This is a genomic window from Burkholderia sp. Bp9143, from assembly GCF_003853645.1.
Classification (GTDB): Bacteria; Pseudomonadota; Gammaproteobacteria; order Burkholderiales; family Burkholderiaceae; genus Burkholderia.
The window spans coordinates 1-57,671 of the sequence record NZ_QTPO01000039.1 but is presented as its reverse complement, the minus strand read 5'-3'; the positions used below and the strand labels follow the sequence as shown (position 1 = coordinate 57,671).

The 57,671-nt window shown below is 65.9% G+C and carries 47 protein-coding genes and 5 pseudogenes (1 of these 52 running past the window's edge); 33 read left to right on the top strand and 19 right to left on the bottom strand.

Annotation, left to right across the window (positions count from 1 at the left end; translation table 11 throughout):
* Positions 1-42 (bottom strand): annotated as a pseudogene (locus tag DIE23_RS40375) (LLM class flavin-dependent oxidoreductase) (its annotated part extends 480 nt beyond the left edge of the window); the annotation flags it as partial.
* On the opposite strand from DIE23_RS40375, the pseudogene DIE23_RS40755 reads away from it, so the two are divergent.
* A pseudogene (locus tag DIE23_RS40755) lies at positions 26-415 on the top strand (helix-turn-helix domain-containing protein); the annotation flags it as partial. The pseudogenes DIE23_RS40375 and DIE23_RS40755 overlap by 17 nt on opposite strands.
* Positions 416-594: 179 nt before the next feature.
* On the opposite strand, the gene DIE23_RS26590 reads toward DIE23_RS40755, so the two are convergent.
* On the bottom strand, positions 595-1,824 hold the full coding sequence (locus DIE23_RS26590) for a collagen-like triple helix repeat-containing protein (protein ID WP_124614843.1): 1,230 nt from the start codon (positions 1,822-1,824) through the stop codon (positions 595-597).
* A gap of 339 nt (positions 1,825-2,163) precedes the next feature.
* On the opposite strand from DIE23_RS26590, the gene DIE23_RS26585 reads away from it, so the two are divergent.
* Positions 2,164-3,864 (top strand): dihydroxyacetone kinase family protein, encoded by a 1,701-nt coding sequence (locus DIE23_RS26585; protein ID WP_124614842.1) that lies wholly within the window; start codon positions 2,164-2,166, stop codon positions 3,862-3,864.
* 19 nt (positions 3,865-3,883) lie between these two features.
* On the opposite strand, the gene DIE23_RS26580 is transcribed toward DIE23_RS26585, so the two are convergent.
* A complete protein-coding gene (locus tag DIE23_RS26580; RefSeq protein WP_124614841.1) occupies positions 3,884-4,171 on the bottom strand; it encodes a DUF1330 domain-containing protein in 288 nt (95 codons plus the stop codon).
* 155 nt (positions 4,172-4,326) lie between these two features.
* Here DIE23_RS26580 and DIE23_RS40365 point away from each other — a divergent pair.
* The 10 genes and pseudogenes from DIE23_RS40365 to DIE23_RS26530 all read left to right on the top strand — a co-directional run.
* Positions 4,327-4,524, top strand: a pseudogene (locus tag DIE23_RS40365) (LysR substrate-binding domain-containing protein); the annotation flags it as partial.
* Positions 4,525-4,854: 330 nt separating this feature from the next.
* The gene (locus tag DIE23_RS26570) at positions 4,855-5,367 is read left to right on the top strand and encodes a lipocalin-like domain-containing protein (RefSeq protein WP_124614840.1); all 513 of its coding nucleotides are present in this window, start codon (positions 4,855-4,857) and stop codon (positions 5,365-5,367) included.
* A 295-nt stretch (positions 5,368-5,662) separates the two neighbouring features.
* A complete protein-coding gene (locus DIE23_RS26565; protein ID WP_124614839.1) occupies positions 5,663-6,142 on the top strand; it encodes a MarR family winged helix-turn-helix transcriptional regulator in 480 nt (159 codons plus the stop codon).
* Positions 6,139-8,289: an FUSC family protein gene (locus tag DIE23_RS26560; RefSeq protein WP_124614838.1), complete on the top strand. Its 2,151-nt coding sequence runs from the start codon at positions 6,139-6,141 to the stop codon at positions 8,287-8,289. The genes DIE23_RS26565 and DIE23_RS26560 overlap by 4 nt, the downstream gene beginning before the upstream one ends.
* 34 nt (positions 8,290-8,323) lie before the next feature.
* Positions 8,324-8,536 carry a DUF1656 domain-containing protein gene (locus DIE23_RS26555; protein ID WP_044849171.1) on the top strand — a complete coding sequence of 71 codons (213 nt, stop codon included), beginning with the start codon at positions 8,324-8,326 and terminating at the stop codon, positions 8,534-8,536.
* A gap of 2 nt (positions 8,537-8,538) precedes the next feature.
* A complete protein-coding gene (locus DIE23_RS26550; RefSeq protein WP_124614837.1) occupies positions 8,539-9,507 on the top strand; it encodes an HlyD family secretion protein in 969 nt (322 codons plus the stop codon).
* The gene (locus DIE23_RS26545; RefSeq protein ID WP_124614836.1) at positions 9,504-11,003 is read left to right on the top strand and encodes an efflux transporter outer membrane subunit; all 1,500 of its coding nucleotides are present in this window, start codon (positions 9,504-9,506) and stop codon (positions 11,001-11,003) included. Before DIE23_RS26550 ends, DIE23_RS26545 begins: the two co-directional genes overlap by 4 nt.
* A 187-nt stretch (positions 11,004-11,190) precedes the next feature.
* Positions 11,191-11,616: a molybdopterin-binding protein gene (locus DIE23_RS26540; protein WP_124614835.1), complete on the top strand. Its 426-nt coding sequence runs from the start codon at positions 11,191-11,193 to the stop codon at positions 11,614-11,616.
* A gap of 93 nt (positions 11,617-11,709) precedes the next feature.
* Positions 11,710-12,300 (top strand): nitrogen fixation protein NifQ, encoded by a 591-nt coding sequence (locus DIE23_RS26535; protein ID WP_124614834.1) that lies wholly within the window; start codon positions 11,710-11,712, stop codon positions 12,298-12,300.
* A 118-nt stretch (positions 12,301-12,418) separates the two neighbouring features.
* Positions 12,419-12,784 (top strand): bleomycin resistance protein, encoded by a 366-nt coding sequence (locus DIE23_RS26530; protein WP_124614833.1) that lies wholly within the window; start codon positions 12,419-12,421, stop codon positions 12,782-12,784.
* A gap of 137 nt (positions 12,785-12,921) precedes the next feature.
* Here DIE23_RS26530 and DIE23_RS26525 read toward each other — a convergent pair whose 3' ends face one another.
* Both DIE23_RS26525 and DIE23_RS26520 read right to left on the bottom strand, forming a co-directional pair.
* Complete coding sequence (locus DIE23_RS26525) at positions 12,922-13,980, bottom strand: DMT family transporter (RefSeq protein ID WP_124614832.1); 1,059 nt, start codon at positions 13,978-13,980, stop codon at positions 12,922-12,924.
* 780 nt (positions 13,981-14,760) lie between these two features.
* Positions 14,761-15,423: a ProQ/FinO family protein gene (locus tag DIE23_RS26520; protein WP_124614866.1), complete on the bottom strand. Its 663-nt coding sequence runs from the start codon at positions 15,421-15,423 to the stop codon at positions 14,761-14,763.
* A 745-nt stretch (positions 15,424-16,168) separates the two neighbouring features.
* Between DIE23_RS26520 and DIE23_RS26515 the strand changes: the two are divergent.
* A pseudogene (locus DIE23_RS26515) lies at positions 16,169-16,677 on the top strand (DUF2889 domain-containing protein).
* 185 nt (positions 16,678-16,862) lie between these two features.
* Here the strand turns inward: DIE23_RS26515 and DIE23_RS26510 are convergent.
* The 3 genes from DIE23_RS26510 to DIE23_RS26505 are packed head-to-tail and all read right to left on the bottom strand — an operon-like array spanning position 16,863 to position 18,194.
* Positions 16,863-17,354 carry a flavodoxin family protein gene (locus tag DIE23_RS26510; RefSeq protein WP_124614831.1) on the bottom strand — a complete coding sequence of 164 codons (492 nt, stop codon included), beginning with the start codon at positions 17,352-17,354 and terminating at the stop codon, positions 16,863-16,865.
* A 22-nt stretch (positions 17,355-17,376) separates the two neighbouring features.
* Positions 17,377-17,529, bottom strand: a complete 153-nt coding sequence (locus tag DIE23_RS39685) for a hypothetical protein (RefSeq protein ID WP_185646538.1) — start codon at positions 17,527-17,529, stop codon at positions 17,377-17,379.
* A gap of 11 nt (positions 17,530-17,540) precedes the next feature.
* Positions 17,541-18,194, bottom strand: a complete 654-nt coding sequence (locus DIE23_RS26505) for a TetR/AcrR family transcriptional regulator (protein WP_124614830.1) — start codon at positions 18,192-18,194, stop codon at positions 17,541-17,543.
* An 83-nt stretch (positions 18,195-18,277) separates the two neighbouring features.
* Between DIE23_RS26505 and DIE23_RS26500 the strand changes: the two genes are divergently transcribed.
* The 3 genes from DIE23_RS26500 (at position 18,278) to DIE23_RS26490 (ending at position 22,975) form a co-directional block, all read left to right on the top strand.
* On the top strand, positions 18,278-19,402 hold the full coding sequence (locus DIE23_RS26500; RefSeq protein ID WP_124614829.1) for an MBL fold metallo-hydrolase: 1,125 nt from the start codon (positions 18,278-18,280) through the stop codon (positions 19,400-19,402).
* 1,853 nt (positions 19,403-21,255) lie between these two features.
* Positions 21,256-21,951, top strand: coding sequence for a ParA family protein (locus tag DIE23_RS26495; protein ID WP_124614828.1), 696 nt, complete (start codon positions 21,256-21,258; stop codon positions 21,949-21,951).
* Complete coding sequence (locus tag DIE23_RS26490) at positions 21,944-22,975, top strand: ParB/RepB/Spo0J family partition protein (protein ID WP_124614827.1); 1,032 nt, start codon at positions 21,944-21,946, stop codon at positions 22,973-22,975. The genes DIE23_RS26495 and DIE23_RS26490 overlap by 8 nt, the downstream gene beginning before the upstream one ends.
* 89 nt (positions 22,976-23,064) lie before the next feature.
* On the opposite strand, the gene DIE23_RS26485 is transcribed toward DIE23_RS26490, so the two are convergent.
* Positions 23,065-24,381: a replication initiation protein gene (locus DIE23_RS26485; protein ID WP_124614826.1), complete on the bottom strand. Its 1,317-nt coding sequence runs from the start codon at positions 24,379-24,381 to the stop codon at positions 23,065-23,067.
* 2,554 nt (positions 24,382-26,935) lie between these two features.
* Between DIE23_RS26485 and DIE23_RS26480 the strand changes: the two genes are divergently transcribed.
* Positions 26,936-27,253, top strand: a complete 318-nt coding sequence (locus DIE23_RS26480; protein ID WP_124614825.1) for a DUF4148 domain-containing protein — start codon at positions 26,936-26,938, stop codon at positions 27,251-27,253.
* 333 nt (positions 27,254-27,586) lie between these two features.
* Here the strand turns inward: DIE23_RS26480 and gcvA are convergent, their stop codons facing one another.
* Positions 27,587-28,492 (bottom strand): transcriptional regulator GcvA, encoded by a 906-nt coding sequence (gcvA, locus tag DIE23_RS26475; RefSeq protein WP_124614824.1) that lies wholly within the window; start codon positions 28,490-28,492, stop codon positions 27,587-27,589.
* A 140-nt stretch (positions 28,493-28,632) separates the two neighbouring features.
* Here gcvA and DIE23_RS26470 point away from each other — a divergent pair, with 140 nt between their 5' ends.
* A complete protein-coding gene (locus tag DIE23_RS26470) occupies positions 28,633-29,922 on the top strand; it encodes an adenylosuccinate synthase (RefSeq protein WP_124614823.1) in 1,290 nt (429 codons plus the stop codon).
* A gap of 237 nt (positions 29,923-30,159) precedes the next feature.
* The gene (locus DIE23_RS26465) at positions 30,160-31,101 is read left to right on the top strand and encodes a LysR family transcriptional regulator (protein WP_124614822.1); all 942 of its coding nucleotides are present in this window, start codon (positions 30,160-30,162) and stop codon (positions 31,099-31,101) included.
* Positions 31,102-31,407: 306 nt separating this feature from the next.
* On the opposite strand, the gene DIE23_RS26460 is transcribed toward DIE23_RS26465, so the two are convergent.
* The 3 genes from DIE23_RS26460 to DIE23_RS26450 form a co-directional block, all read right to left on the bottom strand.
* Entirely contained in the window at positions 31,408-32,121 is a 714-nt protein-coding gene (locus DIE23_RS26460; protein ID WP_124614821.1) for a dienelactone hydrolase family protein, read from the bottom strand.
* A 313-nt stretch (positions 32,122-32,434) separates the two neighbouring features.
* Positions 32,435-32,746 carry a DUF4148 domain-containing protein gene (locus DIE23_RS26455; protein ID WP_124614820.1) on the bottom strand — a complete coding sequence of 104 codons (312 nt, stop codon included), beginning with the start codon at positions 32,744-32,746 and terminating at the stop codon, positions 32,435-32,437.
* A gap of 451 nt (positions 32,747-33,197) precedes the next feature.
* A complete protein-coding gene (locus DIE23_RS26450) occupies positions 33,198-34,163 on the bottom strand; it encodes a GlxA family transcriptional regulator (RefSeq protein WP_124614819.1) in 966 nt (321 codons plus the stop codon).
* 216 nt (positions 34,164-34,379) lie between these two features.
* Here DIE23_RS26450 and DIE23_RS26445 point away from each other — a divergent pair, with 216 nt between their 5' ends.
* The 3 genes from DIE23_RS26445 to DIE23_RS26435 all read left to right on the top strand — a co-directional run bounded on the left by DIE23_RS26445 (position 34,380) and on the right by DIE23_RS26435 (position 36,259).
* The gene (locus DIE23_RS26445) at positions 34,380-35,021 is read left to right on the top strand and encodes an HD domain-containing protein (RefSeq protein WP_124614818.1); all 642 of its coding nucleotides are present in this window, start codon (positions 34,380-34,382) and stop codon (positions 35,019-35,021) included.
* Between the two features lie 306 nt (positions 35,022-35,327).
* On the top strand, positions 35,328-35,783 hold the full coding sequence (locus tag DIE23_RS26440; RefSeq protein WP_006753033.1) for an antitoxin Xre/MbcA/ParS toxin-binding domain-containing protein: 456 nt from the start codon (positions 35,328-35,330) through the stop codon (positions 35,781-35,783).
* Positions 35,780-36,259 (top strand): RES family NAD+ phosphorylase, encoded by a 480-nt coding sequence (locus DIE23_RS26435; protein WP_124614817.1) that lies wholly within the window; start codon positions 35,780-35,782, stop codon positions 36,257-36,259. Before DIE23_RS26440 ends, DIE23_RS26435 begins: the two co-directional genes overlap by 4 nt.
* 27 nt (positions 36,260-36,286) lie before the next feature.
* Here the strand turns inward: DIE23_RS26435 and DIE23_RS40360 are convergent, their stop codons facing one another.
* Together DIE23_RS40360 and DIE23_RS40870 are read right to left on the bottom strand one after the other, a co-directional pair.
* Positions 36,287-36,430 carry a hypothetical protein gene (locus DIE23_RS40360; RefSeq protein ID WP_260436170.1) on the bottom strand — a complete coding sequence of 48 codons (144 nt, stop codon included), beginning with the start codon at positions 36,428-36,430 and terminating at the stop codon, positions 36,287-36,289.
* A pseudogene (locus DIE23_RS40870) lies at positions 36,412-36,841 on the bottom strand (site-specific integrase); the annotation flags it as partial. The gene DIE23_RS40360 and the pseudogene DIE23_RS40870, both read right to left, overlap by 19 nt.
* Positions 36,842-37,226: 385 nt before the next feature.
* Here DIE23_RS40870 and DIE23_RS26425 point away from each other — a divergent pair.
* Together DIE23_RS26425 and DIE23_RS26420 are read left to right on the top strand one after the other, a co-directional pair.
* A complete protein-coding gene (locus DIE23_RS26425) occupies positions 37,227-37,904 on the top strand; it encodes a heavy metal response regulator transcription factor (RefSeq protein ID WP_124614816.1) in 678 nt (225 codons plus the stop codon).
* The gene (locus DIE23_RS26420; RefSeq protein WP_409364256.1) at positions 37,904-39,382 is read left to right on the top strand and encodes a heavy metal sensor histidine kinase; all 1,479 of its coding nucleotides are present in this window, start codon (positions 37,904-37,906) and stop codon (positions 39,380-39,382) included. The genes DIE23_RS26425 and DIE23_RS26420 overlap by 1 nt, the downstream gene beginning before the upstream one ends.
* Here the strand turns inward: DIE23_RS26420 and DIE23_RS26415 are convergent.
* The 3 genes from DIE23_RS26415 to DIE23_RS26405 are packed head-to-tail and all read right to left on the bottom strand — an operon-like array spanning position 39,363 to position 45,535.
* Entirely contained in the window at positions 39,363-40,856 is a 1,494-nt protein-coding gene (locus tag DIE23_RS26415) for an efflux transporter outer membrane subunit (protein ID WP_124614814.1), read from the bottom strand. The genes DIE23_RS26420 and DIE23_RS26415 overlap by 20 nt on opposite strands.
* A gap of 31 nt (positions 40,857-40,887) precedes the next feature.
* Positions 40,888-42,255 (bottom strand): efflux RND transporter periplasmic adaptor subunit, encoded by a 1,368-nt coding sequence (locus DIE23_RS26410; RefSeq protein ID WP_124614813.1) that lies wholly within the window; start codon positions 42,253-42,255, stop codon positions 40,888-40,890.
* A gap of 49 nt (positions 42,256-42,304) precedes the next feature.
* On the bottom strand, positions 42,305-45,535 hold the full coding sequence (locus DIE23_RS26405) for an efflux RND transporter permease subunit (RefSeq protein ID WP_124614812.1): 3,231 nt from the start codon (positions 45,533-45,535) through the stop codon (positions 42,305-42,307).
* A 271-nt stretch (positions 45,536-45,806) separates the two neighbouring features.
* Here DIE23_RS26405 and DIE23_RS26400 point away from each other — a divergent pair, with 271 nt between their 5' ends.
* From DIE23_RS26400 to DIE23_RS26355, 9 genes are all read left to right on the top strand, one after another.
* The gene (locus DIE23_RS26400; RefSeq protein WP_124614811.1) at positions 45,807-46,088 is read left to right on the top strand and encodes a DUF4148 domain-containing protein; all 282 of its coding nucleotides are present in this window, start codon (positions 45,807-45,809) and stop codon (positions 46,086-46,088) included.
* Positions 46,089-46,691: 603 nt separating this feature from the next.
* The gene (locus tag DIE23_RS26390; protein ID WP_124614809.1) at positions 46,692-48,674 is read left to right on the top strand and encodes a gamma-glutamyltransferase family protein; all 1,983 of its coding nucleotides are present in this window, start codon (positions 46,692-46,694) and stop codon (positions 48,672-48,674) included.
* A 94-nt stretch (positions 48,675-48,768) separates the two neighbouring features.
* Positions 48,769-49,185: a hypothetical protein gene (locus tag DIE23_RS26385; protein ID WP_124614808.1), complete on the top strand. Its 417-nt coding sequence runs from the start codon at positions 48,769-48,771 to the stop codon at positions 49,183-49,185.
* 247 nt (positions 49,186-49,432) lie between these two features.
* Positions 49,433-49,972 (top strand): hypothetical protein, encoded by a 540-nt coding sequence (locus DIE23_RS26380; RefSeq protein ID WP_044848832.1) that lies wholly within the window; start codon positions 49,433-49,435, stop codon positions 49,970-49,972.
* 192 nt (positions 49,973-50,164) lie between these two features.
* The gene (locus tag DIE23_RS26375; protein ID WP_260436169.1) at positions 50,165-50,422 is read left to right on the top strand and encodes a hypothetical protein; all 258 of its coding nucleotides are present in this window, start codon (positions 50,165-50,167) and stop codon (positions 50,420-50,422) included.
* A gap of 193 nt (positions 50,423-50,615) precedes the next feature.
* Positions 50,616-51,866, top strand: a complete 1,251-nt coding sequence (locus DIE23_RS26370; protein ID WP_124614807.1) for a DNA repair exonuclease — start codon at positions 50,616-50,618, stop codon at positions 51,864-51,866.
* 3 nt (positions 51,867-51,869) lie between these two features.
* The gene (locus DIE23_RS26365) at positions 51,870-55,340 is read left to right on the top strand and encodes a YhaN family protein (protein ID WP_124614806.1); all 3,471 of its coding nucleotides are present in this window, start codon (positions 51,870-51,872) and stop codon (positions 55,338-55,340) included.
* A 121-nt stretch (positions 55,341-55,461) separates the two neighbouring features.
* Complete coding sequence (locus DIE23_RS26360) at positions 55,462-55,986, top strand: HD domain-containing protein (protein ID WP_124614805.1); 525 nt, start codon at positions 55,462-55,464, stop codon at positions 55,984-55,986.
* A gap of 9 nt (positions 55,987-55,995) precedes the next feature.
* The gene (locus DIE23_RS26355) at positions 55,996-56,679 is read left to right on the top strand and encodes a DUF429 domain-containing protein (protein ID WP_124614804.1); all 684 of its coding nucleotides are present in this window, start codon (positions 55,996-55,998) and stop codon (positions 56,677-56,679) included.
* Between the two features lie 179 nt (positions 56,680-56,858).
* Here the strand turns inward: DIE23_RS26355 and DIE23_RS26350 are convergent, their stop codons facing one another.
* Entirely contained in the window at positions 56,859-57,296 is a 438-nt protein-coding gene (locus DIE23_RS26350) for an ATPase (RefSeq protein ID WP_260436168.1), read from the bottom strand.
* Between the last annotated feature and the right edge of the window lie 375 nt (positions 57,297-57,671).

Sequence of the window (57,671 nt, the reverse complement as noted above, 5' to 3'; positions counted from 1 at the left end):
GTCGGACACGCTGGCCGCGTTGTCGCGCGCCGCGCGCCGGCTCGAAGCGCATTCGTGGCCCGGCAATATCCGCGAACTGGAGAACGTGATGCATCACGCGCTGCTGGTGAGCCACCACGATGCGCTGCACGACACCGCCCCGAACCTGTCTTCGTCATGCGTGCCGGTCATGGCCGCGGGTGCGCGGGATGCGGCGAGCTGTGCGCCCGGCCAGGAAGCGCTCGAACTGGCGCTGTGCGCGCTGTTCGACGAGGCGCACGAGAACCTGTTCGAGCATATCGAGGACACGGTGATGCGCGTCGCGTTCGATTGCAGCCACCGCAATCAGATCCAGGCCGCTCGACTGCTCGGCATCAGCCGCAATGTGCTGCGGGCGCGGCTGATTCGCGCGAAGGCGATCGCGGCGGTCAGATAGGAGGAAGCGCGCGGCGACACGCAGCGCCGCGCTTTCGCGACGCGGGTAGCGCTCGCGCCGGCCCGCCGCGGCCCGCTTGCGTCATCCGCCGACGCAACCGATGCGGAGCGCCGCGCCGCCACGGCGAGCAGCGGCCAACGGACAGCGAACCACCCCGCCGCTCACCGCTCGGTGCATCACTACTTCCCGACGCCGCCGAGCACGCCGCCAAGCAGCGACGTCACCGATGCCAGCGGATTCGCCGCGGAACCGGCGCTCGATCCAGTGCCGCCCGCCGCGCTGCCGAGCGTCCCGGTGACTGTCGAGACGAGACCCGTCACCGGTGCCAGCGGGCTTCCCGCGCCGGCACCGGTCGTGCCGCCGAGCGCGCCGGTCAGCGAACCGAGCGGTGTCGAGCCGAGTCCCGACAACAAGCCGCCGAGCGGACCCGCGCCGCCCGACCCGCTCGGCGCGCCATTTGTCGGCCCGCTCTGCACGGTCGTGACCGAAGCACCGGCGAGGCTCACGATGAGACCGGGAATCGGCGCGATGCCGTTCGGGCCGTTGTAGTTGACGAGTCCGCCCGCGTTCGTCACGGTGTTACCGACCGCACCGACGAGCCCGCCTGCCGCGCCGACGATCTCACTCGCCGGGCCGACGGCCGGCTGCGCCGGGATCCCCAGCAGCCAGCCCGCCGTCGACACCGCGCCGCCGACCTGCCCGAGCAGGCCCGCCACCGGTTGCCCGAGGCCCGTCGTCGCGCCGATCTGCTGTGTGGTCCGGCCGGCCGTGAGCACGAGCGGCGTGACGACCGAGCTGATCTGTTGCGTGACCTGCTGCACGGGGCCCGACGACAGCGTCGAGCCGACCGTGCTGCCCGCCGCCCCGAGACCGCCGGCCACCGTGTCGAGCACCGCGCCGATCGGTGTAGTGACCGGCGCGAGCGGTGCCAGCGGCCCCGCGCCGAGCGCGCGGACCGTCTGCGCGAGACCCGCGACCGGATTGCCCGTCGTGGCAACGACCTCGCCGAGCCCGGCGACCGTCGTGCCGACCGGGTCGGCCGTCGAGCCGATCCGCCCGAGACCGTCGCTCAACGCATTGCTCGCCGCGCGGGAGATCGTGCTGACGCTCGAAATCGTGTCGCCGGCGCTGCGCGTCACGTTGTTGCCGAGTCCCGGCAGCGACATGCCGTCCACGGTATTGCCGACGGCGATGGCGAGCTGGCCTGCCGTGCTGATCGCGCCGTTCGTGCCGGGCGCACCGCTGGTCCCCCAGCCGCCGTCGGTCACGTTACCGGGTCTGGTGACGGTCGCGCCGCTGGTACTGGCGGCCACGCTCGACGGCGCGGTGACGTCGTTGCCGCCACAGGCGGTCAGTGCGCCGGCGGCGGCCAGCACCGCGGCGGACGTGAACATGCGGGTTCGATACATGATGGTCTCCTCGCGGTCCGGGCGATGGAATGTTCGAATATGGACCGGGGAACAATCAGCATTTTCCATGCCATGGTGCGGGCGAACGGGCGTCGCGGCCGCCAGGCCGGCATCCGCACGGGGTACGCGCCGCCGGCCCGCGATCACGATCGATGCGCTTCGGGCCCATGAGCGGTGCTGTTATCGTTACATTCGTGCTACGAATGCTTCGACGTTACGTAACGCTGACCGTGCGGCGCGCCGTTTTCCGATCGCGCCGCCTACGATCCACAGTACGTCGCCCGGCCGGCACCGCATGCGTGTCGCCGGCCTCCGTCCCACCATCAGGAAACCGTCGCCATGAAAAAACTCGTGAACCGCCCGTCCGATGTCGTGCGCGAAATGCTCGAAGGCGTCGCACGGCAGTCGCCGCATCTCGCGATCCTCGGCGACGAGCACGTGCTCGTCCGCCAGCCGCTGCCCGAGCCGTCGCGGCGCCCCGTCGCGATCCTGTCCGGCGGCGGCAGCGGCCACGAGCCCGCGCACGGTGGCTATGTCGGCGAAGGGATGCTGAGCGCGGCCGTCTGCGGCGAAGTGTTCACGTCGCCGTCGACCGACGCCGTACTCGCCGCGATCCGCGCGAGCGCCGGCCCGAACGGCGCGCTGCTGGTCGTGAAGAACTACACCGGCGACCGCCTCAACTTCGGGCTGGCCGCCGAACTCGCGCGCGCCGAAGGCATACCGGTGGAGACGGTGATCGTCGCCGACGACGTATCGCTGCGCGGCCGCGTCGAGCGCGGGCAGCGGCGCGGCATCGCGGGCACCGTGCTGATCCACAAGCTGGCCGGCGCGGCCGCCGCGCGCGGGCTGCCGCTTGCCCGCGTCGCGGAAATCGCCCGCGATGCGGCGGCCGAACTCGGCACGATGGGCGTCGCGCTCGATGGCTGCACGATCCCCGGCGCCGACAAGTCGGGATTCAGCCTCGCCGACCACGAGATCGAACTGGGCCTCGGCATCCACGGCGAGAAAGGCGTCGAACGCACCGCGCCGATGCCGGCCGATGCGCTCGTCGAGACGCTGCTGGCGAGCATCGTCGCCGACCTCGTGCTCGATCGCGGCGAACGCGTCGCACTGTTCGTCAACGGTCTCGGCGCGACGCCGGACATGGAACTGGCGATCGTGCTGCGCGCCGCGTACGACAACCTGACCCGGCGCGGCATCACGGTCGCGCGCGCATGGGCCGGCACATTCCTGTCCGCGCTGAACATGCCCGGCTGCTCGATCTCGCTGCTGCGGCTGAACGACGAGCGCGCCGCGCTGCTCGACGCGCCGACGCAGGCGCGCGCATGGCCTGGCGGCGGTGCCGTCAACGCGCGGATTCGCGTGGCCGCGGCAGCCGCGCACGAGCAGCCGCTGCCGCCGCTCGATGCGGCCGGCCGCGCATGGGCCGCGCGGCTGCAGCCTGCGCTGCATGCGATCGCGCAAGCGTTGATCGACCACGAAGCGACCCTGACGGAACTCGACACGGCCGCCGGCGACGGCGATCTCGGCGCGAGCATGCGTCGCGCCGCGCAGGCGATCCTCGCGTTGCCGGAAGCCGCGTACGGCACGCCGGCCGGTACGCTCGCGGCGCTGGGTGCCGCTTTGCGCCGCGCGATCGCGGGCAGTTCGGGACCGTTTTATGCGACCGCGCTGCTGCGCGCATCACGGCGTCTCGGCGACGCTGCCGAACCGTCGGCGCGCGACTGGGCCGCGGCCTTCCGCAGCGCGGTGGATGCGATCGGCGAACTGGGCGGCGCACGGGCCGGCGACCGGACGATGCTCGACGCACTGGTGCCGGCTGCCGATGCGTTCGACCGCGCACTCGATCACGATCGCGCCCCCGCGAGCGCATGGGCGGCCGCCGTGGAAGCCGCGGAACACGGCGCGCAGCAAACGGCCGGCATGACGCCGCGCGCGGGACGCGCGAGCTATCTCGGCGAGCGCGCGATCGGCACGCCGGATGGCGGCGCGGTGGCGGTTGCGTACTGGCTGCGTGCGTTGCTGCCGCACATCGGCTGAAGGTCGCGCGCGACCGTGCTCAAAGACCTTCGACCAGCACCGCGCGATAGCGCGCGCCCTTGAACCGGTGCTGGACGACCGTCTGGTATTCGGGGCCGTGATACCACGCGTGCGCGGCCTCCTTCGACGGGAACTCGACGATCACGACGCCTTCCGGACCTTCGCCTTCCAGTATTTCCTGCTGACCGTATGCGGCAAGCACCTTCACCGGATGGCCGGCGAGCGTGGCGCCGACCTTGCTCGCATAGATGTCCAGTTCGCGCTGATCCTGCGTGCTTTCCCGTGTGAAGACAATGTAGGTAGCCAAGATGGGTACTCCCGATGCGATGCGTGAAAGGGATGACCGCGCGCCGCACTGCACGGCGAACATCGCGCGGCTGCACGCAGCTTACAGATGTTCCGCGAATTCGGCCACGAGCCCAAACCGAAGCCCGAACCGGGAAACGAATGCCACGGAGCGGCAGGACCGCCAATACGATTATGGGCATCATCCTGATGCCGGAGGAAATCGTCTCCGATGAACTCGCCAGCGGGAAGCTGCGGCGCATCATGCCGGCATGGCGTGGCACGCCGATGCCTGTCTATGCCATCACCGAAACCCGGTTGCTGCCGGCGAAAACGCAGCGCTTCATCGAGTTCCTGCGGGCGCGGTTCGGGCGGCAGTTCACCCGGCTGGCACGTTATTTTCTCCATGCGATCGCGAGCGTGCCTTGCCTGGTGCCATCACGGCCGGTCAATCGGCCCGGCCCCGCCCAACGGCCGTGAAGGGTGGACTATGGCCGACCGCATCTGGCGGCAACGGGCCAACCGCGGTCGTAGCCAATTGCGCCCGATACCGACCGTTGACCGGTACTTGTCGAGTGGCCCCGGCCTCACGCGAACACGCTTGCTCGCGCGCCAGGTATTCGGGCCGGCGACGATTGCCCCTGTGTTCCCTTGCTTGCATCCTATATTTGTCGTTATGGGTTGCTTTGCGACAGGAGAAGGGCCGTGAACCACATCCACATCGTCCCCACCGTTTCGCGCCTGGTGCTTCTGGGACTCGCGCTTCGATCGGGCGTCGCGTTGAGCCAACAGTCACTGGACCAGCAACTGGCCGGCGCATGGACGTATGTCTCGGTCGATACGGTCCGCCCGGATGGCAGCCGTACCCCGATGTACGGGCCCAATCCCCACGGCCTGGTGATCTTCGACGGCCATGGTCATTACGCGCTGGTGAATTCGCGCGGCGACTTGCCCAAGTACGTATCCAACGATCGAATGAAGGGCAGTGCGGAGGAATATCGCGCCGTGGTGCAAGGTTCGATCGCCCACTTTGGTACGTACGTCGTCAACGAAGCAGACAAGACCATCACCTTTCGCATCGATACGAGCACGTTCCCGAACTGGAATGGTGTCGAGCAGCGCAGGCCGTTTGTCCTCTCGGGAGATGAGCTCAGGTGGACGACGCCTGCCGCCTCCGGAGGCGGCTCGGGAGAGGTCGTGCTAAAGCGGGCCAAATGACTTCGAGCGCACCGCGGCACGCACCAAAACCGCATCCCGCTCACGCCACGGTCGAAACATTCCGCTCCGCGACCTCGTCCACCGCCGCCTTCACGATACCGACGATCTCGTCCGACAGCAGCGGCGCAGACACGCTCGCCAGCCCGCCGCACGGTCACAACCTTACAGCTTGACCCGGCCCGGGCCTGCCGCCTAAATTGCTCGTTGCAGGTCGGCGCCCCGGCATGCGGCATGACACCCCGGTGACAAAAACGATAGTTTGCTATCGAATGTTTTTGCCCCTATCATCTCGCCCATGACCAATCTGCACGACCTTCGCCTCGCCGTCAGCAGCCTGCTGGTGCTCACCGCGCGCAAGTGGCGCCGCACGAGCGACGCCGTGCTGACCGCGTACAACGTGTCCGAAGCCTGCGCGACACCGCTGCTGATCGCCGGCCGCCTCGGCGAAGGCGTGCGCCAGGGCACGCTCGCCGAATACGTCGGCATCGAGGGGCCGTCGCTCGTGCGCCTGCTCGACCAGCTGTGCGCGGCCGGCCTCGCACGCCGCGACGAGGATCCGCACGACCGCCGCGCGAAAACCATCTCGCTGACCGCCGCCGGCCGCGCGGTCACCGCGAAGATGGAAGAAGACCTGCGGATGCTGCGCGCCCAGGTGCTCAAGGGTGTCACGCGCGCCGATCTCGAAGCGACGCTGCGCGTCCTGAACGCGTTCAACGCGGCCGATGCGCAGCATCCGGCGTCGCGTCCGTCCCACCCCGCCGATTCCGCGTCATGACCTATCCGAGCCTTCGCGACTGGCTGTTCTCGGGCAAGACATTCGCCGCGTCGATGCTGGCGCTGTACCTCGGCCTGTATTTCCAGCTGCCGCGCCCTTACTGGGCGATGGCGAGCGTCTACATCGTGTCGAACCCGTTCGTCGGCGCGACGCGCTCGAAGGCGCTGTACCGCGCGCTCGGCACCGCGCTCGGCGCGGCCGCCGCGATCCTGTTCGTGCCGCCATTCGTCGAGACGCCGTTCCTGTTCAGCATCATCGTCGCGACGTGGTGCGGCACGCTGCTCTACCTCGCGATCTCCGACCGCACCGCGCGCAGCTACGTGTTCATGCTCGCCGGCTACACGATGCCGCTGGTCGCGCTGCCGACGGTGACCGATCCGTCGACGATCTTCGACGTCGCGATCGCACGAACCGAGGAAATCGTGCTCGGCATCGTGTGCGCGAGCGTGGTCGGCGGCGCCGTGTTCCCGAACCGGCTCGCGCCGACGCTGATCGAGCGCACCGACGCATGGTTCAAGGACGCCGCGTTCTACGGCCGCGAGACCCTGTCCGGGCACCTCGCGGGCAAGGCGCTGTCCGCGTGCCGGCAACGCCTCGCCGCGACCATCACCGGCCTCGAATTCCTGCTGAGCCAGCTGAGCTACGACCACGCGCATCCGCGCGTGCTCGCGCGCGCACAGGCGCTCGCGGGCCGGATGCAGCTGTTCCTGCCGCTGATGTCGTCGCTCGCCGATCCGCTGATCGCGCTGATGCGCGACCTGCACGTGCGCCCGCCGGCGCTCGACGCGCTGCTCGCCGACGCCGCCAAGTGGTTCGACGCGCCACTGCCGGCCGTGAAGGCCGTCACCGACGGCGAGATGGCCGACGACCCGGTCGCGGACAACCTGCGCGCGCGCATCGCGTCGCTGCAACCGCCCGACAGCGCGCTGACGAGCTGGGACAGCGCGCTGCTGTCGAACGCGCTCTGGCGGCTGCACCAGGTCATCGATATCTGGCAGGACTGCCGCTCGCTGCGCGCGCTGATCGCGAACGAGTCGGGCGTCTGGCAGCCGCATTACCGGCACTGGCGGCTCGGCGGCACCGAACGCTTCTTCGATCGCGGGATGATGCTGTTCTCGACGCTGACCGTGGTCGGCGCGATCGTGCTCGCGTGCTGGCTGTGGATCCAGTCCGGCTGGCACGACGGCGCCGGCGCCGTCACGCTCGTCGCGGTCGCGTGCAGCTTCTTCGCGGCGCTCGACGAGCCCGCGCCGCTGGTGTTCAAGTTCTTCCTGGCCACCACCGCGAGCGTCGTGTTCGCGGGCCTGTACCTGTTCGTCGTGCTGCCGCACGTGCACGACTTCGCGATGCTCGTGCTGATGTTCGCGGGGCCGTTCATCCTGATCGGCACGCTGCTGCCGCGCCCGCAGTTCAACATGGTGACGATGCTCGTCGCGGTGAACACCGCCACCTTCATCAGCATCCAGAGCGCATACGAGGCCGATTTCTTCGTGTTCCTGAACAGCAACCTCGCGGGCGTCGCCGGGCTGCTGTTCGCATACGTGTGGACGCGCGCGACGCGTCCGTTCGGCGCGGAACTCGCGGTGCGGCGCCTGCTGCGCTCGGGCTGGGAGGACGTCGCGCGCTCCGCGTCGACGCAGCCGCTCGACGACCAGCGCAACCATGCATCGCGCATGCTCGATCGCGTCACGCAGCTGCTGCCGCGCCTCGGCGCGTCGGACGACCACCGCCATCCGTCGATCGAGAGCTTCCGCGACCTGCGCATCGCGCTGAACGCGCTCGACCTGCGTCGCTCGCGCCGCAAGCTGACGGGCGACGTGCCCGACGCGATCGACCGCGTGCTGGCCGGCGTCACCGATCACTACACGCGCTGCGCGGCCGCGAACGCGCGCCAGCCCGCGCCGCCGGCGCTGCTCGCGTCGATCGACGACGCGCTGCAGCGCGTGGCCGGCCGCAACCTGCCGGGCGCCTCCGCCGCGCCAGCGGACGACGGCACGACGCCCGCCGCCCCCGCGACACCGACCACGCCCGCGACGCACCGCCGGCTGCGCGATACGCTGCACGCGCTCGTCGGCCTGCGCCTGTCGCTGTACCCGGCCGCGTCCGCGCAGCCGCCGCAAGCCGCACCGGACGGAGCACGCGCATGATCCCGCTTTCCAACCCGTCTTTCCGACCGCGACCATGATCGGCGAAATCGACATCTTCGGCGTATTCGTGCCGGCTCCGCTCGTGCTGATGCTGATCGCCTATCTGATCAACATCGTCGTGCGCGCGCTGCTCGAACGCGTCGGCTTTTACCGCCTCGTCTGGCACCGTTCGATCTTCGACCTCGGCATCTACGTGTTCGTGCTTGCCGCAGTCGTCATCGTGTCTCACCATCTCGTGGCTAGCTAACCGTGAAAAAAACCTGGCTCTCGGCAGGGCAGATCCTGCTCACCCTGATCGTCGTCGTCGTGGCCGCCCTCGTGCTGTGGCGGATCATCAACTACTACATGTTCTCGCCGTGGACCCGCGACGGGCACGTGCGCGCCGACGTGATCCAGGTCGCGCCCGACGTGTCGGGGCTCATCACCGCGGTTGAGGTCGCCGACAACCAGGAGGTGAAGCGCGGCCAGGTGCTGTTCGTGATCGACCAGGCCCGCTACGCGCTCGCGGAACGGCTCGCCGAAGCGACGCTCGCGCAGCGCCGCGCGACGCTCGCTCAGGCGAAGCGCGAATATGCGCGCAACCTGCAGCTCGGCAACCTGGTCGCCAGCGAACAGGTCGAGGAAAGCCGCACGCGCGTCGAGCAGGGCGAAGCCGCCGTCGCCGATGCGCAGGTGTCGCTCGATACCGCGAAGCTGAACCTGCAACGCACGACGATCGTGAGCCCCGTCGACGGCTACCTGAACGACCGCGCGCCGCGCGTCGGCGAATACGTGCCGGCGGGCCGCGCGGTGCTGTCGGTCGTCGACCGCAATTCGTTCCGCGTCGACGGCTACTTCGAGGAAACCAAGCTGCGCGGCATCCATATCGGCCAGCCGGTCGACATTGTCGTGATGGGCGAGCCGCATCCGCTGCGCGGCCACGTGCAGAGCATCGTCGCCGCGATCGAGGATCGCGACCGCACGCAGGGCGCGAACCTGCTGCCGAACGTGAACCCCGCATTCAGCTGGGTGCGGCTCGCGCAACGCGTGCCGGTGCGCGTGGTGCTGGACGAGGTGCCCGACGACTTCCGGATGATCGCCGGCCGCACCGCGACCGTTGCGGTGCGCACCGACACGCGCCGCGACGACAAGGCGACGCCGTCTGCCGGCACTTCCGCGTCGGCGTCGGCGTCGGCGTCGGCGCCCGCGGCTGCCGGCGCGACGGGAGCCTCGCAATGAAGCGGCACGGCCTGCGCCTCGCCGCGGCGCTCGCGCCGCTCGCGCTCGCACTTGGCGCGTGCAAGTCCGTCGGCCCCGACTACACGCTGCCGCAGCAGGCGTACGTGAATGCGCCGCTCGCGAACCATGCGCTCGACGACGCGAACGGCACGCTCGTGTCGCGCGACGCGGTGCCCGGCAACTGGTGGCAGCTGTACGACGATCCCGTGCTCGACGCGCTCGTGCGCGGCGCGCTGAAATCGAACACCGACCTGCGTGTCGCCGCGGCCAACCTCGCGCGTTCGCGCGCGGCGCTGGAGGTCGCGAACGAACAGGGCGGCTTCTCCGGCAGCGCGGAAGCGGCCGTGCAGCGCGCGCAGGAATCGGCCGAGCAGTTTCTGCTCGAAAACAAGCTGCCGGTCGTAAACGAAGGCGCGGTCGGCATCAGCGTGTCGTACGAACTCGATCTGTTCGGCAAGCTGCGGCGCGGTGTCGAGGCCGCGCGCGCGGACAGCGAAGCCGTGCAGGCGGCCGCCGACCTGGCGCGCATCACCGTCGTCGCGGACGTCGTGCGCGCGTACGTCGAATCGTGCTCCGCCGGCGACGAACTCGCGATCGCGAAGCAGTCGCTCGCGCTGCAGCAGCAGCGCGTGAAGCTGTCGCAACGGCTGCGCGATGCAGGGCGCGGCAACCAGACCGACGTGACGCGCGGCGTCACGCAGGTGCGCACGCTCGCCGCCGACATCCCGCGGTTCGAAGGCCGCCGCAAGATCGCGCAATACCAGCTCGCCGCGCTGCTCGCGCGCTCGCCGGCCGACCTGCCGAAGGCGGTCGCCGAATGCGAGCGGCTGCCGAAACTGCGCCAGCCGATTCCGATCAGCGACGGCGCCGCGCTGCTGCGCCGCCGTCCCGACGTTCGCGAAGCCGAGCGTCAGCTCGCCGCCGCGACCGCGCGGATCGGTGTCGCGACCGCCGCACTGTATCCGTCGGTCAGCATCGGCGCGTCGGCCGGCTCCGTCGGCCTCGCCGCCGACCTGTTCTCGTCCACCACGAATCGCTGGTCGTTCGGACCGCTGATCAGCTGGTCATTCCCGGTCAACGGCCAGCGCGCGCGCGTGCGCGAAGCCGAAGCCGCGACCGGCGGCGCGCTCGCGCATTTCGACGGTGTCGTCCTGAATGCGCTGCGCGAAACGCAGTCGAGCCTCGCGACCTATGCGGCCGACGTGCAGCGCACCGATGCGCTGCGCACGGCCTACGAATCGGCACGCAGTTCCGCTGACGAAACGCACCGGCTCTATACGGCCGGCCGCGAGTCGTTCATCTCGGATCTCGATGCGACGCGCACGCTGACGAGCGTGCGCGCACAGGTCGCCGCGGCCGAAGGACAGGTCGCCGCCGACCAGGTGAAGCTGTTCCTCGCGCTCGGCGGCGGTTGGGAAGGCGATGCGGCGCCCGCTGCGGCGCGGCAGACGTCGGCGGCTGACGCACCGGCCGCTGTGTCAGCCACTGTGAAGTAAGAAGCAAGCGCGCGCGACGGCACGGCGGGCACGACACGCCTGCTGTCCCGCACCATCGGGCGCGGTTTCGCATGTCCGGTATGCCGATGCCGACGTCGCGCTTCACCTGCATTGCCGGTAAACTCGTCCGCAGCTTCCGTCCTTCGCTCACCACCCGACGGGCGGCTCATTTCCCCGGAGAGTCATCATGCGAACCAGCGCCCGTAATCAATTCGCCGGCCAGATCGGCGCCGTCAAGCCCGGTGCCGTCAACGACGAAGTCACGCTGCGTACCCTGGACGGCCTCGACATCGTCGCCGTGATCACACATGGCAGCGTCGCGTCGCTGGGCCTCGCGGCCGGCACGAAGGCGTTCGCGCTCGTCAAGGCATCGTCGGTGATCGTGATGGTCGACGTCGACAGCAGCAAGGTGTCGGCCCGCAACTGCGTCGCGGGCACCGTGTCGTCGATCGCGAAGGGCGCGGTCAATTCGGAAGTCGTGATCGAGGCCGCGGGCGGCACGGAAATCGTCGCGATCGTCACCAACGACAGCGTCGATCGTCTCGGCCTCGCGAGCGGCAAGGCCGCGTCCGCGATCTTCAAGGCGTCGAGCGTGATCGTCGGGGTCGAGTGATCGCCTGATCGTCTGATCGATTGCAATGACGACCCGTCGTTCGGCGCACCCGCAAGCGGTGCGCAATGCCCGGCCTGCGTGCAGGCGCACACGATGACGTCCGCGCTCGGGCACACGCATCAACGCATATTGCAATCGCTGCTGTCCGGGGCGGCCGACGCCGATTCTCCGGATGCGCATCTGTTCGGCGCCCTCGTTGCGGCACGTGCATGCCGCAACGAGCTCGCGCTGCTCGGCCTGTCTCCCGCCCGGTTGAGCGGCATGCTTGCCCGCCAGTTTCCACACCTGAGTTGCACCGATGCCGCCGCGCTCGTGGCGGCGGTCGCCATCGCGCCGCTGCCGGCCGCGTACGCGCGGTTCGTCGCGACGCTGCACGCGCTCCTGATGCTGGATGCGCATCCCGCCGTCGCACGCGACGATGCCGACTGCGTCGCGGCCATCATCGCGCATGCGTGCCTGCGCCCCGATCACTTGTGGCGCGATCTCGGCCTCGACGGACGCGACGCGGTATCCGCGATGCTCGACCGCTATTTCCCCGCGCTCGCCGCACGCAATGTCACGCAGCTGCGCTGGAAGAAATTCCTCGCGCAGGAAGTGGCCGCATCGCTCGGCCTGCAATCCGGACCTGCCCCCGGATGCCCGGGCTGCGAGGATTTCGGATTCTGCTTTCCCCCGGGACGATAGTCGCGGCGGCGGCCTGTGCGGCTTGTCGGTGCGCATCGTTTGACCGATCATGCGCGACATCCACCCGCGCGTGTTCCCGCGCCTTCGTTCGATCGCAACCCCCACCGGAGGAACAGCCTTGACCGACTATGCGAGTCCCAATCTGCCGTCGCGCGAATTCGACACCACGTCGCTTTTCTACGCGAAGCTCGGGTTCGTCGAGACCTGGCGCGACGACGGCTGGATGATCCTGAGACGCGGCGACCTGCTGCTGGAATTCTTTCCGCATCCCGGTCTCGATCCGGCCACGAGTTGGTTCAGCTGCTGTTTCCGGCTCGCCGACGTCGGCACGTTTTTCGACGAGGTGCTCGCCGCCGGCATTCCCGAGCAAGCGACCGGCTGGCCGCGTGCGCATCGGCCGAAACGCGAGGCATGGGGCGGCACCGTCGGCGCGCTGATCGACCCGGACGGGTCGTTGATCCGGTTGATTCAGACGGAAGGCTGAGTCGCCGCTGGTCGCCGCTGGTCGCCCGGATCGATCGACGCCGAAGCGGCGCCGCGGGCACGAAACGACTACCCCATAAACGGTTACCTTGCGATACGCATGGCACGCAACGCGCGTCGTTCTCCCGTGCCGCACGATCAGTGTCGATGGCGGTGGTGGATGTCCGGGAAATGCGCGTGACTGTGCGTGATCGGCAGATGCACGTGCGAATGCGTGTGCGGTTCATCGCCGTCGTACGGAAAGTCATGCGCGTGCTGATGATGTTCGTCGTGCCGATGCCGGTGCGTATGCTCGAGCCGCTCATGTGTGTGCTCGTGTTCGTGCCGTTCGCGCACGTGCAGCCAGATGCCGAGCGCCATCAGCGCGGCCGCGATCCAGAACGTGACGGACGGTAGCGCCGGCCAGATCAGCAACGACAGCACGACGCCGAACAGCGGCGCCACCGAAAAATACGCGCCCGTGCGTGCGCTGCCGAGATGGCGCAGCGCGACGACGAACAACACGAGACTGATCCCGTAGCCGCCGAGGCCGGTCAGCATCGCGGCGGCCGCGGCCGGAACGGCCGGCAGCGCCGCGCCGGTCGCAAGCGCGATGCCGATGTTCACGGGCCCGGCGACCAGGCCTTTCACGCACGCGATGACCATCGCATCGTTCGCGGCGACCTTGCGGGTCAGGTTGTTGTCGATCGCCCAGCACAGGCATGCGCCGGCAATCAGCAGCGCGCCGACCGGCACGCCCGCGCGCCCCGGCACCCACGACAGCAGCGTGCCGCCGGCGACGATCGCGACCATGCCGAGAAACACCTGGAGATCCACGTTCTCACGAAACACGACCCAGGCGATGACCGCCGTCAGCACGCCTTCGAGATTGAGCAGCAGCGCACTCGTCGCGGCCGGCGTGCTCGACAGCCCGAGCATCAGCAGCGCCGGACCCGCGACACCGCCGGCCGCGATCGCGCCGGCGAGCCACGGCAGGTCCGCGCGTTGCAGCGGCGCGGCGTCCTGGGCCGGCGCGCGGCGGCGCAGCCCGCGCAGCAGGATCCCGACGCCCAGGCCGATCCCGCTGCCGAGATAGAACAGGCCGGCGACCAGGAACGGCGACATCGCGCCGATCAGTGCCTTGGCGAGCGGCGTCGCGGCGCCGAACAACGCGGCGGCGGTGAGCGCGACGAGAATCGCGGAATGTCTCGGGTTCATGATGCGGTCTTTGCGTAGGGCGTCGGGCGTATGGAATCGGCAGGTTTCGTGTGATGCGGTGGCGCGTACGGCTTGCCGGTGCCTTTCAATTTCGGGGAATGTCGGACGAATTGCGCAGGCTTTCAGGTGCCTGTCGCGTCATGCGCTGTCGGCAATGCAGTCGGCCCGGCGATTCGTGCCGGGGAGATTATCGCGTTTGTGTGACGGGTCGCCAACCGACAAGCGGGCGGCTGCGGCGGCGCATCCGGACATCACACGTCGGTCCCTCGAGTACGGCCGCACTTCGCGCCTGACAACAACTCACGTGCGACAAATTCGCGTGGGTGGGAATCCGGGTTTTATCTACAATTCCATTACATTAGGAAAACGAATTATTATGATTGGGCGCAAGTGAATGTGCGTCGGCCACTCACTCGGTGGCGCACGCGTCGACCATCTGCCCGCAAACATGGGTGCGCAGTCGCGCGCGACGCTCGCCTGCACAGCGTTCTCCAGGTGGGACGGCACCGTGAATTCATGATGCACGCCGCCCCTCCTCGATACCCGGTCACCCTGCTCGCTTGACATGAGCGATACGTTACGCAAGCCGCGTCCGCCGACGCGCTTTCGTCGTCGGTTCGAGGCAGTTCGATGCTGATTGGGTGAGACTGACTGGCTGTGCCGCCAGCGGAGGCAGTCCCGACCTGCCCCGGGCGGGGACAGGTCGGTCTGTCGTGTATGCGCTGCCTGCGCGGTGCAGACAGGCCGTCACCGCGCGGTCGCGCGGCGACGCATCGCGTGTTACTCGCTCGCGGCCGTTTGCTGCTCGGCCTGCGGTGCTGCATCGGCCGATGCTTCCGCGGTCGCCGGCTGCGGCGCGGCGGCGTCGGCCTGCGCTTCCACCTTCGGCTGCGGGGCGCCCTTCGCTGCTTGCGCGCCGCCCTTGTTGCCCGGACGGCGCGACTTCAGCCGGCGCGCACGCGCCGCGTCGTCGTGCGTCACGCGCCCGGCTTCGTTACCTTGCAGATCGACCCGCACCGCGTCCTCGACGAGACACGACCAGTAACGATTGCCGCGGCACCACGTGGACATCGCCTCGCGCAGCTCGGCTTCGCTCAGGCCAACGGCTTGCGCCTCGCGGGCGAGGTCATCCCAGATACCGACCTTCAGCGGCACCTTCGGGGCCGGATTCTTCGGGAACGCGCGCGGGAACCGGCGCTGCAGTTTGCCGATTGCGACGATGACCGGATCGACCGGCGTCGACGGCTTCGCCGAAGCGGGCTTCGCGCCGGACGACGCTTTGGCCCCGGCACCCGATTTGGCCCCACGAGCGGGCCGGTCGCCGGACTTCGATTTCGGCTTCGCGCCTGCGTCCGGTTGCGTAGCCGGTCGCTTCGCGTTGCGCTCCTGCTTCGCCTTTGCTGCGAGCTGCGCCCGCAATTCGGCAAGTTGTTCAAAACCCATAAATTCAATCCACCAGGAATATAAGGTGTGGTTCGTGCAGCCATTCTGCACATCGGCGTTCGCCGCATCGCCTGCGGCTCGTCTGCCACCGATGCGGATCATTGCGGGGCCGCATCGCCACCACCACTGTTTCAGGCACCCGGCCACGATGCCGGACAAAGGCAGGAGTGGAAGTATACCGGTACGCGCGGCAGTCGGTTGACTCACCGGTTCGGATTTGACGGATCCGGGCGCAGGCAAGGCGTCCGCGCAGTCGTGTTGCGCATTATGGCGGCGTTTTCGACAGGTATCGACACACGCGTTACGTAGTGTCGTTTTCTGCACGCTCATACGTCAGTGCCCCGGTCACGCAACGCATCGGCTATTCCACAGTGCGAAATGGCGAGCGATGGTACGGACAGCAAAGACGTAGACGCCAGACGACTCACGCTGTCCGAGAGGCCGGGCTTGCGCATCCGATCCGCGCGACGTGGCGGAATGTGCATCGATCGCTACCGGCATTCTATTAGTTGCGTCCGCATCGATCGTCGATCGGACGGCGGCATCGAAAAATGCGTAGTATGGCCGGATCAACAGCGTCGGCAGCCTGCCGTGACCGGTTTCACTACGGCTGCTCAGCCGACGACATCGCTGTCGAATGCAAAGAGACCCCGGTTATACGACACGGAGCGGAAACTTGAATCCCCGACACGACCTCCCGCACGACGGCATTACGCGCGAAGAGATTCACCACCGGCAGATCGACATGCGCGGTTATCGGCGCAGCGACGGGCTGTTCGAAGTCACGGCCTGTCTCGCGGACCGCAAGACGAGCGATTTCACGCCACCTGGCGGCACGCGCACGGTCGCAGCGCTGCCCCGATTCACGACCTCGGCGTGACGCTGGTCTTCGACGCCGACATGATCGTGCGTGCGGTATCCACGTTCATCCGGTCGCATCCTTATGCGCAGTGTCCGGGCGGCGGCGACACGCTGCAAGCGCTCGTCGGGCTGCGCATCGGCGCTGGGTGGAACAGCGAGGTCCGCAAGCGCCTGCCGGCCTGCGACACGTGCACCCATCTGAAGGAAATGCTCGGTCCGGTCGCGACCGCGGCCTATCAGACGATGGTCGGCGTGCGCCCGCCGTCGCTGAATCAGCGAGACGGCGACGGAAAACCGCTCAAGATCGACAGTTGCCATGCGTATGGCGCTTCGCGCGATCTCGTGAAAAGCCTGTGGCCCGAATACCACCAGCCGCCAGCGCCGGAAGGCTGACCAGGGCTCGACATTCCATTCTATTGGTGCCGCTGCCGCGAACCACGATGCGGTTCGCAGGAGCGGAGTCCCTCGAATCGTGCGCACGCCAGAACGCGCGGCCAACGAACGCGGCACAGCAGGCGTCGCACTCCGGTCGTCGCGCGCGGCTGCGGCTCCGCGTCGGCCGGCTTCATCGCCGCTAATCAGAACACGCCGAGCGCTAGCCCCGCGGCGAGACCCGCGCCGATCTCCGCGCAGCGCGCGAGATCCTCGCTGTCGATCGTCTTCGGCGCGAGGATGCGCTCCGGTGTCTGCGCATGGGTGCAGACGATCAGGCCCGGCGCCACATTCTTGAGCCGCCATCCGGTCGCGATCCGGTCGATCTGGCGCAGCGCGTTCTGTCCGTCGCTGCCGGCGCAGATCATCGCCGCATACGGGCGGCCGTTCACGCGATCGAGCGCCGCGTAGTAGCAACGATCGAAGAAATCCTTCATCAGCCCGGACATCGCGGCGAGATTTTCCGGCGTCGCGAACAGGTAGGCGTCGGCGGCGAGCACATCGTCCGCGTTCGTCGCATCCGCACGCTGCAACCTGACGTCGACGCCGGGTTGCTCGCGTGCGGCACCCGCGGCCGCTTCGGCCATCTGCTGCGTGCCTCCGGTCATCGTGTGATAGACGATTAACAGCGTCTTCATCGGTGTTCGCTCGCGTTCGGTTTCAAATACGCCCGCCGCACGTGTCGGTGCGGCTCAAACGGGGCACGTCGACGCGTGCGCCCGGGCCTGCGTTCGCCAGTTGTCGAATGGCGCGGTCTTCGAGGTGGCGGATGAGGCTCACATTGAGCATATCGATGCGCATGGTCTGCTTCACGCGGCGCGCGGTCAGTCCCGTCCGGTACCTGACGCACCGGCGTGTTCCGCACACGCGTAGTACGCAAGAAACATGTCGGCAGCCGCTTCTGCGACCTTCTGCTGTTCCGGCACGCCGAGCGGCGGCTGGCCCATCGTCACCTGCGGCCAGAACGCGAACGCTTTCACGATCCCGTGCAGCTGATGCGCGGCGAATACGGGATCGGTCGCCGTCAGCCGGCCAGCCGCCGTGGCCGCGCGAATCCAGCCTGTTACGTCTTCTTCGCGCTCGCCCATGCGTTCGACCATGTCGCGCGCGCGTTCCGGCGAGTGGATGGCCGCACCGATCGCGACGCGTGCGAGTGCGAGAAACGCTTCGTCGTTCAGCAACCGCAATTTGCGGCCCAGCAGCGCGAGCAGTTGATCGCGTAGCGGCACGTCGGCGCAGTAGGCAGGCGCACCGGCGGTGAGCGTCGCGTCCCACAACTGATGCAGGATCGCCGCGAACAGTGCTTCCTTGCCCGGGAAGTGGTTATAGACGGTGCGCTTCGACACGTCCGCGCGCGCGGCGATGCGATCCATGCTGGTCGCGTCATAGCCGGCCGCGAGAAATTCCTCGATCGCCGCGGCGAGTATTGCCGCACGCTTTCGGTCGGTCAGGCGCTGAGGAGAAGTACTCGTATCCATAGAAAAATTTTACACCGCCGAGTTTACTTTTCCCAGGGATAAACTACACTGCCCGGTGTACTTTCATTTCCGGACGAATCGACATGGCTTCGCCTCTCGTTTTTCTTCATCGCGTACTGGGTTTCGCCGCCGCCAGACGTGGCCGCACGCTGTCCGGCGAGTCGCCGCAGCACAACGGCGAACGCTTCAGCAACGTCGCACCGCGGCCGGTCGAAGGTTTCGGCAAGATGCTCGGCATCGCATGGAACATGCTGGTCAACAAGCCGCGCAACACGGTCCCGACAGGCGCATTGCCCATCGATTCACTGCCCCGCGAACAACTCGACGCGGCTCCCGACCGCAGCCTGTATCGGCTAGGGCATTCGACGCTGCTGATGAAACTGCGCGGTGAGTTCTGGCTGACCGACCCCGTATTTGCCGAACGTGCATCGCCGTTCCGTCGCGTCGGCCCCAAGCGCTTCCATGCGCCGCCGATTGCGCTCGAGGACCTCCCGCCGTTGCGCGGCGTGATCCTGTCGCACGATCACTACGATCACCTCGATCGTGACACTGTGCTAGCGCTTGCGGCCACCACCAGCGTGTTCGTCACGACGTTGGGCGTCGGCGATCGCCTGATCGAGTGGGGTATCGACTCGCAGAAGGTACGCCAGCTCGACTGGTGGCAGAGCATCGACGTCGACGGCCTGACGCTCACCGCGACACCGGCGCAGCACTTCTCCGGCCGCAGCCTGTTTGACGGCAACAGCACGCTGTGGGCGTCGTGGGTCATCGTCGACGACGATCTGCGAGTATTTTTCAGCGGCGACACCGGCTACTTTGACGGTTTCCGGACAATCGGCGAACGTCTTGGACCGTTCGACGTAACGCTGATCGAGACCGGGGCATACGACCCGCAATGGCCGTACGTGCACATGCAGCCGGAAGAAACCGTGCAGGCGCACATCGACCTGCGCGGTCGCACGCTGATGCCGATTCACAATGGCACGTTCGATCTTGCGATGCACCGTTGGCAAGAACCGTTCGAGCGCGTCACCGCGCTGGCAATGGTGCGTGGCGTCGAGCTGTCAACGCCCAGGATGGGTGAGCGACTCGATCTGAATGAGCCGCATCGCGGCGACCGATGGTGGCGATCGGTCGATGAGCCGGCAAAGGCTCCCGCAATGAAAACGCGCCGGTGGCAGCCGTGCGCATCGCAGGCGACGAAGTAGGTTCGCTGGTCGCGGCGGTTTCTGGGCGGAAGCGTCGCGGCGGTGAATTTTCGTCGTGATCCGGGGCGTGGTAGAGAGTTCGTCGGTAGATGGTCGGCGACAACGATCGACCAGCCCCGCGAGCAGACCTCCGGCGTTGGCCCAGATATACGCGCCGGTCCAATGATGGCGATACGCTCACCTTCTTGATGCAAATTCCCGATTCATCCACGTAGCGATAGACACTGGCCGAGCCCATTGCAGACGGTCATTCGAGGCCGCCTCCGGAATCAGCTTTCGCTCAACGCCGCCTTGGGGCACCCGCGTAAATTCAGTATCGAGCAGGCGCCTGCCTCGACTTCTCCCGACACCTGCGGGTTCGCAATCCGGCACGGCCGGCGCAGCGCGTTGTCACGTGACAACTGGCGATGAAGAGGAAGCCACATCTATTGAATCCCGGTCGGTCTGTTCGGCGCGATGTCTCAGGTCGTCGGCTCGTCGATTGGAATGCACGTTCGCCCAGAATCAAATCGTATCAATAACTACATAACACGTTTTTATCGATACGATTTTGTATCAATCTCGGTTGCTCGGGCCTAATAGCGTATGCGAGATTCATGCGCCCCCATTTTGCCCGCCGATTGCACTCATTTTGCGTGAAACAACATGAAGAAAGCGGCACAACTCATTGCTAGACAAGGGTTTACGAAGACGCCCCTTTTTGGAGAAATGTTTCACGACCCTGCTGATTCAGGTCATCTCGCTTCGCCGACATGTATGAATTCGCCACCAAAAGCCATCGAGTAATAAGGATGCGTGACACGATGCCCCTTCCCGCCACCATCGAATCCCGCGTGGCACAACAAAGCTCCAACTATCTGTCCTCCTCTCCCCTGCCCCATCGTCGGTACAACGGTAGATGGGTGGATGCTGATCCGCTGGTTTATTGGGGACACATCATATTCACCAAGATACCTGAGCGGTATGCCCGCGAAGGTTGAGCACGTGCCTATCAGGAATGCTCAGAGAAAGCGCCGGCCGGGCCGGGCCCACTCGCACATCGACGCCCGCACAACGCGTCCTCTTGTGTCGCCAATGAAGACGCCGCATCGTATCAATCCGGTCACTCCGGCATGAAGCCTCAGCGGTTGTCACGTGACAACCGCGCAACCCAAATGGCTCCCCATCAGTGACCTGCCCCAACCGACCACGAATACTTCGTATATCGCACCGCTTTCTTCACGCTAGTGACTTCTATAGCAGCTGCGTTGAGGCAAGCGATATCCGTCCAAAATCGCCACTGAGGCGGGTTGTCACGTAACAACCCACATCCGTCGTCGCAGTCGCAGTCGCGCACCAGCACCAGCACCGGCACCGGCACCGGCACCGGCACCAGCTGTTATAGCTGAGCGCAAACTGCATTAAAAAGGAAAGAGGGAAAAATCCGCAGAATCACCACCGCACGTCGAATCCGCATACTCCCCATCCACGTGCATTTGCGGTCCCTTGTCAGCCGTATCGACTTGTCACGTGACAACTGCGGATTCCGATGCCGTTCCGGCTCGCAAGTCGATGGCAGAACTGCACCAGCGTTTCCAGAACAATAACGAAATCATCCGTGAATCCGCACTGTGATTTCTTGTTGCTTTCAGCGCTGAAGTCCTCAGCGCTCGATTAGCAAATTCCATTTCGTGTGAAACGTCATCAGTTTCTATTTTTAATTTGATTTCAAATCACGAATCATTTGCCAGCCATTTGGCCTGCTTGTCACGTGACAACTACATCAATCAGAGAATTTCTCTGCTCATCTAACACTTTTCTGGACTTTTCAACAACAACTGCATATATTACGCAAAACTCCTTGGAGGAATTTAATGGCTTTCAAGATCGCCGTCAGTAATCAAAAAGGTGGTACTGGAAAGACGACCATCTCCGTCAATATCGCGGCGGCCTTCGAGGCCGGCGGCAACAAGGTCGCCTTGATCGATGCTGACCCTCAAGGCACGTCGGTCAGATGGGTCACGAGCGGGGAAAATACGCTCCCGATGACCGTTCTATCATTGGCCCCCGCTGGTCGCGGTATCGGCGGCGAGATCAAGAAGCAGGACGCAAATTTCGATGTGATCGTCGTCGACTGCCCGGGTAACCTGGAAGACCCGCGCATCGCGTCCGTGCTCGAAGTCGCCGACTTCTGTCTCGTGCCGCTGTCCCCGTCGCCGGCCGACCTGTACAGCACCGTCGCGATGATTCGCATGATCGAGTCGATGCGTGCGGTTCGGAACCCGAATTTGTCTTCCGCGCTGATGCTGAATAGCGTCAATGGAAAAACTAAAATGCGTGAAGAAATTTTAAAAATTCTAAGGGCTGAAGAAATAGGGGAGCATCTGCTCGACAGCCAGATCGCGCAGCGCGAGGTCTATCGGCAGACGTTCGCCCTCGGCACCACGATCCATCATCACAATCGATACCTGAAGGGGCTGAAGGAAGCCCGCTCGGAAATCGAGAGGCTGGTCACCGAAATGGCCCAATACATCGCGTCGACGCGCGCTACTGGAGCCGCTCATGGCTAAGGACACATCGAAAGAGAAGAAGCCGACCGGCAACCTGCATCTCGCGGCCGGCCTGCTGCGCGGGCTCGCGCAGGAAAACGCGGCGCTGGAAACGCGCCTGCCCGAGCCGACGCCCGCGTCGAATCCCACCGTCGAAGCCGCCCCCTCCGTCGCCCCGACCTCGGCCACACCCGCCGACGCGATCGACCTCGGCGCGCCGCAGAAGGTCGCGGTCAAGGACTGCATCCCGAACCCGTTCAACCCGCGCGTGTTCTATTCGGAGTCGAGCCTGCACGAGCTCGCACTGACGCTGAAGCGGGAAGGGCAGATCGAGCCGATCAAGGTCACGCGTCTCCCGGACTTTCCCGGCAAGCTCGTCGTGATCGACGGGCAACGCCGCCTGCGCGCGACGAGCATCAACGGCGACGAAACGATCGACGCGACGTTCCGCACGGACCACACGCCCGAGCAGCTCTATACGATCGCGTATCGCGCCAACCACGATCACGAGCGCCAGACGATCTTCGACGATGCGGTCGCGTGGAAGCGCCTTCTCGATGAAAAGGTCTTCCCCGACCAGAACACGCTCGCGGAAAAGATCGGCAAGGACAAGGCGTCGATCAGCAAGACGCTGTCGCTGAACGCACTGCCCAATACACTGCTCGAACGGATGGCCAGCGCGAACGATGTGGTCGGCCTGCAGGCGGCGTACTTCCTGAAGCTGATTTTCGAACGCCTGGGCGAACCGGCTGCCGACCGTCTGCTCACGGCGGTGATCGACCGGAAGAAGTCGGTACGCGACCTCGAGAATTTCCTGCGCGCGCAGAGCGACGGCAACAAGAAGACGGGGCGCACGCGCTACAGCGCGCGTCACGATTTCGCGCTCGAATCACGCGCGATCGGTCAGCTGAAGACCTATCCGGACGGGCGTCTGGATCTGCAACTGAAGGGCGTCGATACGTCCCACCAGGAAGCACTCGCCGACCGGCTCAAGACCGTAATCGACGCATACGTCGCTGAACTGGCGGCAGCCGCGCAAAAGTAGGCGCGCAAGACAAAGGCCCCGCACCTGCATGGCACGGCGCAGCCGGATGAAATCCGGCGCACGGCGCATGCCAGGCTGCGAGGCCTTGATCAGTTGGTCGCGAGGCTGCTTTTCAGCAGGAATTCCAGCAAGTCGTCCGAGGTCGGTTCGCCCCAGGTATCGAGCGCCAGCCACCGGAAGAAACTGGTTTGCGCCAGCTTGCTCGCCTTCTTCTTCGGCGACAGCGTGAGATCCTTCGAACCGGCCACCGTCTCGTTGTAGCGCTCGATCAGCTTGGTCTGGTCGTCGATCTCGAGCTCACGGAAATACGCACCGGCTTCGTCGACCTTCGCAGCCAGGTATTTGTCGCGAATCTGTTCCTGCTTGCTCTGCGCGGATTCCTTTGCCGGCGCGGCCGTTTCGGTCCCCTGCCCGTCGGCAAGCGTATAGCCGTGCGTCAGCGCCTTGCGGAAATACGCGGCGACGTTGTCGACCGGCGCTGCGTTCTTCTTCGTAGTCCGATTGAGCGTATAGGCGATTGCCGCCTTGATGCGCTGCACGCCGTACTGCGTGATCAACCGGCGCGCTTCCGAACGCGGGATGCCGAACTTGGCGACCTCGTCGACGAGTGCTTCGTTCTTGACGTCGCCTTCCTCGACCATATCCGCGCTCTGCTTGCGCGTCACCTTGAACTGGACGGCCTCCACGCTGCGACCTGACTTGTGTTCGATCAGTTCGAGCATATGGTCGGAAACTTCGTTCACCTCCTGAATGCACGGCACCAGGACCTTGCTCTTGAAGAGCTTGTACTCCTTGTACGACTGCGATGCCTTGTCCTGACCGAGGATGAGATCACGGAATTTTGGCAGCGGAATCTTCGCCGTGATGCCGATCCCCTCGTAGCGCACCGTGTTTTCCCATAGGGCAAGCGAGTGCGAGCGCCGAAACTCGCGCGCGATCCGCATATCGATGAGCGCGTAGATCTCCGGATTGAGCAGCTCGCTGCGAATCTGATCGGAGAAACTGTACTTCAGCACCGATTGCTCGAGCTCGGCGCCGGCGAGCAGGCCCGACGCCTTCCACACCGTCGAGCGGTCCGCGGCCAGGTAGTCCCAGTTGACGACGGTACTGATCAGCGAGTTGACCGTGTCCTTCACGTACTTCGTGTTGTTGCTGTTCAACCCGCTTTCGTGCGAGAGCGCGGCGATCGAGATCGAGAAACTCGTCCGGCCGGGCTCGAACGCTTCCTGACGAAGGGCGTTCTTGATCAGCGAGCTGAACATCTTGCGCTGCTGCAGACCGATCTTTCCGGACTTCGGAGCGATATGGATTGCCTGGACCGCCTTGCGCAGAAGATCGGGAGGCTCGGGCGTCTGAAATAGCGAAACCTGCTTGTCGGAGCCTTTGATTGCGGGCTTGCGCGGCATCGTGATGTCCGGAGAAGGTGACCGTGTTGATGGCGGACTTTATACCTTTTCAAGCCGCCGAGCAACGTCTCTTTCTCCAGCATTACTTTCACTATCGCTGCTAACTCAGCGTCACAAAAGGAAAAATTCCAGTTTTTTGATTTGTGCGGGGCCCCATATCCATATACCTTTCGGCCAAAAACAGCTCCCAAAGGCTGCTACCTGTGCGGTCTGTCACCAGGATCCGGCACAGGACTTGCCCAACTGAAGGTACCCATTCATGGGAAACAATCGATCGGAACGGGATTTGCGAACCCGATTCGTGGTGCCGTGCAACACGATCGGCATCCTCCCATAACACACTACCTTTGATGCATCCCATGAACGGGTACCTGTCGAAATCCACCGGCCTGGCGTTTTGTCTTCATGCATGCTCGGCAGCCGAAAATGTTTCCCATGGATGACTACCTTCAAATTTCCCCACAGAAGGTAACCTTTCCGCCGGGCTTATCCTGTTTATGGGACCCTGCAACCGAAGGAGCGAGCAAAACGGGATCATGCGCTCAATGCAGGCCCCCATAAAGAACTACCTGAAATCCGCCCCATAACCGGCAACCCAACATAAAATGCTGTGCCCGGCACCGTTGGCAGATCCGCAAGAACGCACCATAAATGGCTACCAATGGATTCCCCCATAGAGGGCTACCTGAAGCGTTTTTGGGCCCAAATCCCATAACAGGCTACGCGTGCCCCATATCCACAACCCCTATTTCCCACAACTCGGTACCCGATTCCCCAAATCCACAGACCTGAAGCCCCATACTCTTCCGCCTGTGCCCCCATAAATGGGTACCGAACCCCTGTCAAACCCTTGTCAGGCAAGGCTGTGAGCCGTCTAAAAGTAGTTAAAGAAGTAAACGTTGTTTACCAAAGATGTAAACACACGTGTGCCTGTGCAGAAAAACAGCCCCCATAAATCGCTACCAAAGCGAACCAAGAAGGTCGACAAGCACAGCAATCTGGGCCTCCGGCCTGTGGAACCGCCCGATATTTGCCCTTATTCTGTAGGCCTTCCAGTCCTGACAAGGCTTCCCACGGAGGTAAGTACCCACTAACAAGTGCTCAAACGTAGAAACTTATGGGAAGGAATCGACGTTTTCAGGGCATAGGTTCCCATCTATGGGATCGGGAAACGCCCACAGCGGTATGTTTCCCATCAGGGATTACCCGCAGGCAACGGCCGTCGCCACCGACACGGGAATATCGCCGGCTTCCCTCACAGCAGTGAGAAATCGTCGGAATCCATCCGCAAGCAGTTTTTTTGGCGTCTGTGCCGGCGCTTGCGTGGATAAGTCTTCGGCTATCGCGCGCCGGCCTATCCGGCACTTTTCAGTCAGCGACCTGTGCTCGGACCCCATCCCCTGGCTCTTGCTTCGCTCATTCAGCCTCGCAGTTTTCTACCTTTGGGCGGTACCGGAATCGGTACTGTGTCGCGATCGGCTGGACAAGAATCGCATCCCTGTGCCGGCGAGACGGCGATCAAGGGTGGCTCGAGCACGGCGATTGCGGCATTGCCCCGAACGTGAGGCGAGCGCCGTCAACAAAGCTCACCCTCACCAGATCGGCATTCGAATCCCGAAAATTCTCACCGCCGGACGTCGGCGGGTCCTGTAAAAGCTCACCGACAAGGTGCTCTCGGATTGATAAACCGTTCGCGTGGCACGTCCACACAAGACCCGGGCACCCGATGGAAAAGCTGTGAGCCATGCACCCAGCGCCGGACGTGCGGGCGTCCTCGTCGCACAGGCTCAAGACTCTTCGTGACGTCGGCACGATGACGCGCGCCGCGCATTCGCACATGCGACCGTTCGCGTGATGCCCTTGCGCAATCGTGAACGAATGCCGATCGAAGCGTTCACCTTGTGCGGCAGATGTCGTCTTTGCCCGCAAACGTCATCTCCCACAAATGGAGACGTATCGTGCCGGACAGGTAACCATGCATGCGGCGATCGGTTACCCGATCGTTCGCACCGTATCGGGTCGACATGCAGCGGAACGGGGCGGACTCGGCACAGAATGAATCGTGGTTGTTTATGGGAGGAACTGTCGTTCGCGCGATAGCGAACGCAGCATGGGTCCTCGATTCCGGCGCATGTCCCGCTCATGAGGCGGCGATCGCGTTGTGCGAGCAGCAGATTCCACGGGTGAAACAGTTGGCCTCGTACGAGCGCGCGAAGCGCCGAAACGGATCTCATCTTCATCGGCAACCCGCATCGTATCGACGGAACAATTCGCTTCGTCACACGGTTGCCCCGGTCGTGCCCGTCGCGTGATTCCCGGGCGCGATGCATTGCCGTGGTCCCGGCGCAACGAGGATCGGACGGGCACGCGGGACACGTGACGATACGACGTATCCCATACGTGTATCCCGGGAATGTGCGCACGATGGCGCCACATTTTTTACAACGCGGTTATGATGCAAAAGCCCTGATCGCGACATGAAGACCGATCAGGGGCAGGGGCGGTATCTCGATGTGCTTTCAATCCTTGACTAATCAGAAAAGAGAGTTCAGCGATGCGAATCCAGATCAAAAAACTGACGCTGGCTGCTACGGCAGCAGCGTTCCTCTTCGGCTCGGCCGCTCCGGTGTTCGCGCAGACCGACGCCAGCGCACCGGCTGCACAGGATGCGAAGGCCGCGAAGGCTGAAGCACGCAAGGCAGCACGAGCAAAACGCAAAGCCGAACACAAGGCAGCGCGCGCGAAGAACAACGCGGAACTGAAGAAACTTGAAGATGCCGGCTACAAGCCGGCGGCCAACGATCCGAATTATCCGCAGAACCTGCAGAACGCCGAAAAGAAGGCGGCCGGCGCCGCTGGCGCAAGCCAATAAGCGTCCACCGCGCGACAAGCCCCGGCTCGAGCCGGGGCTTGTCGTTTCTGCTGCGGAAATGCGATGCGCGTCCGGGCGCACCATGCAGGCATCGCATCCGTATTAATTGATTCGATATCCTTTGTTTTTGGATGAGCAATTCGACATGCGTCGAACCTTCCTGCCCTCCATGAACGAGTCGGGAGTCCACCATATCCAATCTCAGAGGAATCCTACAGAATACGAAAATCGTCGCATGAATCGTGAGACGATAGACATTCATGCACAAGCAATTCGGGCCGGCGCAACGGCGCGCTCGAAACCGCACCAACTGACCGACCGCAGCCGACTCAGTCAGCGCCGCGCGTCCGCTGCCGCCGCGCTCCCCGTCGCTTTCAGCCAATCCTTGAATGCCCGCACGGCTTCGTCCTCCGCGCGAGCGGCCGCCACGTAAGTGAAGTAGCGCCACGGCGGCAGTGCCGGTTCGCTGAACGGCTGCACCAGCCGACCTTCGGCAATGTCGTCCGCGACGAGCGCGATCGGCCCCATCGCGACGCCGAGGCCGTCGAGCGCGCCTTGCAGTGTCAGATAGAAATGCTCGAGCGTGAGCGAATGCCGCGGCACCAGATTCGCGTGCCCGGCCGCCGCGAGCCACTCGGGCCACATGCGGGGATAAGTCGCCGCATGCAGCAGCGTGAAGCCGGCGAGATCGGCCGGCGTACGCAACGGCCTGCCCTCGAGCAGTTTCGGCGCGCATACGGGCAGCCGGACTTCGGACAGGAATTCCTCGGCGACATATCCGTCTATTGCCTGCGGACCGCCGCGGACGATCAGGTCGACCTTGTCGCGCAGCTTCTCGATCGGCTCGTTCGACGTCGACAGCCGTACCTCGATGGCCGGATGCGCAACCTGGAACGACGACAGCTTCGGCACGAGCCAGCGCAGCGAAAACGTCGCGGGCGCGCTGACGCGCAGCACGCGCTGCTGCCCCTGGCCGAAATGCTGCGCGGTGGCGACCGCGATCCGGTCGAACGATGCACCGACCTCGGCGAGGTACGCGCGACCGGCATCGGTCAGTTCGACCCGCCGGTTGTGCCGTTCGAACAGCGGCCGGCCGAGCCATGTCTCCAGTTGCTGGACATGCCGGCTGATCGCGCCATGCGTCACGCACAGCTCGTCGGCGGCGAGCGTGAAACTGCCGAGTCGGGCCGCGGCTTCGAACGCACGCAGCGAATTCAACGGAGGGAGTCGTCGGGCCATTCGTCGTGTCGCGTGAAATTTACTCACGCGAATGCTCAGGTTTAATCGTTTGATCGGGTCGTCCTGCTCCGCCAATATGGCACACAAGAGGCCGATACGGCCGAAATGTGTGTCTGGATTTTTCACATGGAGTATGGAGCATGCCGAACGTGGTGGTGGTGGGCGCCCAATGGGGTGACGAAGGCAAGGGGCGCGTCGTGGACTGGCTGGCGGCGCAGGCCGATCTCGTCGCCCGCTACAACGGCGGCCACAATGCGGGCCATACGCTGGTTGTCGGCGACAAGACGTACAAGCTCGCGCTGCTGCCGAGCGGCATCGTGCGCGGCAAGCGTGGCGTAATCGGCAACGGCGTGGCGCTCGATCCGGAAGCGCTGCTGGCCGAGATCGGGCGGATGGCCGCGCTCGGGCTGTCGGTGACGCCGGACAATCTGTCGATCGCGGAGAACGCCACGCTGGTCCTGCCGATTCACCGTGCGATCGACCAGGCGCAGGAGCGTCTGCGTCGCGAATCCATCGGCACCACGCTGCGCGGGATCGGGCCTGCCTACGAGGACAAGGTCGGGCGCCGCGGGCTGCGGATCGCCGATCTGGCGGAGCCGGGCCGTCTTGCCGACAAGCTCGACGTGCTGGTCGATCACCACAATGCATGGTTCCGCGGCCTGGGGCTCGAGCCGTGTTCGCGCGACGCGATGTTGGCAACGCTGGTCGACATCGCGCCCAAGATCCTGCCGTTCGTGCGTCCCGTGTGGGCCGACCTCAACGAGGCGAACGACCGCGGCGAACGCATCCTGTTCGAGGGCTCGCAGGCCGTGATGCTCGACATCGACTGGGGCACGTATCCGTTCGTGACGTCGTCGGGCACCGTCGCATCGGCCGCGGCGGCCGGCACGGGTCTCGGCGCATCGAAACTCGGCCATGTGCTGGGCGTGACCAAGGCGTACGCGACGCGCGTCGGTGGCGGCCCGTTCCTCACCGAACTGACCGACGCCACCGGCGAAACGCTGCGTGCACGCGGACAGGAATTCGGCGTCAACACGGGCCGGCCGCGCCGCTGCGGATGGCTCGATGCCGCGCAATTGCGGCAGGCCGTCCGGATCTCGGGCATCGACTCGCTCGCGCTCACCAAGCTCGACGTGCTCGATGGCTTCGCGTCGATCGAGCTGTGCGTCGGCTACGAACTCGACGGCGCACGCGTCGACCATCTGCCCGCAAGCCTCGATGCGCAGGCGCGCGCAACGCCCGTCTACGAAACGTTCGCCGGGTGGGACGGCACCGTGAAGGGCGTGCGCGAGCGCGCGGCGCTGCCGCGTGCCGCACAGGATTTCATCGCGCGCGTCGAGGCGGTCGCGGGCGTGCCCGTGTCGATGATCACGACCGGCGCCGAGCGCGAGGACACGATCGTGCTGAGCAACCCCTTCGACCGGGCCTGAGCGCGACGCGGCGCGTGCAATGCGCGCCCGGCAGGCCGCCGCCATGCGGCCTGCACCGATCCGGTGCCGGTCGTCCTTCTGCATGGGTTGCCGCGTAAATGATGGTGCGCCGTTGCGGCGCACGGCAAACTGGACACGCCTGCACCGCTGCGGTACTGTTCCGCACAATTCGCGCCAGACCGGATCGTGCCGGAGCAGGCGCCGCTGCAAGGCGATTTCAATCCCGGGGACATGTCGATGGACACGTTACAGATGATGCGCATTTTCGTCCGGGTGGCGGAGGAGGGCAGCTTCACGAGCGCGGCCCAGCGCCTGGACATCACCACCGCCTACGCATCGCGGTCGGTCGCGCAACTCGAAACGCACCTGCGCACGCGTCTGCTCAACCGGAGCACGCGCCGCATCGCATTGACCGATGCCGGGCAGCGCTATCTCGACCGGTGCCAGCGCATCCTCGGCTATATCGATGAAGCGGAAGCCGAGGCGGCGGACGCGCAGGCGAAGCCGTCGGGGAGGCTGCATGTCCATGCGACGACGAGTTTCGGCCAGGCCTACGTGGTTCCGGCAGTCATGCGTTATCGGCAGCGCTACCCGTCGGTGGCAGTCGAGCTCACGCTGTCGCAGCATGTGCCCGACATCATCGACGAAGGCTACGACGTGTCGCTGCAGCTGAGCGCGACGGAACTGCCCGATTCGGGGCTGGTGTCGCAGCGGCTCGGCGACGTACACAGCGTGCTGTGCGCGTCACCCGCCTATCTGAAGGAGCACGGCACGCCGCGCAACGTGCGCGATCTCGAAGCACATGCCTGCCTGCAGATCGTCACGCCGATCTTTCCGCGCGACCGCTGGCATCTCGACGGCCCCGACGGTCGCGAGACGTTCGAACTGCCGCTGCCGGATTTCCAGGTCAACATCGCCGACGCGCTCGGCGCTGCGTTGCGTGCCGGTCTTGGAATCGGCTCGTTGCCGATGTCGACCGCGGTGCCCGCACTGGCGAGCGGTGCGCTGGTTCGCGTGTTGCCCGAGTACCGGCTGCAGAAGCTGACGGTCTACACGCTGTACGCGTCGCGCCAGTATCTCGACGCGAAGATCCGTACATTCGTCGATTTCCTGCGCGAATGCGTGCCTGAAATGCTTTCCGCCGACGAGGCGGCGCTGCGCGGTTCCTGCGAGTCGTGAGCGAAGACGGACAATGTGTGCCGGGTCGGATGACACGGCGCACATTACGTAGTCCTTGAGTCGACGTTCGGTCGTGCCAGATGATTCGCATACCGAACTTGATGATGCGGGCGCTGCGGCACGACGTCGCCGACCGGTTGCATCGCTCGATGCACGCATTGATGAAAATGCGGTGTCGAACCCGTGACGCGCGAGACGCTCGCGTCACACATTCATCGCCGCAAATGACAACGCCACGGATGCAGATCCGTGGCGTTTCGCTTTACGTGCATCGCTGCACGGCGGCCGCGAGTGTCCGCTACGGTATTACTGCTGCTTGCCCCAGAGCGTGCGACCGAAGAACGTGAGCGTGCGATCCCACGCGATCTGCGACCATACCGGATCGAACTGCGTGCCGCCGATGCGGCCCGGGCCGATGGCCGTTTCGTTCGCGAACGCGTGATGCGCGAGATAGCGGTGGAATTCGACGTCGACCTTTGCGTCGGTCAGCTTCTTCTCCAGCGCATCGACCTGGTCGATCCCGAAGAACGCATCCTGCGTACCCCAGTGCCCCATCAGCGGCACCTTGATCTTCGACGGATCGAGGTAGTCGAGCGGCGGGAAGCCGTACCACGTGACGCCGGCGTCCGCATCGGCGAACTGCAGCGACAGCAGCGTGAGAGCGCCGCCCATGCAGTAGCCGGTGATCGCCACGCGCGACGCGCGCGTCTTCAGGTATTGCACCGCGCCGGGAATGTCCTGCGACGCGGCGTCGCCGAAATCGAGGCCCGTCATCAGGTGGTGCGCTTCTTCCTCCTCGACCGTCGACTTGCCGCGATACAGGTCGGGCACGAGCGCGAAGTAGCCGCAGCGCGCGAGGCGATCGGCGACGCCGCGGATCTGGTCATTCAGGCCCCACCACTCCTGGATGACGACGACCGCGGGCGCACCTTCGGTCTTTTCCGGCGTGGCGAGGTAGCCCTGCAGTTCCTGGCCGTCCGGGCGGCGAAACGTGATCATGGAACCGGATGTTTGAGACATGAAACCGCTCCTTTTCGAAAAATGCGATGAGTGCGGCATCGGGTCGGCCAGCGAGTACGGTATGCCCGGTGACTCGAGGTTTCGCTCGCGTTCGCTTCGGCCGGCGCCGACCACGCGGCCATTCTATGCGCAAACGCCGGTGGTCTGCGTGAACGGTGCCACGCGGCGGCCGATCCGCGCTCGCGCATCGGTCGGGCTTCAGGCAGCGCGTACGTCGCGTGCATCGAAAGCGAAACACCCCGCCCCGATGAACGGGAGCGGGGTGTTTCGTCGGCAGCGGGCGTATCGCGGTACGCGCCGCGTGCGGCGCGTCTTACTGACCGAAATAGACCGAGTCGTGAGCGTTCTGCTTGACCGCGATCGTGCGGCCGGCACGCACGCCGGCGGCGGCTTGTGCGCCGTAACCCGTTGCGTCGCTATTCGTCGCGCGTGCCTGCGCGGTCTGCAGTGCATTCGGGTAGTGGACGTCGGACACTTCCGGCTTGTACCCGGCATGTTCGAGCTGGACGAGTTCTGCGCGGACCTGGGCGCGCGTCAGTTGGTCCGACGGGTTCGACTGAGCGAATGCGCCAAACGATGCGGACAGGGCGGTGGCAGTGGCGACTGCGTAGATGAACGACTTCATGATGACCTCCGGTTTTCGTAGATTTCGCGCTTCGCTTGCTGCGTTGAGCGGTTGATTGCATCGTAGCGATCGCGATACCGGTCGGAAATAGGCGTTCCAGCGAATAATTATTGCAACTGGGTAAACGATTCGCGGAAAAATAGGAATTTTGTCTGATGATTGTCGGCATGCCTGATGGCGGTCATGGGTTGCGGTTGGCGCGTGATCGTCGCGGCAGCGGGTGATTCGAGCATGGCATGTCGACGCGGAAACGATGGGCTGGCACGCTCCAGGACAGCGGCGTATGGCGATCGCACGCCGACCTTGACCGGTAGACAGCTCAATTGAATCGGATAACGAAGTATTGGTGGTGGACACGGAAATACGCGCCCCCATCGCGTTGCAAGCGAAGCGGGCCTTTACCTTCACGCATCGACGGGAAGGTCCGTGCCGCCTCGTCGGGCGTATCGCATCACGCGTCGACGACCGCCTGGCGTTTCCGGTATTCGGCAGGCGTGATCCCGACATGCCTCGCGAACGACCGTCTGAGCGTATCGACATTCGCGAAGCCGCATTTCGCGGCGACCTGCTTCGGCGTGTCATGTCCGTTTTCGAGCAACTGGCGTGCCGCCGCGACGCGGGTCGCTTCGACCCACGCGGCCGGCGTCGTGCCGACCTCCGCGCGAAAGAGCCGCGCGAAGTGGCGCGGGCTCATGCCTGCGTGCTTCGCGAGTTCCATCACCGAGTGTTCGAGTTCCGGATGGCTGGCGATCCAGCGCTGGACTTCCTGCAGCACCGAACGCCCGGCCGGGCGTGCCTCGCCGCCGCGGCTGAACTGGAGCTGCCCGCCCGGGCGCTTGAAGAACATGACGAGTTGCGCCGCGACGCGCCGCGCGATTTCCCGGCCGAGATCTTCCTCGACCAGCGCGAGCGCGAGATCGAGTCCGGCCGTGACGCCGGCACCGGTGCGCAGCTTGCCGTCGCGTACGTACAGCGCGTCCGCTTCGACCGTGAGCGATGGATAGGCATCGGCGAGCGCATCGGCCGCGGCCCAGTGCGTCGTCAGGCGTCGTCCTTTCAGCAGGCCGGTTGCCGCGAGGATGAATGCGCCGGTGCAGATCGAGCCATACCGTTTGCTTTGCACGGCGGCCGACCGCAGCCATGCGAGAACGTCGGTGCGCAGCGCGATCCGGCCGGCACCCGGTGCACCGGCAACGAGCAGCGTGTCGATGCGATCGGGGATGTCCGGAGCAATCCAGTCGCCCAGCAATTTCGCGCCCGATGACGTGCGGATCGGGCCGGACTCGCTCGCGATGATCCGCAGCGTATAGAACGGCTTGCCGCATTCGGCGTTTGCCTGTGCGAATACGTCGAGCGGCGCGGAGACGTCGAGCAGTTGTACGCCCGGTACCGCGAAAATACCCACGACCTTCGGCATGTTCGGTTGCGTGTTGTGTCGAACGTGACGCGTAGCAGTATAGACGCGCCGTGCGATGCGACGGGCGGGGCGTCGGCGCATTTCGCGGGGGCGATTCGATGGCTCCGGCAGTGATGGCCGTCGATCGAGCAAAATGGCAGGATTTGGCGTAACACGCTGATTGATGCCAAACAGCGGTCTCCGGAGAATGAATGCTGTCTTCCATGGAGGTCGATCATGACTGTGAACGTCGCCGGCATCACCCTTCCCGATAGCCAACTCGCCCGCGAGATCACCGAACTCGTACGGGATACCGAGTCCGAACTGCTGTTTCATCACTCCAGCCGCGTGTACTACTTCGGTGCGCTCGCGGGCCAGCGCCGCGGGCTCGACTACGATCCCGAACTGCTCTATTGCGGCTGCATGTTCCATGACATGGGGCTCACGCATCGGCACAGCAGCGCGTGCGAGCGATTCGAAGTGGACGGCGCCAACGCCGCCCGCGATTTCCTGAAGAGCAAGGGCATTTCGCAGCAGGACATCGACGTCGTGTGGACTGCGATCGCGCTGCATACGACCCCCGGGATTCCGCAGCACATGCATCCGGTCGTCGCGCTCGTGACCGCGGGTGTCGAGATGGACGTGCTGGGCCTCACGTATCCGGAGTACAGCGACGTCGAGCGTGAAGCCGTCGTTCGCGCGCATCCGCGCACGCCGCATTTCAAGGAAGACATCATCCAGGCGTTCTGCGACGGCATCCGGCACAAGCCGGACACGACGTTCGGCAACGTGAAGGCCGATGTGCTGGCCGACAAGAATCCGCATTTCCATGCAGGCAATTTCTGCAGCGTGATCCGATCGTCGGCGTGGGCCGGCTGATTGGTGTCGGTGGCGGGCAGGGCGGAGGGAAGGCGCACCGTGCGTCGCCCGCCGCACTCGATGCCCGGACGGTGGCGGGCACCGATCTGCCGATGGTTATTCATTAGAAGAGTTGTTACGTGACAACGGCATGACGTCAGCGATCCACTTTCGCACCACCCGACAGACGCGTCACGGGGCGGGGTGGCGAGCGGAAAGCCGCTCCGCCGACACCCGCGACTGTGCTCCATCGAATGGCTGACAACCGAATTCGCCCATCTTCGGCAAAACGCCTATAATGGTTGGGCAAATTGCCGGAGAAGAGTCATGAGCACGATCGCGTTTCACCCTTCGGGCGTCGCGCACCCGCGCCAGGCCGAGTTCACGATCCTCGAGCAACTGCTCGCGATTCGCGTGCGCTCGGGCGCCGATCTCGCCGAGCTGGCGAGCGCGCGCGTCGACGTCGCGGTGATCGACCGGCTGTCGGAGCGCGGCCTGAAGTCGGACGAACTCGCCTTCATCATCCCGCGGCGCACGCTGAGCCATCGCCGCCAGGCGCACGAGCGCCTGTCGCCGGAGGAGTCCGACAAGGCGATCCGGCTGGCGCGCATCGTCGCGCAGGCGACGGCCACGTTCGGCGACCAGGACAAGGCGATGGCGTGGCTGCGCAACGGGCTCCAGCGCTTCGGCGGACGCACGTCGCTCGACATGTCGAGTACCGAGCATGGCGCGCGACTCGTCGAGGAAGCCCTCACGCAGATCGATGAGGGGTACTTCGCTTGACGACGCTGTGGCGGATCAGCAATTACGCGGACCTGAAAGGCATCGGCGGATTGCGGGCCGGCGGGCGCTGGCATTTTGCCGGGCAGCCCGTCGTCTACCTCGCCGAGCATCCGGCGCTCGCGTTGCTCGAGACGCTCGTTCACTTCGAAATCACCACCGTTGCGCAATTACCGAGCGGCTACCAGCTGCTTCGGGTCGAGGTGCCTGAATCGGTGGACGTTGCCGAGATCGCGGATGGCGATGCGCCGGCCGACTGGCGAGAGAACGTCGACTGGACCCGCAGCGCCGGTACCGAGTGGCTGCACACGCAGCCGAGCGCCTTGCTGCGCGTACCGAGCGTCGTCGTGCCGCACGCGCACAACTTCCTGTTGAACCCGTTGCACCCTGCCGCATCCGACATCCGCGTCGCGGAAGTCATGCAGTCGCCGTACGACAGCCGGATTCTGCGGCTGATCCGGTCGAACAAGAGCGAATAGGGCTGGTTGTGCTTCGTCGCGAGCCGATCAGTGCTCGCGCGCGGCGCGGTCCGCGGTCGCATCGGACGCCAGCGTCTGCCGGATCCGCGTGACCGTTCGCGAGTTGGCGAGGCCGAGTATCGCGCTGACATCGGCATGCGGCCGGCCGTCGAGATCGCGCGATTCCGGCACGCGGCCGGCGTATCGTCGGGGCGCGGCTGGACATGGCGCTGCAGTGCGGCGTCGGCGTCGGCCGACAGGCAGCACGGTTCGGGCTCGCCTTTCGACCATGCGAGGACGTGCGTCGTCCGGCCTGCGGGGTGGATCGTTCGCACGCCAGCCTCGACCAGATGCCTGCACAGCCGGTAGCCGGTCAATCAGCTTCGCGTAGCGCACGCGTGTCGACGTGACCGGCGCACAGCTGCGTTCGCGCTCAGTCAGGAACGCTGCGACGGGATCGGGGCCGAACGTCGCCAGTGATGCGCGACCAGGTGGAGCAGGAAGCGTTCGAACATCGCCACGTGCTGCGCAACCGGCCGCGGCCGTTTCCTGCCACGCGCGAAATGCGCCGACGGGGTCATGAATCCAGCGATTCGTGTCCACTGCTCACGGACAAGTTTGTCGGAATGAAATCCTCATGATGCATTGATCGATCAGAGACTTGTTGATCGTTCGAGTTGTCGGTTCTCTTCGTGCAGGTATGGGCAGCGAGTTATTGGAGGCAGTTCGATGACTCGCCACGCAAGTGGTCTTGCACGGTATCGGGGATGATTGCATAGGCGAAGGAAGTTTCCTGGCGATTCCTCGGGTGCTGAACGAATGGGATCGTCGGGTGGGCCCGCGTGCGGAATGCCGCGACAGTCAAGGCACTGACCTGTTGATTACATTTTCGTAATCAAGCGGTGCCGCTGGCTCGCGAGGCTTTTCGCCCGCCGGTTTACCGGTAACATCGCCGCATATATCCCAATCGAATGCGATGGAGCCGATCATGCGCATCCTGATAGTCGAAGACGAGCCGAAGACAGCCGCGTATCTAAAGAAAGGGCTCGAGGAATCCGGCTTCAGCGTCGATCTCGCGAAGGACGGCGCGGAAGGGCTGATGCTCGCGCAGGAAGAGACCTACGACGTGATCGTGCTCGACGTGATGCTGCCCGTGCTCGACGGTTGGGGCGTGCTCAAGCGCCTGCGCGATACACACACCACGCCCGTGCTTTTCCTGACCGCGCGCGACGACGTGCAGGACCGCGTGCACGGTCTCGAACTCGGCGCCGACGATTACCTCGTGAAGCCGTTCGCATTCGTCGAACTGCTCGCTCGCATCCGCACGCTTGCTCGCCGCGGGCCACCACGCGAGACAGAGCGCATCGTGGTCGGCGACCTGGAAATCGACGTCGTGCGCCGCCGCGTAAAGCGCGGTACGGTACGGATCGACCTGACGCCGCGCGAATTCTCGTTGCTGCAGTTGCTCGCGCGCCGGCAAGGCGAAGTGCTGAGCCGCACGCAGATCGCGTCGTATGTCTGGGACATGAACTTCGATAGCGACACCAACGTCGTCGAAGTCGCAATCCGGCGGCTGCGCGCGAAGATCGACGATGCGTTTCCGGTCAAGCTGATCCACACGGTGCGCGGTGTGGGTTACGTCCTCGAACCGAAGGATGGTGCGTGATGCTCGGTCGATCGCTTACCGCGACGCTCGCGCTCGCGTTCGGCGCGACCATGCTCGCCGTCTTCGCGCTCGTCGGCACCTACGTGTACACCGGCCTCGAGCGGCAGGTCAGCACGCAGGACGATCTGGACATCGTACTTTCCGCACGACATACGCGCCGGCTGGCGGGCGAACTCGATTCGCTCGACGCCGTGCGCACGCATGCGGACCGGCTGACGAGCCAGGTGCTCGGGAGCGCGGCACTTTCGATGGCCGTGATCGACGGACGCGGCAATGTGCTCGTGCGGCACAACGTCGGTCGAAACGAGCGCGACGATCTGCCGACGACCGCATCGGGCACAGCGTCGCCCGTGAAACCCATAGTGCCCGATGGCGAACTGTTTCCGCCTCGCGCGACGCCTGTGCCGGCGGCCGAACGAATTACAGTCGACCGGATTTCGACATGGAACGCCAATGGGGGCACGCCCGTACGCGGCGTCGTCACCGATGCCATGCTGCGCGATGGTACGCAAATCCGGATTGCAATCGCGCGCAATATGGCTGATCGCGCCGAACTGCTCGACGGCTATCGCGACAAGCTGAAGATTGCCGGCGGGCTCGGCGCGCTGGTTGCGATGCTGCTCAGCTACTGGCTGATCCGCACGGCGCTCGTGCCGTTGCGCGAGATCGTCTCGAACACTGGCCGGATTACCGTCGACAGGCTCGACGCGCGGCTCGACGCCGCGCGCGCGCCGCGCGAACTGCGCGCGCTCGTCGATGCACAGAACGCGATGCTCGGCCGCCTGCAGCAAGCGTTCGGACATCTGTCGCAATTCAGCGCCGATCTCGCGCACGACCTGCGCACGCCGCTGAATAACATGCGTGGCGCGACCGAGGTTGCGCTTGCGCGGCCGCGTACACCCGGCGAATACCAGGCGCTGCTCGAATCGAATCTCGAGGAGTACGACCGTCTCGCGCGGATGATCGAGAACGTGCTGTTTCTCGCGCGTGCCGAACACCCGACCTTCGTGACGCGGCAGCGCGCATTTGATGTACATGACGAGCTGACACGCATCGCCGAATACTTCGAAGGACTCGCCGATGAAGCGGGTTCGACGCTGCGCGTCGATGGGCACGGCCAGCTGACTGCCGATGTCGAACTGTTTCGCCGCGCGGTCGGCAACCTGCTCGCGAATGCGCTTCGCTATACGCGTGCAGGCGGTGTCATCGCGCTGCGCGTCGACGAAACGGCGGACGCGGTACACGTCGTCGTCGAGAACCCGGGCGAGCCGATCGATCCCGCGCTGCTGCCGCGCATTTTCGATCGATTCGTGCGCGGCGACTCCGCGCGCAGCGGAGGCGTGCCGGGCGGCACGGCCGGACTCGGGCTCGCGATCGTCCGCTCGGTAATGGAGCTGCACGGCGGCACCGCGCGCGTCGAAAGTGATACGGCGGGCACGCGGTTCATCCTCACGTTCGTCAGGAACCCTGCGCGTTGATCGCCGTGCCTGACACGGCGGCGGAGGCGGTGATATCCGCGCCCGCGTGCCAGCCGCCGCCCAGCGCCTTGAGCAATCCGACCGAAGCGGCCATCCGGCGCGCAGCGATCTGGTCGGCCTGGCGCTGATTCGTCAGCGCGATCGTCTGCGCGGTCACCACGTCCAGATAGCTGACGGCGCCGGCTTTGAAGCGATTCGTCGTCAGCCGCAGCGACAGGTCGGCCGCGTCGGTCGCGCGCTGCTGACTGGCGGCTTCGGACGCGAGCGCATCGAGCCCGGACAGTTGATCCTCGACCTGCTGGAATGCGACCAACACGGTTTGCCGATAGTCGGCGACCTCGCCGTCGTACTGCGCGTGCGCGCCGCGCAGCGTCGCGCCGCGCCGGCCACCGTCGAACAGCGTGCCGACGAGTTGCGGGCCGAGCGACCAGAACAGGCTTGGCGCGCTCAGCCACGGCGCGAAGAACCCGCTTTCGAGCCCCGCGCTAGCCGATAGCACGAGGTCGGGGAAGAATGCCGCGTGCGCTTCGCCGATCTCTGCATTCGCGGCCGCGACGCGACGCTCGGCAGCCGCGATGTCAGGCCGTCGTTCGAGCAGTTGCGACGGCACGCCGGTCGGAATGGCAGGCACGTCGAACGCTTGAACTCGCGGCGGCAACGCGAACGTCGACGCGCTTTCGCCGACGAGCACCGCGATCGCATGCTGGAGCTGAGCACGCGACGCGTCGATGTCGGTATCCAGCGTGCGAGTTGCTTCCAGCTGTGTCTCGGCTTGTGCGACCGCGGACGCATCGATCGCGCCAGCCGCGAGCTGCTGTTGCAGTAGTTTCAGCGCATCCGCATACGCGCGCACCGTGTCGTCGAGCAGCCGCTTTTGCGTATCGAACGAGCGCAGCGCGAAATAGTCGGTCGCCAGTTCGGCCGTGACCGACAGTTTTACGGCTTGCAGATCGGCCGCGCTCGCGTCTGCGTTCGCCTGCGCACTGGCCACTGCATCGTGCACGCGGCCGAACACGTCGGGTTCCCAGCTTGCCGCCACGCCGACTTGATAGTCGGGTGTCGTCTTGCCGGCGAGCGACGAACCAAGCTTGTTCTGCGATATGCGTGAACGGCTTTGCGCAACCCCCGCCGTGACTGTCGGCAGAAACCCCGCATGCTGGTAATCGACCATCGCGCGCGCTTGCTGGAGATCGGCAACGGCTTTCTTCACGGTCTGATTCGACACGTCGACGCGCGCTTCGAGCGCGTTCAGATCTGCGTCGTTGAAAACGGTCCACCACGCGCCGCGCGACGCGGTATCGGCCGGCACCGCGATATTCCAGCCCGGTTGCGCGGCTGGTGCGCCTGCATAGTGCGTGGGCACGGCCACAGCGGGCGGCGAATAGGGCGGCAGTGTCGAGCAAGCGGCCAATACGGCGGTAACGCCGAGCGCGACGACGCGGCAGGCGAATGGGAGCGGGTGAGGAAGACGCATGGCGGGAATCTCACGGGTGTGCATGGGTGGGTCAGGCGCGGGCGTTCGACGTATGCGCAACGGGCGCGGAGGCGGGCATGGACGCCGCCGCGCGTGGCGCTGACGGCACACCGCTTGCCGTGCCCGGTTGCGCTGTCGGCGAAGCGGCTGGCATCGCGCCGTGCTCGACCGACACGATCTTCACGGTATCGCCGCTTGCGATCGAATCGCCCGGGTTATCGATCACACGATCGGTCGAGCCGAGCCCCGTGACGATCTCGACATGTGTGCCGAAATCGCGCCCGATCTGGACGGTCTTCAGCTCCGCGCGTCCGTTCGCGCCAACCGTTGCAACCGTCACGCCGGCCGACCGGAACAGCAGCGCACTGACCGGTAGCTCGAACGCGGGGGCCGCGCTTGCCACGAGCAGGTGCGCCTGCGCATACGCGCCGGGCAGCAACGCGCCATCGCGATTGTCGACGTCGATCTCGACACGCAGCGTCCGCGTGACCGGGTCGATCGCGCCCGCACTGCGGGCGACGTGTGCGGCGAAGCGCCGCCCTGGATACTGCTGCGTGGTCAGGTAGACGGCCGTACCGGCCGATACGCCGGCCGCACTGTCCTGTGGCACGTCGACGAACACACGCAGCGTGTCGGTCTGCTCCAGATGGAACAGTTCGCCCGACAGCCCGGGGCTGCCCGGCGTGCCGCCAGCCGTCACGAGCGTGCCGACGTCGACGTTGCGTGCGGTAATCTCGCCGTCGAACGGTGCGGTCACCGATTCGTACGACACGAGCTCGTTCAGATGCGCGGCATTGGCCTGCGCGGATGAGAGCATCGCGCGCTTCGCGTTCATGTCGGCAACCTTCGTGTCGGTGTCCTGCTGCGACACCGATTGCGTCTTCAGCATGTCCTGCCAGCGCTGCGCGGTCGATTTCGCATAGTCGTAGTTCGCTTGCGCGGTCGCCGTGTCCGCGCGCGCCTGGCGCAGTTGCGCGTCGAGGTCGGGCGCCGTGATCTGCGCGAGCGTCTGCCCGGCCTTCACATGCGTGCCGATGTCCGCGCTCCAGTGTGCGATGTAGCCGCTCGTGCGCGCGTAGATCGACGCTTCCGCATACGGCATCACTGCGCCCGGCAGCGTGAGTGTCTGCTCGGCCGGGGCGGCGCCGGGCTGGATCACGGTCACCGGCAGTGCCTGCTGCGCAGCCACCTGATGGCGTTGCGCGGCGCGCGCGTCGATGCGTGGCATGATGCCGATCGCGAGCAGCGCGGTGGCGACTGCAATTGCGGCAAGCGGGACGGCCAGCTTGCGACCGCGCCGGGACGGAGGCGTTTCCGGCGCCGCACGTCGCTCGGCCGGTGGCATCGTTTCCGGTTCGGCAGCCGGCGGCGGGGTGAGAGGTTCGGTCGTGTCGTTCATGATGAGTTCGAGGTCGGGCGAGTCGAAGGGAATCGGGATGCATCCGCGATCAGGACACCACCGGCATGTCCTGCGCGCGGCGGGCAGTGGCCGCCTCGCGACGTCGGTCGAGCCATGCGTGGATGAAACCGAACAAGACGGGTACGAACAGCAGTGTCGACAGCGTGCCGAACGCCAGCCCGCCGATCACGGCACGGCCAAGCGGGGCGTTTTGTTCGCCGCCGTCGCCGAGGCCGAGCGCCATCGGCAGCATGCCGATCAGCATCGCGAGTGCGGTCATGACGACCGGACGGAAGCGGCTGAATCCGGCGTCGAGCGCGGCTTCCCACGGTGATGCGCCGCTCGCGATCAGCTCGCGCGCCGCGTTGACGACGAGGATGCTGTTCGCGGTCGCGATGCCGATGCACAGGATCGTGCCGGTCAGCGCGGGTACCGACAGCGTGGTGCGCGTGGCGAACAGCATCCATGCGATGCCGGCGAGCGATGCGGGCAGGCCGCCGACGATCACGAGCGGGTCAAGCCACGACTGGAAGTTGACGACCATCAGCAAGTAGACGAGCGCGATCGCGAGCGCGAGCCCGCCGAGCAGCCCGGCAAACGATTCGTGCATCGCCTGCACCTGGCCGCGCAGCACGATCGACGAACCGGGCGGCAGTTGCGCGCGCGCGTCGTCGACGAGCTTCGTCACGTCGGCCGTGACGCCGCCGAGGTCGCGTCCTTGTACCGACGCGAAGATGTCGAGCACGGGCTGCACGTTGTAATGCGACACCACGGCCTGTTGCGTCGCGCGTGAGAACGTGCCCAATGCGCCGAGCAGGTTCTGTGCGGGTGCGCCCGCAGCCGGACCGCCGACGGGCGTCTGTGGCGTGCGCGCAGCGCCCGTCGGCAGCGGTATGTTCGCAAGCGCCTGCAGTGAGTCGACGGAATACTGCGGTGCTTGCACGATCAACGGGTAGCTGACGCCGTTGCGCGGATCGAGCCAGAAGTTCGGCGTCGTCTGGGAACTGCCCGACAGCGCGATCAGCAGGTTCTGCGCGACATCGCGCTGTTCGAGGCCGGCTTGAATCGCTTTCGTGCGGTCCACGTCGACGTTGATCGCGGGTGCATCGCCGGGCTGCTGGATGCGCGTATCGACGAGGCCGCGCACGCCGCGCAGCTTGGCAAGCAGAGCATTCGCCACCGTGCGGTTCTGGTCCAGCTTGTTGCCGACGATCTGGATGTCGATCGGCGCGGGCAGCCCGAAATTGAGAATCTGGCTGACGATGTCGGCCGGCAGGAACGCGAACGTTACGCCCGGGAACGACTGCGCGAGCAGGTTGCGAAGCTTCGCGACATAGGCTGCCGTCGGCGCGTGGTTCGGCTTCAGCGTGATCAGCACGTCCGCATCCTCGGTGCCGATCGGGTCGGACGAATCGTACGTGAGGTTGATCCCGCTTATCGGCACACCGATGTTGTCGAGCATGCCCGCGAGTTCGTTCGCCGGAATGACGGTACGGATACGCGCTTCCACTTCGTCGGTGAGGCGCGCGGTTTCCTCGATCCGCGTGCCGGTCGGCGCGCGCAGATGCAGGCGGATCTCGCCCGTGTCGACCGACGGAAAGAAGTCCTGGCCGGCGAACGTGAACAGGCCGGTCGACGCGGCGCACGTAATCAGGAACGCGGCCGCAAAGCGGCGGCGGTATGCGATAGCCGCCGAGAGCAGCGCGTGATAGCGCAACCGGACCGCCTCGAAGCGACGTTCGAACGCGGCCTGGAATCGTGCGATGCGCGCGAACGCGCCACGCGGCGGCCGGCCGTGCCCCTTCGCGCGCATCAATACCATTGCGAGTGTCGGCACCAGCGTGCGCGAGAAGAAATACGACGCGACCATCGCGAAGATCACCGCTTCGGCCATCGGTACGAACAGGTAGCGCGCGACACCCGTGAGCATGAACATCGGCACGAACACGATGCAGATCGACAGCGTCGACACGAAGGTCGGCACCGCTATCTCACCCGCGCCGGTCAGGATTGCCTCTTCCAGCGGCACACCTTGTTCCAGATGATGCGTGATGTTCTCGATCGCGACGGTCGCGTCGTCGACAAGTATCCCGACCGCGAGCGCGAGCCCGCCGAGCGTCATGATGTTGATGGTCTGGCCGAGTGCGCTCAGCGCGAGCAGCGACGTGAGCACCGCAAGCGGAATCGATACTGCGATGATCAACGTCGCGCGCCAGCTGCCGAGAAACAACAGGATCATCAGCGCGGTCAGGCCGGCGGCGATCAGCGCTTCGCGCACGACGCCCTGGATCGCCGCCTTCACGAACACCGACTGATCGCCGAGCGCGGAGATGTGCAGTGCTTTCGGCAAGCCGGCTGCAATCTTCGGCAGCATCGCCTTGACCTGGTCGATGATCGTCAACGTTGACGCGCTGCCGGTCTTCTCGACGGTCAGGAGCGCGGCGCGCTTGCCGTCGACGCGCACGATGTTGGTCTGCGGTGCGTAGCCGTCGCGAACATGCGCGACGTCACGCACATAGACCACATTGCCGTCGATCGTCTTGACGGGCAGGTTATTCAGCGCGGCGACCGTTTGCGTGCTGCCGTTCATCTGCACGTTGTACTCGCGCGTGCCGATCTTCGCGGTGCCACCCGGCAGGATCAGGTTCTGCGCGTTGATCGCGTTCACCACGTCGATGGGCGCGAGCCCTTTCGCCTGCAGCGCGCGCGTGTCCAGGTCGACGACGATCTGGCGGATCTTGCCGCCGAACGGCAGCGGCACCGCCGCGCCCTGCACGGTCGCGAGCTGCGTGCGGATGAAGCTGTTGCCGAGGTCGTACAGTTGCTGTTCGGCGAGGGTGTTGCTGGACAGCCCGAGCTGCAGGATCGGCACCGTCGACGCGTTGTACGTGATGATGTTCGGCGGCAGCGTGCCGGGCGGCAGGATCCGCAGGATCGACGCGGAGTTGCTCGCGGCTTCCGCGATTGCGCGATTGATGTCAGCACCCGGGTGGAAGAAGATCTTCACGACCGACACCCCGTTCAGCGACTGCGATTCGATGTGCTCGATGTCGTCGACGTCGGAGGTCAGCGCGCGCTCGTAGTTCGACGTGATCCGCTTGGCCATGTCCTCGGCGGAAAAGCCGTTGTATGACCAGACGATGCTGACGACCGGAATGTCGATGTTCGGAAAGATGTCGATCGGCATGCGCAGGATCGCAAGCGGCGCTGCGATGAAGATCAGCAGCGCGAGTACGACGAACGTATAGGGCCTGCGCAACGCCAGCCGGACGATCCACATGATGTTGTTCCTCGAAGCAGGGGGCATGGATGCCGCATTCGATGCGGCGAGCATGCAGTCTGCTGGCGCGGCGCTGTCCCGACCCTGACCCGAAGATTACGAAACTGTTATCCGTGCGCGGGCCGCGGATTTCAAAATTGTCATCTGACGGTCAGCGTCGGGTGCGGGACGATCGCCAGAATGGACGTGTCAGGCGGCGAATCGCGATAGCGGTCACGCCGGCGGCGCATCGACGATGCGTCTTCATCGAACCGTTCTCGGGAGTTTCATCATGAATCGCAAACTGATCGCAGCCGCACTGCTCGCCGTCGTCGTCGGAACGCCGGTTGCCGCTTTCGCACAAACTTCGTCGTCCGGCGTGACCCGCGCCGAGGTGATCGCCGATCTCGTTCAGGCACAACGCGACGGCACCGTGCCCACGTCGAACTCCGACTATCCGCCGAGCGCGTCGACGGTCGCGCGCAATCGCGAGCTCTATGCGATCGCGCACGGCGATCAGCGCACCGCGACGGCCGCCGCGGCAACGACCGTATCGACCGCGAGCGCGCAATGAAGCAGGGGAGCGCGACGCAGCTCCATTCCCGGCTGGTGGTCGCCGCGCTGCTCGCGGCGGCGGCCGTGCCGGCTTTTGCGCGCGGGCAACCGCAATTGCCGAACGACGACGGCGGTCGCGCCAGTGTGCTCCGAGCGCTCGAGCCGCCGCCGGCGCCGGATGACCCGCGGTCGCGGACGGCATCCGCCTCCTCGAATGGCGGCGGTAACGCAGACAGGAATGCCGCGACCTGTCGAATTCGAGACTAGTCGACCCCACCGATCCGGGATTCAGGGTTCGACTGGTCGATGTACGGCCGAATCAGGGGCTTGGTCGAGTAGCCGCTTGGAATTGCGGTAACTCGAGCAAGCCCCTGCTCGCTGTGCCGCTGAGGCGGCGGTCGCGTGGCCTGAAATCGCTCGTCACACCGGAAATGGCGCGTAGCGACGGTGTGATTGCGAGCCAGTTCGGTGACGTTGCACGCACAACCGCCGGTCACATTGCATCAATTCCTTCTTGCGCCAAAAAATCCGTTCGTGGGACTATCGATCGCGTTGCCCACCCGCCGAGGGAGGCAGGCAGCGTGACGAACATCGCAACGACCTACAAGAATCCCGAGAGAGAATGAACCGAACAGTGATTTTCCCGTACGTGTCCGCATTGGTCGTGGCTGTCCTGATGACGGCGTGCGGCAGTGACGATATCGAAAACAACGCAGGCGCCACGTCGCCGCCCGCATCCAGCTGCCTCGCGATCGACAGCAGCGGCTCGACGGTCGTCGTGGGCTCGAACCAGCCGGGCGATCCGTCGCTGCCGGAAGCCTCGTCGGGCTACCGCACCGGCATGAAACCCGTCTATGCGAAGACGTATCTGGTGGCGACCTCGAACGCTTATGCCAGTGCGGCCGGCTGTGCGGTGCTGAAGCGGGGCGGCACGGCCGCCGACGCGGCGGTCGCCGTGCAGGCCGTGCTCGGCCTGACGGTGCCCGAGGCGACCGGCCTCGGCTCGGGCGGCGTGCTGCTCTACTACGATGCGCGTGGCAAGACGCTGCAGGCATACGACGGACGGGAAACGGCGCCGGCCGCGGCAACGGAGAACTACCTGCGCTACGTCGACGACCAGACCGACCAGTCGGCACCGCGACCGAACGCACGCGCAAGCGGCCGTTCGATCGGCACGATCGGCGTGCCGAGGCTCATCGAGGCGCTGCAGCAGGATCACGGCAAGCTGCCGTGGCAGGGGCTGTTCGGCGATGCGATCACGCTCGCGACCAACGGCTTCCCGATCGGCGGCCGGCTGGCCGATGCGATTGCGTTGAACGCCGCGAACCTGAAGCGCGATCCCGAGGCCGCCGCGTATTTCCTGAACGCGGACGGCACGCCGAAAACGCTCGGCACCGTGCTGAAGAACCCGGCTTACGCGCATACGCTGACGCTGATGGCGCAGTCCGGCGCGAGCGCGCTGTACACGGGGCAGATCGCGCAGGACATCGTCGCGAAGATCGCGACGACGCAGGGCGCCGACGGCTCGACGATCACGCCGGGCAAGACGACCGTCGCCGATCTGGCCGCATACCAGGCGAAGCGTCGCGAACCCGTGTGCACGACCTATCGCAGCTACTGGGTGTGCGGGATGCCGCCGCCGTCGTCGGGCGGTATCGCCGTCGCGTCGGCGCTCGGCATCCTCGAGAACTTCGACCTGAAGTCGCTGAAGCCGACGGCGATCGATCTCGAAGGCGGCAAGCCGACCGTCGCCGGCGTGCACCTGATCACCGAAGCCGAGCGTCTCGCGTATGCCGATCGCGACAAGTACGTGGCCGATACGGATTTCGTGCCGCTACCGGGCGGCACGTGGGACACGCTGCTGAACAAGCCGTACCTGAAGTCGCGTGCCGCACTGATCGACACGAACCGCAGCATGGGCACCGCGCAGCCCGGCAATCTCGGCGCAGTGCCGCTCGGCGTCGACACGACGCTGATCGAGCACGGCACGAACCAGTTCACGATCGTCGACGGCGACGGTAACGTGCTGAGCGCGACGACGACCGTCGAGTCGAGCATGGGTTCGTTCCACATGACCCACGGTTTCCTGCTGAACAACCAGCTGACCGATTTCTCCGCGAACCCGGTCGACAGCGCCGGCAATCCGGTGGCGAACCGCTTGCAGCCGGGCAAGCGGCCGCGCAGTTCGATGGCGCCGACGATCGTGTTCGGCAAGGCCGCGGACGGCTCGCGCGGCGATTTCGTGATGGCTACCGGTTCGCCGGGCGGCGGCACGATTCCGCAATACGTGGTCAAGACGCTCGTCGGCGTGCTCGACTGGGGGCTCGACGCGCAGCAGTCCGCGGGCCTTGTCGACTTCGGCGCGAGCAACAGCCCGACGACGAACATCGGCGGCGAGCATCCGAACGTCGATGCATCGAACAATGGCGCGAACGATCCGCTGATCGCGGGGCTCGTCGCGCTCGGGCACAAGGTGTCGACGTCCGCGCAGGCGAGCGGCGTCAACACCGTGATGCGCGTGACGGTCGGCCAGTCGCCCGCGCTGCAGGGCGGTACCGATCCGCGACGCGAAGGTGTCGTGCTGGGCGACACGTTCAGGCCGTAAGCGGGCGGCGTCGGCGGATGGCGTGCGGCGCCGGTCTGCCGGTCGCGGCGGGCAGGGCGCTGCACGTCACCGCTGCGGAACATGAAGACGGCACATGGCAAACGACGAACAGAACGGCCACGCATCGTGGCAAGGGGTCGCAGTGACGAACGCGCATCTGCTTGAAATGGACGCGATCCTGTCGGGCCCGGGCTTTTTCGATTTCCTCGGCGACGTCGATTGCGATCGCGCGCTGGCCAGCCGCGAGGCGGAGCCGTTCGACGCCAGCTGGATGACGGCATTCGACGAAATCGACGGCGATCCGTGGGCCGCGCTCGACAAGCCGGCCGTGGATGCCCTCCGGGAAAAGGCGTTCAGGCTCGCGTTCCGGGCATCGGGGAATGCCGACCTCGCGGCGTGCGTGTCGGACGACATCGAGCTGATCGCGAGAAGCCGGCTGTCGGGCCGCATCGACGGCTGGCCGACACATGTTCTTTGGGATGCCTACAGAAACGGCCGGTTTCCCTGCTAGCCGATGCGTCGTACCGGATGCGCCAATGCATGCCATCGGACGATGCCAATCACGTGCCGGTCGCGATGATTGTCAAACAGTGTGAGTCAATCGTCAGCATTTGCAACGGAAGTAACAGTCCCCGCAATTCGATGGTTTTGGGCGTTGGCGCGGCTACATTAGCTCCACCTGCCGCACGTCGCGGTGAGGCATGCGACAAGCCGCACGAAGGCGGCCCGCAGCAACAACGTCTTTGGGGAGAATGACCATGAACAAGATTCGCACGATTCTGCTTGGCGCCGCGCTGACGGCAATCGCATCGGCTGCTTTCGCACAAACGGCACAGACGGGCGCAGAAGGTTCCGCCGGCGTCGGCGCCCAAGTCCAGACGCCGCTGCTCGGCGGCGGCGTGGGTGTGCAGGCAGGTGCAGGCGCGAATGCCGCGGGCTCGGGTTCGGGCGCGGGCAACCTCGTCGGCGGTGCGCTGAACGGCGTGGGCAAGACGGTTGGCGGCGTCGGCTCGGCAGCGGGCAACGCGGTTGGCGGCGCGACGCAGGCGGTCGGTTCGGCTGCGGGCTCGGCGAAGGATGCCGCGACATCGGCCGTGCACACGACGAAGTCGCACGTGAAGCACGTTGCATCCTCGGCAAAGAGCCACGCGCAAGGCGCGGTGTCGACGGCGGGTGATGTCGCCGGCGGCGCGAAGGCGAAGGCCGGCGAAGCGCTCGAAGGCGCGGCGAACTCGGTGCAGGGCGGCGCATCGGTCGGCGTGAAGGGTTCGGCGTCGGCACAAGGCGGCGCGCTGTAAGCGATACGCTTCCCGCGAAAGCCCGGCCCGCTTCGATGCGGGCCGGGCTTTTTTTATTGATGCGCCGCGCATCATGTGGAAGCGTGTGCCGCGGACGGAAACGGGTGGTCTGTGCACCCTCTGCCCATTGCCCGCCCGCCATGCTTAAATAGCGGGGTTCCGGATCTTCTGCGCAAGGCGGTCCAGGCAGGCGTGTCCGATCCGGGCCGCACGCTGACGATCGAGGGTTGCCGCAAGAGCCGCGATGAAGTCGCCGCGTTCCGCTTCGCATCGGTGCCCGGCGACGGTGTCGCGAATTCGAAGTACGGCGATACGGCGGACGGCGGTGTGATCGGCGTCGCATCGTTCGCGCAGAAGGAAAGCGACGAGGAGGCGCTGCGTCGCAACGCGAATCCGTTCCCGGGCAACGACAACGGCTTTGCGCCGCCTCCCGTGCCGTGCGGCGAGTGACGCGCGTGAGGCGAGCAGGGCGGACGCCAGGTCCTGCGCATTCGCGGCGCCCGCTTTCAGGTACCATCGCGACCCGCTGGCGACGAGCGGCACCATGGGTCCGGACGAGCGCCGCATCGCGACGGTGCACCCGGCCGCGCTCCGGATTGCGACCGGCCGCATCGCCCCTTCGTCATGAAACAGAGGAATCTTCGTGAAGTTCATCCACGCGGCAGACATTCACCTTGACAGCCCGTTGCACGGCCTGAGCGCGTATCCCGACGCGCCGGCCGCGCAGTTGCGCAACGCGTCGCGCGAGGCGCTGCGGCAGCTCGTGGATCGTGCGATCGAAGAGGAGGTCGCGTTCCTCGTGATCGCCGGCGACCTGTACGACGGCGACTGGAAGGACCACAACACCGGCATTTTCTTCGGCCAGCAAATGGGCCGCCTGCGCAAGGCCGGCATTCGCGCATTCGTGCTCGGCGGCAATCACGATGCCGAAAGCGAGATGACGAAGAAGCTGACCTTGCCCGACAACGTCACAGTGTTCGGTCATCGCAAGCCGGAAACCTTCAAGCTGCCGGAATTCGACGTGGCGCTGCACGGGCAGAGCTTCAAGGACAAGGCCGTCGTCGACAATCTCGCGATCGGCTATCCGGATCCCGTGCCGGGCCATTACAACATCGGCGTGCTGCACACCGCGCTCGAAGGCTATGCGGCGCATGCGAACTATGCGCCGTGCACGCTGGCGGAACTGCACGCGAAAGGCTATGACTACTGGGCGCTCGGCCACGTGCACGAGTTTCAGCAATGGTCGGGGCCGTCGACCGTCGTGTTTCCCGGCAACCTGCAGGGGCGCCATATCCGCGAGACGGGCCGCCGCGGCGCGGTGCTCGTGACGGTCGAGCAGGGGCGCACGCACGTCGAGCGCCTGTACCTCGACGTGCTGCGCTGGGAAGCATTGTCGGTCGACGCGTCCGACTGCCTCACGGTCGCCGATCTGTCGAGAAAGATCGGCCAGTCGCTGGAGGCACTGTTGAGCGCCGATGGCCACGTGCCGCGCGCGGTGCGCGTGACGGTCACCGGGCGCACGCCCGCGCATGGTCTCTTCTTCGGCCGCGCGCCGCAATTGCGCGCGGAGGTGCTGAACCAGATCGGCATCATCGGCAACGAACGGCTGTGGCTGGAGAAGGTCCGGCTCGCGACGTCCGCGCCCGAGCAGGCGCAGGGCGAGAGCGAGCAACTCGAGGCGCTGGAGGATCTGAAGCAGATCCTGGCCGACGCCGCGCACGATCCGGATTTCCTCGCGCTGCTCGAACGTGACCTGAAGCCGTTCGTCGGCAAGGTGCGCAGCGACGTGAAGGAAGAGGTGCCGCTGCTGACGATGGCGCGCGCCGGCGAACTCGCGGCGCTGGTCGAGCAGGTCGGTCCCGCGTTGCTCGCGCGGCTGGCGAGGGGGGAGTAAGCGATGCGCATCAGCCAGCTCGATCTGATCAAGTACGGCAAGTTCACCGACGAGACGCTGCGCTTTCCGTCGGCCGGCCAGGATTTCCACGTGATCGTGGGGCCGAACGAGGCCGGCAAGTCAACGATCCGGACGGCCGTGTCGGAACTGCTGTTCGGGATGAAGCTTCAGACGCCGCTCGACTTCCTGCATGCGACACCCGAACTGCGGATCGGCGGCGTGCTGGAGGGGGGCGCTGGCGCGCTCGCCTTTCATCGCGCCCGCGGGCGCAGCCCATTGCGCACGCCCGCCGACGATAAGCTGCCGGACGACTATCTCGACGCCATCCTCGACGGCGCGACGCGCGAGTTCTTCGAGCAGATGTTCGGGCTCGACCATGGACGGCTCGTCGCCGGCGGACGGAGCATTCTCGACGCGTCCGACAAACTCGGTCAGGTGCTGTTCGAATCGGCGGCAGGCGTCGGCACGCTCGGGCCCGTGCGCGAGGAACTCGACGCGCGTTCGGCCGAACTGTGGGCGCCGCGACGCAGCGGCAGCGCATTCGCGCAGGCAGAGACGTCGTTCAACGAAGCGGTCGGCGAGCTGAAGGCGGTTCAGGTGCGCACGCGCGACTGGGTCGATCGCAAGGACGCGCGCGACGCGGTCGAGCAGGAGATCGAGCAGGCGCGCGCGGAGCAGCGCCGCCTTGAAGCGCTGCGCTCGAAGCTCGAGCGCGTGCGGCGGCTGGCGCCTTACCTGAAGGAATTGACGATCAAGGAAGCGGCGCTGGCCGAACTGGGCGCCGTCGTCGAGCTGCCGCCGACCGCTTACGCGGATTTGCTGAAAGCGCAAGGCGATCTCGCGGCCGAACAGAAGGTGCTCGAGGAGCGCCGTGCGGACCTGCTCGCGAAACGGCAGGCGCGTGATGCGATCGATCCGGATGCCGACGCGCTGGCGCTCGAAGGCGATATCGAAGCGCTCGACCGGCTGCGTGGCGCATGCATGAATCACGCACAGGATCTGCTGTTGCTCGGCGCGGACGTCGAGCGGCATCTGTCCGCCGCGGGTGCTGCCGCCGCTCAGCTCGGCTGGCCGACCGCCGAGGTGTCGCTGCGCGCGGCACTGCCGACCGCGCTGTCGCTGAACACGGTCGCGAACCTGTTGCGCGACCACGGCGCGCTGCATCAGGCACTGGCCGGCGCGTGCGAATCGCTCGACGAGCGCACGCAGGAACTCGCGCAGGCGCAGGAACAACTGGCGCGCCTGTCGACCGTCGATGTGCCTGAAGCGCTTCGTGCGGCGCTCGCCGATGCGCAGGGCTTTCGCAATAGCGCGCAGCGTGAACAGGCACTCGAACGCGACATCGCTGCCGCCGAGCATACGCTGTCCGACGCGCTCGATGCGCTTGGCCAGTGGCGCAAGCCGGTCGACGCGCTGCGTGCGCTCGATGTGCCGTCGGCGGCGCGGCTCGGCGCGCTGCTCAACGAAGCGAGCGCGCGCGCGAGCGCGGCCACCGCCGCACGCGATGCGCGGGACGGCGCGCAGGAGGAACACGAGCGACTCGAACTGCAGGAGAAGCATTTCGCGGAGACCCACAAGGTCGTCACGACCGCCGAGGTGCTGGCGGCGCGCGCACGCCGCGACGGCGCGTGGGGCGACATTCGCAGTGGCGCGGTCGATCTGGCAACCGGCGCACCGGCCGTCGACGATGCGATTCGGCTTGCCGACGAACTCGTCGATGCGCAGCTCGGGGCCACGCAAGCGGCGGCGACGCTGCAATCGCTGCGTCAGCAGGTCGAGTCCGCGCGCGCCGTGTTGATGCGCAGGCAGGCGGCCGTGGACGAGCGCGACCGTGAGTTGGCCGCGCATCGCGACGCGTGGTCCGAACTGGCGACGACGGCCGGCGTGCCCGGCATGCCGCTGGCGGCGATGGGCGACTGGCTCGCGAAGCGCGATACGGTGTTTGCCGCGCAGTTGGAGCTCGACCGCCAGCGCCGCGAATTCGCGACGATCCGCGATGCGCGGGCCGGCTCGGAAGCCGCGCTGCGTTCGGCGCTGCGCCTGGTGTCGCGCGGCAGCGACGCCGACGGGCTGGCGGCACTCATCGCGATCGCCGAGACATTCGTGCAGTCGGCCGAGAAGACGCTTGCGCAGAAGGACAGCCTCGAGGACCGCGCGCGCGAAGCCGAACGCGGGTGCGCGACGGCCCGTTCACGCGCCGGCCAGGCCCAGGCCGCCTACGATGCGTGGCACGCGCAATGGCGCGATGCGCTTGCCGACGCGAAACTGTCCGCGAATGCGGTGACGCTGGCTGCGGCAGAAGGTGCGCTCGCGCTCGCGAATACGGTGAATGCCGAACTGGCCGGCGCCGATGCGCCGCGCAACCGGATTGCTGCGATCCGTGCTGAGCTGGCTGCGCTCGAGGCCGGCACACGGCGGCTGGCCGAAGCGCTCGAGCCCGCATGGCTGGCGAGCGGCGACTGGCTGGACGTTGCGCGCCGGTTGACGATGCGCGTGGCGGCCGCACGGGAAACCGCGCGCGCGATCGGTCGTGCCGACGATGCGGTGCGGCAGGCGGACGGCAAGGTCGCCGATGCGGCTGCCGCGGTGGCGGGCGCCGATGCCCGCATTCAGCCGTTGCTGCAACTGGCCGGTGTCGGGTCGATCGACGCGGCGCTGCCGCTGGCCGAGCAATCGGATCGGCAGCGCCAGCTTCGACAGGACGTCGATGCCGCGAAGGAGGCGCTGGTGCGCGACGGCGACGGGTTGTCCCAGCCGGCCGTCGAGGCCGAGGTCGCGGAACAGGACATCGCCGACGTGCCCGCGCATCTCGAAGCGGTGAAACAGTCGCTAGGCGACGTCGGCAAGCGCCTGAACGCGCTGGCGCAGCAGCAGGTCGTCGTCCAGCAGGCATTCGGCGCGATCGACGGCCAGGCGAACGCGGCCGTGGCCGAGGCAAGGCGACAGGAAGCGCTGGCGGCGATGGGCGATGCAGCGGAACAGTATCTGGAAGCGGCGACCGCGAGCCGCTTGCTGAAGTGGGCGACCGATCGCTATCGCGACCAGAAGCAGGGGCCGATGCTGCGCCGGGCAGGCGAGATTTTCGCGGGGCTCACGCTCGGCGAATTCGCGCGGCTGACCGTCGACACCGAACGGACGCCGCCCGCACTGTACGCGCGGCGCACGAAGGGCACGTCGGTCGAAGTCGCCGGCCTGAGCGAAGGGACGCGCGACCAGCTGTTCCTCGCGCTGCGGATCGCGGCGCTCGAACTGCAGCTCGCCAGCAGGACCGGGTTGCCGTTCGTTGCCGACGACCTGTTCATCAACTTCGACGATGCGCGTGCGAGGGCGGGTCTCGAGGCGCTGCGCGATCTGTCCACGCGAACTCAGGTGCTGTTCCTGACGCACCATGATCACCTGTTGCCGCTCGTGCGGGACGTGTTCGGCGCGCAGGTCAACGTGGTCGCGCTGCAGCGCGAGGCGGCTGGCGCATGACGTCGGGCGGCCCGATGTCCCGATACGTGGGAATGGTCATCGCGTACAGGTAGTATGTGCGGTTCCGAAACGCACGCGACCGGTTCTACCGGTCACGGGTCCGGCCACACGAGGGATCAACATGAACAAGCTGGTAGCTGCCATTGCGTTCGCGGCGGACAAGCATCGCAATCAGCGGCGCAAGGACGATGAGGCATCGCCGTACATCAACCACCCGATCGCGCTGGCCGCCGTGCTGGCCAACGAAGCCGGCATCGAGGACGAACGCGTGATCGTCGCGGCGGTGTTGCACGACACGATCGAGGACACGGAGACCACCGAGCAGGAGCTGCTGCGCCTGTTCGGCAAGGACGTCGCGGACATCGTGATGGAAGTCACCGACGACAAGTCGTTGCCGAAGGACGAGCGCAAGCGCCTGCAGGTCGAGCATGCGGCGACGATCAGCCGCCGCGCCAAGCTCGTGAAGCTCGCCGACAAGATCTGCAACCTGCGCGACATCGCGCGGCACCCGCCCGCGGACTGGCCGCTCGAGCGCAAGCAGGCGTACTTCGACTGGGCGAAGTCGGTTGTCGACCGGATGCGCGGCGTGCATCCGGGCCTGGAAGGGATCTTCGATGCCGCGTACGACGCGCGGCCGGTGGACTGACGCGCAGCCATGCAGGCGTCCCGATCCCGATCCGTCGCGCGGTTATTGCCTGCGGTGGCGGGCGTCGACGTAGGCGGCGACAAGAAGCAATGCGACCTCGTGATCCTGCGCGGTTCGACGGTCGTCTGGCGCGAGGCGCGGCTCGCACCCGAAGCGCTGCCTTCGCTGTGCATCGAGCATGGCGTGGTGGCGGTCGGCGTCGATGCGCCGAGCCTGTGGTGGACAGGAAGCGGACGCCGGGCTGCCGAGCAGGCGCTCGCGCGTGAACGGATCTCGTGTTTCCCGACGCCGTCGCGCGAGCAGGCCGTGGCCAGCACGTCGGGCTTCTTCGATTGGATGTTCATGGGGGAGCGCGTCTACCGCGCGTTGGCCGACACCTATCCGCTGCTGACCGATGCGCGCTATGCCGGCGGGCGCGTGAGCTTCGAGACTTATCCGTACGCGATTACCTGCGCGATGCTCGGCAAGGCGATTGCGTCGGCGAAGCAGAAACGCAACCAGCGCCGGCAATTGCTCGCACAACTCGGGATCGACGTATCGACGCTGCGATCGGTCGACGCGCGCGACGCGACGCTGTGCGCATTGACCGCGCAATACGTGATCGACGGACACGCGCATGCGTATGGCGATGCGGAGGGCGGGTATATCCGCGTGCCGATCGTCGGCGAAACGATCGTTCTCGATGCGCTTTAGTCACGGGTCGCGGCTGGCTGATACCCGTGAACCGGCAGCAAGGTGAGCTTTTTCGGGAGACGTATCGGACTGTCGACGTCAAGGTGTCGAGCCGTGACAGCCGGTCGGCATGTGCGGAGCCGGTGGCATGCGCAACAACCTATGCGGTCGACGCACCGTATGCCTCACGGCCGTGATGCTCAGCCTTCGAGAATGGACTTCGGCACGCTGGAGAGATCGCAAGCATCTGCCTGCTCGAAATAGCCTTGCGCATCGTCGATCATGACGACCGCGACGTCGATCAGTTCGTCGAGCCGCTGCAGCAGCGATTCGCGCCACTCGATGTCCTCGTCGCGCTCGGGCGTCTTGTCGAGCTGCTCGATGATCGAATCGGCCGTCTGCAGGAACGGGATCGCCTGTTGATAGTTTTCGATCGAGACCATCGCTGCGTTGCGCGCGCCGACGAGCCGTTCACGATGCTCGTCCGCCAGTTCGGACTGGCCGCTGATTCGCGGCAGGACATCCGAGATGCGTTGCAGGAGCGGCGGGACCTGTTCTTCGAGCACGACGGCGCGCTCGCGCAGCGCGGCGTATTCATCGCGGAGATCGGCGTCGCCGGTTTGAGTGGTGCTGTCCATCGTCGGTATGAGTGCGTTGTTCGATCGCGGCATGATACTCGACGGCGTGCGCTCCCTTGTTTGTTCCGCTGCGTGGTGACTGGCGCGAGGCAAGTGCGAGGCGGGGTCGAACAGAGGATGTTGCCGACCTCCTATATATATGAGGAAAGATGGGCTCGCCGTGGATCCGTCGAGGGGCCCGTCGCACTGCACTATGTAGAGCCACTATGTAGAGCGTCACGCCCCAAGCTCCCGTGCGGTAGCGCACGGGAGCTTTTCAAAATATTTTCACAAAGGGGGTTGCGCAGACGGGGACGGGTGCTTAGAATCACGCCTCTTTCGCGCTAACGGAAACGCGGCGCGGGAGGAAGAAGGGAAGCGGTGCGGTTGAGGGCA

Bases quoted from the DNA above. Each gene is read 5' to 3' on its own strand.
- DIE23_RS26590 (WP_124614843.1), bottom strand. From the start codon at position 1,824: ATGTATCGAACCCGCATGTTCACGTCCGCCGCGGTGCTGGCCGCCGCC.
- DIE23_RS26585 (WP_124614842.1), top strand. From the start codon at position 2,164: ATGAAAAAACTCGTGAACCGCCCGTCCGATGTCGTGCGCGAAATGCTC.
- DIE23_RS26565 (WP_124614839.1), top strand. From the start codon at position 5,663: ATGACCAATCTGCACGACCTTCGCCTCGCCGTCAGCAGCCTGCTGGTG.
- DIE23_RS26560 (WP_124614838.1), top strand. From the start codon at position 6,139: ATGACCTATCCGAGCCTTCGCGACTGGCTGTTCTCGGGCAAGACATTC.
- DIE23_RS26555 (WP_044849171.1), top strand. From the start codon at position 8,324: ATGATCGGCGAAATCGACATCTTCGGCGTATTCGTGCCGGCTCCGCTC.
- DIE23_RS26545 (WP_124614836.1), top strand. From the start codon at position 9,504: ATGAAGCGGCACGGCCTGCGCCTCGCCGCGGCGCTCGCGCCGCTCGCG.
- DIE23_RS26540 (WP_124614835.1), top strand. From the start codon at position 11,191: ATGCGAACCAGCGCCCGTAATCAATTCGCCGGCCAGATCGGCGCCGTC.
- DIE23_RS26535 (WP_124614834.1), top strand. From the start codon at position 11,710: ATGACGTCCGCGCTCGGGCACACGCATCAACGCATATTGCAATCGCTG.
- DIE23_RS26525 (WP_124614832.1), bottom strand. From the start codon at position 13,980: ATGAACCCGAGACATTCCGCGATTCTCGTCGCGCTCACCGCCGCCGCG.
- DIE23_RS26520 (WP_124614866.1), bottom strand. From the start codon at position 15,423: ATGGGTTTTGAACAACTTGCCGAATTGCGGGCGCAGCTCGCAGCAAAG.
- DIE23_RS26510 (WP_124614831.1), bottom strand. From the start codon at position 17,354: ATGAAGACGCTGTTAATCGTCTATCACACGATGACCGGAGGCACGCAG.
- DIE23_RS26505 (WP_124614830.1), bottom strand. From the start codon at position 18,194: ATGGATACGAGTACTTCTCCTCAGCGCCTGACCGACCGAAAGCGTGCG.
- DIE23_RS26500 (WP_124614829.1), top strand. From the start codon at position 18,278: ATGGCTTCGCCTCTCGTTTTTCTTCATCGCGTACTGGGTTTCGCCGCC.
- DIE23_RS26495 (WP_124614828.1), top strand. From the start codon at position 21,256: ATGGCTTTCAAGATCGCCGTCAGTAATCAAAAAGGTGGTACTGGAAAG.
- DIE23_RS26490 (WP_124614827.1), top strand. From the start codon at position 21,944: ATGGCTAAGGACACATCGAAAGAGAAGAAGCCGACCGGCAACCTGCAT.
- DIE23_RS26485 (WP_124614826.1), bottom strand. From the start codon at position 24,381: ATGCCGCGCAAGCCCGCAATCAAAGGCTCCGACAAGCAGGTTTCGCTA.
- DIE23_RS26480 (WP_124614825.1), top strand. From the start codon at position 26,936: ATGCGAATCCAGATCAAAAAACTGACGCTGGCTGCTACGGCAGCAGCG.
- gcvA (WP_124614824.1), bottom strand. From the start codon at position 28,492: ATGGCCCGACGACTCCCTCCGTTGAATTCGCTGCGTGCGTTCGAAGCC.
- DIE23_RS26470 (WP_124614823.1), top strand. From the start codon at position 28,633: ATGCCGAACGTGGTGGTGGTGGGCGCCCAATGGGGTGACGAAGGCAAG.
- DIE23_RS26465 (WP_124614822.1), top strand. From the start codon at position 30,160: ATGGACACGTTACAGATGATGCGCATTTTCGTCCGGGTGGCGGAGGAG.
- DIE23_RS26460 (WP_124614821.1), bottom strand. From the start codon at position 32,121: ATGTCTCAAACATCCGGTTCCATGATCACGTTTCGCCGCCCGGACGGC.
- DIE23_RS26455 (WP_124614820.1), bottom strand. From the start codon at position 32,746: ATGAAGTCGTTCATCTACGCAGTCGCCACTGCCACCGCCCTGTCCGCA.
- DIE23_RS26450 (WP_124614819.1), bottom strand. From the start codon at position 34,163: ATGCCGAAGGTCGTGGGTATTTTCGCGGTACCGGGCGTACAACTGCTC.
- DIE23_RS26445 (WP_124614818.1), top strand. From the start codon at position 34,380: ATGACTGTGAACGTCGCCGGCATCACCCTTCCCGATAGCCAACTCGCC.
- DIE23_RS26440 (WP_006753033.1), top strand. From the start codon at position 35,328: ATGAGCACGATCGCGTTTCACCCTTCGGGCGTCGCGCACCCGCGCCAG.
- DIE23_RS26425 (WP_124614816.1), top strand. From the start codon at position 37,227: ATGCGCATCCTGATAGTCGAAGACGAGCCGAAGACAGCCGCGTATCTA.
- DIE23_RS26420 (WP_409364256.1), top strand. From the start codon at position 37,904: ATGCTCGGTCGATCGCTTACCGCGACGCTCGCGCTCGCGTTCGGCGCG.
- DIE23_RS26415 (WP_124614814.1), bottom strand. From the start codon at position 40,856: ATGCGTCTTCCTCACCCGCTCCCATTCGCCTGCCGCGTCGTCGCGCTC.
- DIE23_RS26410 (WP_124614813.1), bottom strand. From the start codon at position 42,255: ATGAACGACACGACCGAACCTCTCACCCCGCCGCCGGCTGCCGAACCG.
- DIE23_RS26405 (WP_124614812.1), bottom strand. From the start codon at position 45,535: ATGTGGATCGTCCGGCTGGCGTTGCGCAGGCCCTATACGTTCGTCGTA.
- DIE23_RS26400 (WP_124614811.1), top strand. From the start codon at position 45,807: ATGAATCGCAAACTGATCGCAGCCGCACTGCTCGCCGTCGTCGTCGGA.
- DIE23_RS26390 (WP_124614809.1), top strand. From the start codon at position 46,692: ATGAACCGAACAGTGATTTTCCCGTACGTGTCCGCATTGGTCGTGGCT.
- DIE23_RS26385 (WP_124614808.1), top strand. From the start codon at position 48,769: ATGGCAAACGACGAACAGAACGGCCACGCATCGTGGCAAGGGGTCGCA.
- DIE23_RS26380 (WP_044848832.1), top strand. From the start codon at position 49,433: ATGAACAAGATTCGCACGATTCTGCTTGGCGCCGCGCTGACGGCAATC.
- DIE23_RS26365 (WP_124614806.1), top strand. From the start codon at position 51,870: ATGCGCATCAGCCAGCTCGATCTGATCAAGTACGGCAAGTTCACCGAC.
- DIE23_RS26360 (WP_124614805.1), top strand. From the start codon at position 55,462: ATGAACAAGCTGGTAGCTGCCATTGCGTTCGCGGCGGACAAGCATCGC.
- DIE23_RS26355 (WP_124614804.1), top strand. From the start codon at position 55,996: ATGCAGGCGTCCCGATCCCGATCCGTCGCGCGGTTATTGCCTGCGGTG.
- DIE23_RS26350 (WP_260436168.1), bottom strand. From the start codon at position 57,296: ATGGACAGCACCACTCAAACCGGCGACGCCGATCTCCGCGATGAATAC.